The organism is Pseudomonas sp. FBCC-B1565 (genome assembly GCF_059133265.1).
In genome coordinates this window covers 3,603,246-3,660,916 of record NZ_CP101438.1, presented here as the reverse complement: position 1 = coordinate 3,660,916, position 57,671 = coordinate 3,603,246, and the positions used below count along the sequence as shown (strand labels likewise).

Below are 57,671 nucleotides of genomic sequence, written 5' to 3'. Positions count from 1 at the left end.
GATGTGTCAGGTATTCCTCAGTGTCTGGTTTAGGGGCTGCTACGCAGCCCAACGCGGGGCAAGCCCGCTCGCCACAGGTCACCGGATAGCCACAGGACACCGGCTAGCCACAACAAACCGGCTAGCCAGGCATTCAGCAGCGGCTCAGCGGTTGAACCGCTCAACCAACGCATATTGGGTGGACGCAGTGTTCGTCAGTTCCTTGCTGAGGTCCGTGGATTGATGGGCCTGGATCGACGTCTGGTCGGCCAGTTCGGCGATGGTGGTGATGTTGCGGCTGATCTCTTCGGCCACCGCGCTCTGTTCCTCGGTGGCGGCGGCGATCTGGGTGGTCATGTCGGTGATATGCGACACCGCCTCGCTGATGCCCACCAGCGCCTGGTCGGCTTCGAGCACCCAGGCCACGCCTTCCTGGGCCTGGCGTTGGCCGTTTTCCATGCTTTGCACGGCGTTGTTGGACGACGCCTGCAACTGGGTAATCAGCGCGTGGATCTGGGTGGTGGACTGCGACGTGCGCTGTGCCAGTTGGCGCACTTCATCGGCGACCACGGCAAAGCCGCGGCCTTGCTCACCGGCACGTGCGGCTTCGATGGCGGCGTTGAGGGCCAGCAGGTTGGTCTGGTCGGCAATCGCCTTGATCACGTCCACCACGCTGCCGATTTCGTCGCTGTCCCGCGCCAGTTGCGCCACGGTCGCGCCGGTTTCGCTGACCACGCTGGACAAACGCTCGATGGCCTCACGGGTGTCCCGCGCGACTTCCCGGCCGCGCCCGGTCAACACGTTGGCTTGCTGGGTGGCATCCGCCGTGCGCTGGACGTGGCTGGCGACTTCCTGGGTGGTGGCGGCCATCTGGTTGACGGCGGCCGAGACCTGTTCGGTTTCGACGCGCTGGCGGTCCAGGCCCTTGGAGCTGGCGGTGGCCAACTGATCGGACTGCCCGGCCAGGGCGCTCAGTTGTTCGGCACTGTCCTGCAGGCGGGTGAGGCAGGTTTTCAGGCGCGCGGCCTGGCTTTGGAACGCGGTCTCCAAACGTGCCTGCGGGCCGCTGGCGTCGCTGTACATCTGCGCGATCAAGGCGTCCGACGTCGAGGGCTCAACGCCCTGCAACAGGCGCAAGGTGCTGCCTTGGCGCCAGCGTGAGCAGAGCACGCCCACTGGCACCGCGACGGCGACGGCCACGGCAATTGCCAGCGGCGCGTCGAGGAACAGACCGGCGAGGCTGCCGGCCACTGCGGTGGCCACGTAGGGCACGCAATTGATCGCGGCCGGTAGCCAGGCGTCCTGGCGCGGCACGCCCGGTTTACCTTGGCTGATACGTTGATAGAGGGCCTGGGCCCGGCGGATTTCATCGGCCGTGGGCTTGACCCGCACCGACTCGAAACCGACCACCTGGCTGCCATCGAAGATCGGTGTGACGTAGGCATTGACCCAATAGTGGTCGCCGTTTTTCGAGCGGTTCTTGACGATGCCCATCCACGGTAGGCCCTGCTTGAGCGCACTCCACATGTGCGCAAACACGGCGGGCGGTACATCCGGGTGGCGCACGATGTTCTGCGGCGCGCCGATCAGGTCGGCGCGTTCAAAGCCGCTGATGTCGACAAACGCGTCGTTGCAGTAAGTGATGACACCGTGGACGTCCGTGGCAGAAATGAGTTTTTGCGAAGGCGCGAGGGAAATCTCACGCTGTGTTACGGGCTGGTTATTGCGCATTCCGACTACTCCCTGGTTGCCCTCAGTCCATCGGCGCCAACTGCGAAAAGGTTAATCCATATGGGTCAATTCGCCAGCCACTGGTCAAAAGCCTGAAACTTCCCAGTGAAACCCCTCATAATGGCGGCCATTTTTGTTTAGCCGTTATTCTGGTGTGCCCCCATGGAAATCAAGGTCAACTTTCTCGACAACCTCCGGCTTGAAGCCAAGTTCGATGACTTCACGGTGATTGCCGACCAGCCCATTCGCTACAAAGGCGATGGCTCGGCACCGGGGCCATTCGATTACTTCCTGGCGTCGTCGGCGCTGTGCGCGGCGTACTTCGTGAAGCTGTATTGCCAGACGCGCAATATTCCCACCGACAATATTCGCCTGTCGCAGAACAACATCGTCGACCCGGAGAACCGCTACAACCAGATCTTCAAGATCCAGGTCGAGTTACCCGCGGATATTTCCGAGAAGGACCGCCAGGGCATTTTGCGTTCCATCGACCGTTGCACCGTGAAGAAAGTGGTGCAGGCCGGGCCTGAATTCGTCATCGAAGAAGTCGAGAACCTCGACGCCGATGCCCAGGCCTTGCTGATGCCGAACTCGACGTCCGAGGGCGGCACCTACATCGCCGGCAAGGACCTGCCGCTGGAACAGACCATCGCCAACATGTCCGGCATCCTCGCCGGCTTGGGCATGAAGATCGAGATCGCGTCGTGGCGCAATATCGTGCCCAACGTCTGGTCGTTGCATATCCGCGATGCGCATTCGCCGATGTGCTTTACCAACGGCAAGGGCGCGACCAAAGAGGGCGCCCTGGCGTCGGCACTCGGTGAGTTCATTGAGCGCCTCAATTGCAACTTCTTCTACAACGATCAGTTCTGGGGCGAGGAACTGGCCAGTGCGCCGTTCGTGCATTACCCGGATGAGCGCTGGTTCCAGCCAGGCCCTGATGACGAACTGCCGAGCGAAATCCTCGATGCCTACTGCCTCAAGGTCTACAACCGCGACGGCGAGCTGCGTGGTTCGCACCTGTTCGACACCAACTCCGGCAATGAAGCGCGCGGCATCGTTTCGCTGCCGTTCGTACGCCAGTCGGACGGCGAAGTGGTGTACTTCCCGTCCAACCTGATCGAAAACCTCTACCTCAGCAACGGCATGAGCGCCGGCAACACCCTGGCCGAAGCCCAGGTGCAGTGCCTGTCAGAGATCTTCGAGCGTGCCGTGAAGCGTGAAATCATCGAAGGCGAGTTCGCCTTGCCGGACGTACCGGCCGAGGTGCTGGCCAAGTACCCCGGCATCCTCGCCGGCATCCAGGGCCTCGAAGCCCAGGGCTTCCCGGTGTTGGTCAAAGACGCCTCCCTGGGCGGCGAATTCCCGGTGATGTGCGTGACCCTGATGAACCCGCGCACCGGCGGCGTGTTTGCCTCCTTCGGCGCGCACCCAAGCCTGGAAGTGGCACTGGAGCGCAGCCTTACCGAACTGCTGCAAGGCCGTAGCTTTGAGGGCCTGAACGATCTGCCGCAGCCAACCTTCGAAGGCCAGGCAGTGACCGAGCCGAACAACTTCGTCGAGCACTTCATCGACTCCAGTGGCGTGGTGTCATGGCGCTTCTTCAGTGCCCAGTCGGATTACGAGTTCGTCGAGTGGGACTTCACCGGCGAAGGCGCAGACTCGAATGCCCAGGAAGCTGCGACCCTGTTCGGCATTCTCGAAGGCATGGGCAAAGAGTCGTACATGGCCGTGTACGAACACCTCGGCGCCACCGCCTGCCGCATCCTCGTGCCGGACTACTCGGAAATCTACCCGGTGGATGACCTGATCTGGGACAACACCAACAAGGCGCTGTTTTTCCGCGAGGATATTCTCAACCTGCATCGCCTCAACGAGGAAGAATTGCAGGCGTTGGTCGAGCGCCTGATCGAAAGCGAACTGGACGACTACACCGATATCACCACCCTGATCGGCATCGAGTTCGACGACAACACCGCCTGGGGCCAACTGACCATCCTGGAGCTGAAACTGCTGATCTTCCTGGCCTTGCAGCAATATGAAGAGGCCAAGGAGTGCGTGGAGATGTTCCTGCAATACAACGACAACACCGCCGAGCGTGGCCTGTTCTACCAGGCGATGAATGCGGTGCTGGAGATGGAACTGGACGACGACCTGGAGCTGGCGGATTACGAAGCCAACTTCCGCCGCATGTTTGGCAATGAACGGATGGATGCGGTGATTGGCTCGGTGAAGGGCGATGTGCGCTTCTATGGCCTGACGCCGACCAGCATGAAGCTGGAAGGGCTGGACCGGCATCTGCGTTTGATCGACAGCTACAAGAAGCTGCATGCGGCGCGGGCCAAGGTCACCTCGGCTTGACGCCTATCTGGCTTGCTGTGGTGAGCGGGCCTGTTGTGGCGAGCGGGCTTGCCCCGCGTTGGGCTGCGAAGCAGCCCTAAAACCAGACGCCGCATTCTGCCTGAAAGAATGCGGCGTTTTTATTGGGGCGGCTTCGCCACCCAACGCGGGGCAAGCCCGCTCGCCACAACAAGCCAGTTCGCCACAGCGAGCCCGCCCATCACATAGACCGAGCCAACCTATTCAGATATGTGCCAGGGCTTGAGCCAAATCGGCACGCAGATCCTCCACATCCTCAACCCCCACCGACAACCGTACCAACCCATCACCAATCCCCAACTGCGCCCGCGTCGCCGCCGGGATGCTGGCGTGGGTCATGATCGCCGGGTGTTCGATCAGGCTTTCCACGCCGCCGAGGCTTTCGGCCAGGGCGAAGATCCTGACGTTTTCCAGGAAGCGCCTGGCGCCGGCCAGGTCGCTGTTGAGGTCAATCGAGATCATCCCGCCAAACCCCCGCATCTGTTTGCGCGCCAGTTCATGCTGCGGGTGTGAGATGAGACCTGGGTAGTAAACCCGCGCCACTTGCGGCTGTTGTTCCAGCCAGGTGGCCAGGTCGAGGGCGTTGCTGCAATGACGCTCCATGCGCAGGGCCAGGGTTTTTACGCCGCGCAGGGTGAGGAAGGCGTCGAAAGGCCCGGCGATGGCGCCTACCGAGTTCTGCAAAAAGCCCAGGCGTTCAGCCAGTTCGGGGTTGTCGCCGACGATGGCAATGCCGCCGATCACATCGGAATGGCCGTTGAGGTATTTGGTGGTGGAGTGCACCACCACATCAAAGCCCAGCTCCAGCGGGCGCTGGATCCACGGGCTGGCGAAGGTGTTGTCGGCCACGCAGATGATCCCGCGATCCCGGCAGAGGCGCGCAATGGCGCTGAGGTCGGTGAGGCTCAGCAGCGGGTTGCTCGGAGTTTCGACCCAGACCATGCGCGTGTCGTCCTGCAAACTTGCTTCAAACGCCGACAGGTCACTCAGGTCGACAAAGCTGAAACGGTGCCCGGCGCTGCGTTGGCGCACTTTGTCGAACAGGCGGAAGGTGCCGCCGTACAGGTCATTGCCGGAGACGATATGGGCGCCGGCATCCAGCAACTCCAACACCGTCGAAATCGCAGCCAGCCCGGAGGCAAAGGCAAACGCCTGACTGCCGCCTTCGAGGTCGGCCACGCAGCGCTCAAGGGCAAACCGCGTGGGGTTGTGGGAGCGGCCGTAGTCGAAGCCTTTGTGCACGCCGGGGCTGTCTTGCAGGTAGGTGGAGTTGGCGTAGATTGGCGGCATCAGCGCGCCGGTGGTCGGGTCGGGAGATTGCCCGGCATGGATCACGCGGGTGGCAAACGCACTTTTATCAGACTGACTCATGCAAGGGATCTCCGGAGGTGGTTGAGCAGGTCGACGCGGGTGATCAGGCCATGGAAGCCCGACGCGTCGGCAATGATGGCGACCAGGCCGCGATCCAGCTCCGCTTGCAATTGCGCGAGGCTGGCGCTGGGGGCCAGGGTTTGCAGGGTGGTGGTCATGGCGCTGGCGACGTTCAGGGTGAAGTGGCTGGCGTCCTGGTGCAGGCCGAGCAGGATGTCGGATTCATCGATTACACCGACCAGCTGCTGGCCGTCCACCAGCACTGGCAACTGTGAGACGTCGGCCAGGCGCATGCGCTGGAACGCGGTGAGCAGGGTGTCGTCGGGGCTCACGCTGATCACGCGGCCGTCTTCGAAGCGTCGCGCAATCAGGTCGCGCAGGTCACCGTAGTGTTTGTAGTGCAACAGGCCGGCGTCGTTCATCCATTGGTCGTTGTAGACCTTCGACAGGTAACGCGTGCCGGTATCGCAGACAAAGGTGACCACACGCTTGGGCGTGGTCTGTTCGCGGCAGTAACGCAGGGCAGCGGCGAGCAGGGTGCCGGTGGACGAGCCGCCGAGAATGCCCTCGGCCTTGAGCAACTGACGGGCGTGATCGAAGCTTTCTTCATCGCTGATGGAATAGGCGTGGCGCACGCTGGACAGGTCGGCAATCGACGGGATGAAATCTTCGCCGATGCCTTCTACGGCCCAAGAGCCTGGCGTTTCCAGCTTGCCGCTGCGGCTGTACTCGGCCATCACCGAACCCATCGGATCGGCGAGCACCATTTGCAGCTCCGGTTGCACGCGCTTGAAGAAGCGCGTCAGGCCGGTGAGGGTACCGGCCGAGCCGACGCCCACCACGATCGCATCTACATCGTGCTGGGTTTGCGCCCAGATCTCCGGCGCGGTGCTGGTTTCGTGGGCCAGGGGGTTGGCCGGGTTGTTGAACTGGTCGGCGAAAAACGCATCCGGAATGTCCCTGGCCAGGCGTGCGGCCACGTCCTGGTAATACTCGGGGTGGCCTTTGCCCACATCGGAACGGGTGATATGCACCTCGGCGCCCATGGCCTTGAGGTGCAGTACTTTTTCCGTGGACATCTTGTCGGGCACCACCAACACGACCCGGTAGCCCTTGGCGCGACCGACCAGTGCCAGGCCCAGGCCGGTGTTGCCGGCGGTGGCTTCGATGATGGTGCCACCGGGGCGCAGGCGGCCATCGCGTTCGGCGGCGTCGATCATGGCCAGGCCGATGCGGTCCTTGATGGAGCCACCGGGGTTCTGGGATTCGAGTTTGAGAAACAGCGTGCAAGGGCCGGTATCGAACCGGCTGACCCGAACCAGCGGCGTGTTGCCGATCAGTTCGAGCACGGCGGGGCGGGGCAGCGTGGGCATGTCGTCACCTGAATACGGATGGGTTGGACAGCAAATGGCAAAGCGTGGGTTCGACGATAGGCCGGGATCGGTCCGGTCGCAACCGGACGGTCCGCTGGCTATCTGTTTTTGGCGCATTAGCCGGGCAGGTTCTGCACCTGCTTCAAGCGTGCGACAACCGCCGCACTGGCCGCCTGCATGGGGGCGCGCAACTCGCTGCCGATCAGGCCTTGCAGGGCCAGGGCGGCTTTGACCGGTGCCGGGTTGGGCTCCATGAACAGTGTGTTGATCAGCGGCACCAACTGCATGAAGGTCGCCCGCGCGTCGGCCAATTGGTTGTCGCGTACCTGCTGGCACAGCGCTACGAACTGTTCCGTATGGACATGCGCCGAGGCCGCAATCGCGCCGGTCGCGCCCAGGCACAGTGCGTTGAAGATCTGCAGGTCTTCGCCACACAACACATCCACTTCCCCGCTGGCCAGCAGCGCGAGGGTATTGCCCAGGTTGCCGCCACAGTCCTTGATCGCCACGATGCGTTCGTGGGCGACGATGTTGAGCAGGGTGGCCTGCTCGAACGTGGCGCCGGTGCGGTAGGGAATGTCGTACAGAATGATCGGCACGCTGGAGGCATCCGCCACGGTGCGGAAGAACGCTTCCAGGCCGGCCTGGGACGGGCGGATGTAACTCGGCGCGGGCACCAGCAGACCGGCCACCGGGCGTTGCAGGATGTCACGCTGGAAGCTCAGCAGTTCGACCTGGTTGTTGCCCGCCAGACCCATCACCACGCGGTGCGCCGGCACCATCTGCAACACCGCATCCAGCACCGCCAGTTGTTCGGCGCGGCTCAGCGACGCGGCTTCGCCGGTGGTGGTGCACACCATGATCCCGGCCACATGCTTTTCCAGCAGGTGGTTGACCAGCCGGCGCAGGCCGATAAAGTCGATGGCGCCGTCATGGAACGGCGTGACCACGGGAACCCAGATACCTTGAAACGATGACATGCACTTTCTCCTGATGATTGACCGCTTGAGTCACCGTCAGAAGGGCAGGGGCAATTGTGCAAGGGAGAGTAGACCGTCGCGCTCAATGTCCTGTCAGCTCATCTGACGGGACAGCGCGCCCCGGTCACATGAGCGACTGTTTCTTCGATTTGAGGGCGTGCGCAACGCAACCTTGCGCCTTGGCAATCAAGCCAATGACGGAACGGTTAACGGAAGGCATTGCGGACATAAGCTGACACACCCTGAACAAGGCCTCCATCTTCATGGAATATTGCAGAGTGTGTCAACGGGGCTTATTCGAATTTATCGATACGCGAGTCGGAGTAGAAAAACTCGTTCTTGTCGGTGCTCGATTCAAAGAAGTAAGCGTAGTCGGTCAGGAAGTACAGGTGGCTGACGCGCTTGTACTTGTCGTCGTCGGTGCGGCAGGACAACGCCTTGGCGCTGCCCGCCAGTTTCGCGTTGAGTTCGCTGGCCGGCAGTTCACGCTCGACCTGGCAGCGGTTGGTCTGCGTGTTGGTGCTGCTGCCGATCAGGCTGTTGAGGCTGGAGCGTGCGGTGGTGTAGGTGACGGTCTCGCCCACGGGCAGCGCCTTCCAGTTACCGGTGAAGCTCAGTTGGGTCAGGGTCGAGCTTTCCGCCATGCCCGAACCGCCGTAGGTGGCTTTCGACACCAGGTGGAACAGGTTGCGCCAGCTCACGGCCTGGCTCTCATAGCCGTCGCCACGGGTGGCCAGGGCCAGTTGCCCGCTCGGCGCGTCCTGGCTGATGAACTGCGTGCTTTGGTTATCGCTGGTCTTGCCACGGTAGTTGCTGGTTCCAACGAACTGTACGTACTTGAACGAGCGGGTGGGCTTGTCCAGGTTCAACTGGGCGATGGCCGCCAGCACCGCCGGCTGCACCGAGGTCAAGGCAATGGTGGCCGGCGCTTTCATGCGCGGTTTGAACGCGGGCAGTGCGGCGATTTTTTCCGGGCTGACGCAGATTTTGTTGAACAGCAATTCGTAGTCGGCGTTGCTGCCGGCGATGTTCTGCGGCGTGGGGAAGCTGTCGACCCGGCCATCGCTGACGCGGTTGTTGGCGTCCATGTCGTAGCCGGCCAACTGCTTGTAGGTGCCGCCTGTGCACGACACCGCAAAGTGCTCGCGTTTTTGCGCATACGGGGCGTTGTAGGGCAGGTCGTTGAGCACCGTCGGGTTATCGAAGGCGGCCCAGAAGCGCGTTTCGCCGTTGACGGTCTTGATACTGTTGGTGTCGATCAGCACCTGGTTGTCGCGTTCGTTGGTCTGCACCAGGCGCCAGTCCGGCTTGGGTGTTTCGGCACAGGCGCGGACGAAGGTCTGGTTCGCGGCCAGGGTTGCACGCAGCTGTGGCGACAAGCTGCGGGGCGAACTGTAGCGACCGGCACTGGCGGGGTAGACCCGTTGCGAACCGTCCAGATACAGCAAGTGCAGTTGCGGCGAAGAACAGGCGGCCTCGACTTGCAACGTGCGGCGCAGAGCGCCTGGATCGCCAGGCATCAACAGTTCGAAGCTGAGCACGTCGCCTTCGCGCACGATGCTGTTTTCCACCAGCGGCTGGGCGAGGGCGCCGGCCAGCATGTTTTCGACTTGGGTTTTCTGGGTGGCGCAACCGGCCAGGGTGGCGATGCCACCGATCAGTAAAACGGGAGTGATAAAACGCACGAGAGCCTCGTTGAGTCCATTCGGGGATTTAAGGGTGACGGCGGGTGACGCTGGAACTTTAACTGGATGTTGCAGGTGCCAAGCCTAACCAGCAGGATGGCCGCTGTACAGCCGCCGCTGGATATGTACGGGTCGCAATGGTTCCAGCATGGCTCCCGCCAACCGGTAGTCTGTGCAGACATTCCGGGAGAAACGCGATGATCCGACGTGCGTGTTTGGCTGCTCTGCTGACCCTGTCCGCTTCAACCGCCTTCGGCGCCTCGACCTATGATCACGTGTATGCCTTTGGTGACAGCTACTCCGACAACGGCGCGGGCGAAGCGCTCACCACACAGCTCGCCGCACAGAAGATCAAGGAGGCCCAGGTGTTGCCTGGGCCGCTGTACTGGCAGGGGCGCTGGAGCAACGGCCCGACCGCCGTCGAAGGCCTGGCCCAGGCCCTGCACACACCGCTGACTGACTACGCGGTGGGCGGCGCGAAAAGTGGCCACGGCAATTACTACACCTGGATGATGCCCTCCCAGGACACGGGTGTCCTGGGGCAGGTCGCCGAGCACTTGCAGGCTGCCAAGTCCCACAACGCCGACCCCAAGGCGCTGTACTTCATCTTCATCTCGGCCAATGACTTTTTCGAGTGGGCCGACTTCTCCCACACGGAAACCCTTCAGGCACTGAGCGAGTCGAGCCTGGCGAATATTCGCAAAGCCACTGAACAACTGGTGGCCGCAGGTGCCCGGCATGTGATGGTGGTGGGCACCACAGACCTCAGCCATGTGCCTGCGGTGGTCCAGGGCAACCAAGTCGCCAACGCGAAAAAATACCAGCAGTTGCTCGCGCAGAAACTCCCGGCCGTGCTGGCGCAGATCGGCACGGCAAAGGTCAGCTACTTCGACCACCTGGCTTTCAGCGACGCATTGCGCGCCAATCCGGCGGCCCATGGTTTCACCGACCTCGACACGCCATGCCAGGCTACTTACCCGGAGGCTAAACCGGTGTGTGCCAACCCCGACGCGCATTATTACTGGGACGAATGGCACCCCACCCGCAAGGTCCATGCCCTGGCGGCCAACGCCATGCTGGATGCTCTGCCTTAGTCCGCCGCTATCGCCGCCTCAATCGCGGCGATGTCGATCTTTCTCATGGTCATCATCGCGTCAAACGCGCGCTTGGCCGTCGCAGGGTCGGGGTGGGTCACCGCGTCCGTCAGCACGCGTGGGCTGATCTGCCACGATACCCCCCACTTGTCCTTGCACCAGCCGCAGTCGCTTTCCTGGCCACCGTTACCGACGATGGCGTTCCAGTAACGATCCGTCTCGGCCTGGTCATCAGTGGCCACCTGAAACGAAAACGCCTCGGTATGTGGGAAGATCGGCCCGCCGTTGAGGCCGATACAGGGGATGCCCAAGACGGTAAAGTCCACGGTCAATACGTCGCCCTGTTTGCCCGACGGGTAATCGCCGGGCGCCAGGTGCACGGCATTCACCCGGCTGTCCGGAAAGGTCTGGGCATAGAAGGTCGCAGCCTCAAGGGCTGTGCCGTTGTACCAGAGGCAAAGGGTGTTTTTGTGGGTCATGATCGGTCTCCACGTGAGAATGGGTCTGTGGAGTCTAGTCGCCCAGTTGTTGCGCGATGGCCGCTTTGTCGATTACCGACCAGACGTGGGCGAATGTGCCGTCGACCAGCTCATAGATCACATTTTCGTCGAACCTCACCTGGCGCCCATTGATCGGCAACCCGAAGAACTCGCCCCTGGGCGTGACCTTGAAGTTCAGGCGACTGGCCACGGTCGGCGGATCGGCCGCCAGCAGCTGGATGCGGAACACCAGGTCCGGTATCTCGCGAAAATCCCGCTCCAGCATGGCGCGGTAGCCGGTGAGGCCGACGACTTCGCCGTTGTAGGTCACGTCCGGGTGCACGAAGTCACCCAAGTGCTCCCAATCCTGACGGTTCAGGCAGTCGATATAGCCTTGGTAGAAGGTGGCGAGTTCGTCTCGGGCCATGCCTTGTTCTCCCTGGGTTAAAAACGCTCGTCCAGTATCGCCGGCAAGGTGATTTCCTTGACGAAACTGGCCGAGGACAGGCTCAGCGTCATGCGTACCACCTGCACCACATCGTGCACGGGAATCGAATGGCCCTCATCCCTTTGCTCGGCCTGTGCACGTGGTGTGCTCAAGGGATCTTCGGTGTTGAGGTAACCCAGGTTCAGGCACGTTACCGCCAGGCGCTGCCGGCGATAACCTTCACGCAGGGCATCGGCGATCCCGCGCAAGGCGAACTTGGAGGCGCCGAAGGCGACTTCCGGGCGACCACTTTGCGGCAGGCCGGAGGTGGAGCCGGTAAGGATGATCCTGGGGTGGGGGCTCTTGAGCAGCACCGGCAACAGGCGCTTGATCAGCAGCAGGGTGGAGGTGATGTTGCAGGTGACGATGGCTTCGATCTGATCATCGTCGTCGGCCAGGAAGTTGTAGGCGGGGTCGAAGGCGAATTCTTCCCAGATGCCCAGGTTGTAGATCAACGTGTCCAGGCCGTTATCGGCAATCGCCTCGGCGATGACGTGCGCGGCCTGGGTAGGTTTGGCGAGATTGGCCTCGATCCACTGCACCTCGACGCCGTCCTTGTGATCCAGCTGTTTTGGGCGGCTGCGGGACACGCCGATCAGCGTATCCCCAGGCTCACCGAGCCCTTCGATCAGGGCTTTGCCCAATCCTTTGCTTGCACCTACCACCAGGGTTTTCATTATGTGTCTCCTTGACAGTCAAACCGTTATTCAAGCCCTGCGCGCCATCAACAACACCGACGCCGCCGCCGACAACAACCCTGCGCAGCACCGATTGAAAATCCGCTTGCCCCTTGGTTCGGCAAACCAGCGGCGCATATGCAGGCCCATATAGGCGTAGGCGCTGATGGCAATCCACTCCAACACCAGGAACATCGCGCCGAGCAGGGCAAACTGTGGGGTGATCGGTTCACCGGGCACTACGAACTGCGGGAGGAAGGCGGTGAAGATCAAGATTGCCTTCGGATTACCCGCTGCCACCAAAAACTCCTGCCGCGCCAACGCCCACAATCCCACCTTGGCCGTCGCGGACTCAGCCTCCGCTTCCGGATTAGCCCGCCACAACTGAAACGCCAGATAAAACAGATACGCTGCCCCCAGAATCTTGATCCCGTAGAACAACAACTCCGACGTTTGCAGCACCACTGCCAACCCTGCGGAGGCGAGGGCGATCATGCCGGCGAAGGCCAGCAGGCGGCCAATGCCCGCCAGGCATGACGTGCGGTAGCCGTAGCGGGTGGAGTTGCTCACGGACAGCAGGTTGTTCGGGCCCGGCGCCATGTTCAGGGCGAAGCAGGCGGGGAGGAAAAGGGCGAGGGTGGCGAGGTCCATGGCGGCTCCGGGTTCGCGGGGGCGGGGAGGTGTGAGGATAAGGGGAGCGGGGCGGTTGGACAATGCGCGCGTTGGGTCTAAGACGACACCAACGCGCGCGGCTCAGCTTAGCTCTGGCTTGCAGGTGCTTCTTTGGGGGTTGAAACCTCGGCGCGCAGCCGTTGACCGATGATGTCCATCAGGTCGCAGCCGTCACGCAAAGGGATTGCCAGCAATTGTGCAAAGTCAGAAAGCACTACGGAATCTGTTTCCAACTCGCTGCGAAAGGCAATGTTTTCCAGTACTTGAGTCACGGTGCGGATGCGGTAATCCGCCATCGCTTGCAGCACATCGAGCGGCGCTTCTGAATCAATGAGCAAAGAGGCGGGAACCAGATCGATTCCAGTCAGAGGGATGTATCGTTCCATCTTGAAAACTCCGATAAGTGCAGTAGTTGACCGCCACTCAGTCGTCGCCAAACGATAGGGTGACAGCTGTACGCAGGTTGGCGAACCGGTATCGGAAAACCCGGCAGACCCGAAGGTCTCCCGCGCACAGCCGCCATTAAGACAGCTTTGCAGGCGTGCAACAGCCTCTACAAAAAGCGCAGTGCTTTTGCATCCGATAGTCAGGTCGCCAAACCTGATCGCCATGTGGGCGACGGGGCGGACTATAAGCGTCATTGGGTTTGGGGGGCAACTGGAAGGTTGTAAGAGGAGCGGGGACGGCCGAAGCTTTGCTACTCAACTCTCCGGCCCCCGATTGCAGTAAGCGTCCCGAAGCGCCGTGAAGAGCGAGACGTCGCCATCGAAGAACCGCTTGGCGCTCTCAGTATCCGGCACATGCGGTAACTGCGTATCTCGTGCAATCCCCAAAATCTCACGAGCTGCCCACGAACCGCAGGCCGCAATTCGCTGGACGTCGTCGCCGTGATTGGCAAGTACGTACTCGCGCCAATCAGGGATGTCTTTCAACACGCATAGCGCGATGTGACCCAACGAGTCGTAGTCGACCCAGTTGTGCTCCGTCGGATGAACCTCTCCCCCAATTCCTCTGCCGTCCAGGCACCTCCAGTAGTCGGCGCCGTCGCCGAGCAGCAGACGCTCAACATTCCATGAGTCAATCAGGAGCGTATGTGCCCGGTTCAGGTTGAAGCAGCCACGAAACTGCTGCTTGCCGGTGCACTCATGGACGAATCGTTCGGTGAGCAGATATGCGCGCACATCGAGCTGCCGGAGGTTATGCCCTTCGGGCGTCGACATGAACTGCGCATAGTGGAGTTCATCAAAAAAATGGCGCACCTGCTGGTGTTGGATATGCCCCAACTTCGATAACGTCGGGTTGAGCGCCATCGAAACCTTCGACAGCCTTCGCGCGCAGGCCGAAAACTGAAGTACAGCCCTGAAATCTGGCGCAGCTAGAAAGGTCGTAAGTGAGAGCGCGATAAGTTTCTTGATCGGCGCCTCCAGATTGACACCGGGCTGTTGGACACCAAGCCAAGCAGGCATCCAACTGACCTCACGTCCCGACTTGCCGAACTCGATGAGAGTTCGTAAAGCCTGTGCCACATAGTTGTCGTTCAAGTTTCCTGGATGGTCCGGAAACATTGCGTACATCAATTCGAACGCGCCTGGCTTCGCCTTTTCCACCAACGACTTGGCGACAACCCCCAGACGGTGCGCTGTCTGGCCCGAAAAGAACTCGGTCGCGACAATATCTCCGATAGATGCCTGTTCCAGCGAGTTGAGCCATCGCGCATCTTTGTCAGTTGAGGGCTTTACCTTGCGCCAATTGTCGTACACCTTCGCACGCGCGTCCTGCACCCGCCGCTGCATTGCATCCGAAAACTCCTCAATTCGGCCAGGCGTCATCTCCAGCTGTAGGACACGGCTGGCCAGCTTGAGCGCGCGGCGCTTCTGGAAGAACCAAGCCTGCCACGGACCGAGTAGAGCCTGAAGCACGTGGAACTGCTCCGGTAGCTTTTTGACCTCCACGCGCGCGACTGGCTGGGTGACACTCTCATCGCGGTCGTACACCTCAAAGACTCGTCCGTCACATAGCACAACGAGAGCAGCGTCGATTTCCGGATGCACCGCATACAGAAGTGCCTGTTGCAGTTCTGCGGAGCTAAATTTCAGCTGCTTGCGTTTAACCTTCTTAGCTTCGATGATCCAAAAGGCCTGCGACCACAAAGTCATTCGATAGTCGATGAACAAGTCCCCGTCGCCAACCTTCAGGTGCTTTTCTCGCTGCGTGGAGAAATAGGTCTCTTTGGCATAGCCCAGGACTCGGATGACGGGGTCAATGATCTCCGCTCGGACGTCTCCCTCCGAGTAGGTAGAGACATCGTAATTCGAAATGCGCTCTAGCTCCGCCATCTGCTCAGGGGTCAGTGGCCGCGGCGCCTTAGAGTGAAGCAGCAGCTCGTTAATGTCAGCGGAGGTTTTGATTTGAGGGCGTTTGGTGGCCATTTAGATTCTACGAGAGTGGTTAGTATCGAATAGATGCTGTTGACGGACACAGAGCATCAATCGTGCACAGGTAACCGGTTCTGGCCGGTAGCAGCCTGACAGAAGGTTTCATATTGCCCATTATCGGGCTTGCTGGTGACTAGCTTGAATGGCTTGCCTACCGCACGACTTTAATCGACCCAATGCATTCACGTTAGGGGGCTGAGTAGCTTGAATGTAAACGCAGGAGCTCATGGTTACGGTATTGTCAAAGATCAGCACGCGTCTTGAGAAAGTTCAGGTAATGGGCGTCCTCTGCAGCGAAAATCTCTGGGCCAGCCCCCATGTATGCACGCATCAGTTCTTCTGCTGCGCGGTCATTTTGTGCGTCATCAAGTAAAACTTGTCCAAGGCGCAGATGCAAAAAAGGGTTCCCAAGACCACCAGGGCACGTCATTGCGTACTGCAAAGCCTCACGTGCTGAGGTGGTAAATCCAGATAGGAAGCAAGCGTCAGCGATAGCTGCCAGGATCCAGGTTGCAGCCTCCCAATCATTTTTGGGGGAGGGGATCAATGCCCATGCATTGTTATATTGGGCTAGCGCTTCTTCAAAGCGGCCTGACTCAGCCAGCAGATCTCCGTCACCGCTGAATTTCTTTATTTGCGCGTGTAAATCCTGACTTAACTCTCCGTTTCCATTCGCCATTATCCGCTCCGTAGATTCGAGAAAAGGTTTTCTGAACTTACCTTAATTTCGCTGGGTTTGTAGAGATATCGAGTCTTTCACGAGACGTGATATTGCCCATCAGCAGATTTGCTTGAACGTTGCTTGATGCCACCAGCTTGGACGCGCCCTTTTCGGTGGGTTACAGCCGTTTACAGCCACAACATTAATTAAATGAGTACTTATAGCTGGGCATACGCCGCTTCAAAATTGCCGAGAGCTTGGTTCACCTTGTAGCGAAGCATCAGCGACGCGGAAAGCTGCACCATCGCCTCGAACAGGACATGCCCTGATTGAATCTCACACTGACCGACGCAACTCCGTCCATGGCTTCCAGATTTATAAGCGTAGACAGTGTAGAAAACTCTATCAGTCTCACGATTCAGTCCCGCCGAAAAGTGAGTGACAGCGTTCTCTGTCACAAAGAGGTCAGGGAGTGAGAACTCCAAGACATCATCGAATGGAATGAACATGGCTGAAGCGGACATCACAAATAGGCTCGCGATATCCAACGCCTCTTCAACATTTTTAAGCCCAGGCGTTGTGTACTCGTGCTCAAGAATATTTCGCATATCGACGACTTTACGCAACAGACTTGGCGCCAATAACCCGAGCGCCTTTAGCCGTTCGATCTTCTTTGGCACCTTCAATCGAAATGAAGGATAGCCAAAAGAGATCAATAACTGATCAAGCTGAGAGACAATAGCGCGTTTTGCATTGGTCGTAGCATTGACAAGAGCCGCCAAACCGCCCCGTTCAAAATCATCCTCCGCTAAGGTCAGAAATTCGACTGGTGAGATTTTCAACTCAGTCATTTCGAAACTACCACCGCCCAACGCTACCCCACATTTGCTCATATCGAATCCATGAGCGAGGCAAAACTCTTTAATATCCAAAGATTCATCCCTGCTTTTATTAATACCAAATGACCGATATATGCCTGCGTGTAGATTTCATATTACCGATCATGAGGCTTGCCCGCGGTCACCAAAAACTCCTGTCGTGCCAACGCCCACAATCCCACCTTCTCTGTGGCCGAATCTGCCTCCGCCTCCGGATTAGCCCGCCACAACTGAAACGCCAGATAAAACAGATACGCCGCCCCCAGAATCTTGATCCCATAGAACAACAACTCCGACGTTTGCAGCACCACCGCCAACCCGGCGGATGCGAGGGCGATCATGCCGGCAAAGGCCAGCAAGCGGCCGATGCCCGCCAAACAGGAGATGATAGCCGTAGCGTGTGGAATTGCTCACGGAGAGCAAATTGTTCGGGCCCGGCGCCATGTTCAGGGCGAAGCAGGCGGGGAGGAAAAGGGCGAGGGTGGCGAGGTCCATGGCGGCTCCGGGTTCGCGGGGGCGGGTAGGGGTGAGGATAAGGGGAGTAGCGACGCTTGGACGACCGGTGCGTTGGGCCCGCAATGTATCAGGCGGTTGACGTGTGCAGATTGAGACTCTCAGCGTCGATATACCGAAATAGGAAACCATGAAAAATTCGCGTCAGCGTCAACCAACGTCGTCTATTGTTCAATTCGCCTTATCGAAGATGTAAAGCTGAGTTGTCGACTACAACGAGGCGTCTGGCAAAGCTGGACCTCTCCGCGTGGCCAACACACTTAATCGTCCGGTACGCAGTGCTTAAAAGGAATTTTCACATGAAAACGCTCACCGCAATCGCAATGAGCTTGTTGATGTTTGCAAGTGGTTTCTGCTTTGCAAGACCTCCTGAGTGTGATCCCGGCCCGCATGGTTGCGATAACAAATCGTTCGCCCCACCGGTCGTTCAGATCCATCCTTTCAAGGTTGGAGATAAGCACGGTATGTTTTTCATATTGGTCGACAAAAAAGGGGAGATTACTGAGTACGAAAAAACAGAAGGTTTCAAATACGTGCGAACAGCCTTGGGAACGATAAGCCAGGATGGGCGAGTCGTTGATACCTCAGGAAGGTTGTTGGCGGTCTTGCGCGCTACGTCCATTTTGGAGGACTCAGCCGGGGCGCCAATGGTTAGCATCGACTCGAAAGGTACCCTCGAAAATGGCTCAGGAGTACCTATTCGTTGGACCAAAGATGGCACGCTTAAGCAAGGTGATGTACTCCTGGATTTCAAGCTTTGGCCAGCCAATTCTCCTGCGCGGCAAGCAGCTTCAATCGTTCTCTTTTTGGCGAGTAGCTTTCAAAGCCCCACGATTGAACAGATACCTCAAGCACTCAACAAATCTATGAGCCCTGTGAATTCAGCAAAATCACATGGCGTTACTGAGGAAGTCGCCGATATACCAACGCCTCTGTCGGTTTGTACGGATCGCGCAAGTCAACGGCACTCTGCTTGTATTTCAAATGGGGTATTCACCCACGACACGTGTCAGGTGCTTTATCAGCAAGCCATAGATATATGCTACAAAAAATACAATTGACAGTTGTGGCATCGCGAAACGGGCGGATAGAAATAGAACAGTCGAGGCAGTTGAGCTGCCTCGTCTGTTACGGTTTCCAGCTATTGCGACATTTTCGATACCCAATGAACGACTGCCGTAACCATTGCTTCAACACTGTCAGCCCCGTCGATCCGTAAGATCGGGGCCGCCATGTGTGATAACCACTCCTCATGCCACCCACGGTTGCGCCCCGAGAAATCCGGGTCGTCGTAGTGCGAAGCCCATTCCCGGAAGGCCACGTGTATCGCATGCATATCACCACCGGGTGCGATCCGATCGCCAAAGCGGGCCTTTTCGCGGGCCGTCAACCGTTCGAGGCGAACGGGCGTGGGTGTGACCACAAAGACAATCAGGTCGGCATCGGCGATCAACGCATCGCCCCAGATCATGCAGGAACCACTCAGCACCCAGTCGTCGTCACCGAGTGCTTGTTGCATCAGGGCAACGCGGTCGCTGGGAGGTCGCTTGGTTGTGAAAGGCGGGTTTGTGGGCATCCAGTAAAAGTCATCGACGTCGACTCGTCGTATACCCAGCCGCGTGGCGAGGTGGTGACCCAGTGTGGTGACGCCCGCGCACGATGCACCTGTGATGTAGATCCGCATTTTTCCTCCATGAACACAAGTCGGGGTCCCAGGTCAGGGATATGTCCGATAAGCAGGACGACTCTGTCGTCCTGCCCAGGCATTTCAGGGCACAGGTTTCGGGGTGACGGTGTACCAACCCGACGGGGTTTTGGCACACACTTGCGGCCTGAGCGGTGTTTCAACCGTGTTGTTGTCCTGAACAGAGAGTTGGCGAACGGCAATCACGCAACCGGCCTTGAACGTGCTGATTTTGACCAGCTGAAATTCCATTTCATAGTCTTTGCCGGGCTCGGGAATAAGCGTGACAGGCGCGGGAAAGCAGGACATTTGCGAACCGCCCATGGCGAACCCTGCAATAAAGGGTTTACCCGCTGGAATGACATGCTCGTCAAACACTTTGGGCGATTGGTTGATGGCTTTGCTCGCCTTGCTGGCAGGCATACCAATCACGCTGTTCTGGCTGTCAGTGGCCCTGAACGGGTAGAGCCCCGCCGAGTCGACATGGGCTTTTTGCCACCCGGCTTCTTCGGGTGTTTGGGTCAGCAGGGACTTGTTGTAAAACATCTCGCACGTCTGGCCGCTGAGGAAACCCGCGTTGGTGGTGTCACCCGTAATAAACCGGATTCGGGCTGAGTTGGCCGGGTCGTATTGGCTGATTTGGGCTTCGTTGCGAACGTCGGTTTTAGTGGTGGCGCAGCCGATAAGCGTCAGGCTGAGGGCCAGGGGAAAGAGAAAACGCATGGGTAACCTTCATATCCTGTGAGGGTAGGGCTTGAGGGAGAGCGATTGATGCCTTCGCCTAGGCGTCGGGTCGAGGCCTATTGACCGGCGTTCCAAACTGCCAGTTCATAGCCATCCGGGTCTGTGAAGTGGAATCTGCGTCCACCGGGAAACGCAAACGTCTCGCGGGTAATGACAGCCCCCAGGGCTTTAAGCCGCTGCTGCGTGGCATTGAGGTCATCGGCGTACAAAATGACCAGAGGCCCACCTGGCCGAACAGGCTCCCCCGTGGTGAACCCGCCTGTCAGGCGCCCATCGCTGAACCCCGTGTAGGTGGGGCCGTAGTCGACAAACGTCCAACTGAACGCGCCGCCGTAGAAGGCTTTGCTGCGGGCAATATCGCTGACGTTGAATTCGATGTTGTCGATTTGCCGGTCTTTACCTTGAGTGCTCATGCTTGCCTTCCTGGCTGATCTTTTCGAGCGGCGAGTGTAGCGTGAACGTCCGCCTGCATGAAGACGGGAATCATGTCTATGATGCACCCGACTACAGAACTGACCGGAGTGGACAGCGTGCTGAAGATTGGAATCCTGGGCGTCGGTGAGCTGACGGAAAAGGTGGTGATCGGCCTGCGGCGCAGCGGGTTTGGCGGGCGGGTGCTGCTGTCTCCGCGTAACCACCAACGTGCGCAGCAACTCGCTGAACAGTGGGACTGTGAGGTGATGGCTGACAAACAACAGGTGGTCGATGGGGCGGACTTGTTGGTCCTGGGCGTGCGCCCGGAGGTGGTCGATCAGCTTTCGAATGAAGTGCAGCTCAGACCTGAGCAATCGCTGGTGTCGTTGGTGGCAGGATTGAAGCTGGCCGTGTTGCAGCGCCGCTTCCCGCAAGCGCGTGTGGTGCGCGCCATGTTGTCCTACGCCGCGCAGATCAACCAGACGACCGTGGTGGTCACGCCCGGTGGCGAACCCCATGCAACGCTGCTGGGCGCGCTCGGTTCATTGGTTGTATTAGACGAGGAAGAGGCGTTCGAACTGGCCACTGTCGCGGCCTGCATGAACGGCTGGTTCTATTTCTTCCTGAGTGATCTTCAGCAGTGGTTTACCGACAAAGGCCTGTCCAAGGACCAGGCCGCCCAACTGGTGATGGGCAACCTGCAAGACTGTCTGGCCAGCGCCCGCCACCAGCCATCCGCGAGCCTGGAAGCATTGGGGCGCGCGATTGCGACACCGGGCACCTTTACGGCGGCTGGGTTGGCGGTGTTGAGAAACACAGGCGCGACGCAGGCTTGGCGCGAGGCGGCTGACGAGGTGCTTGAGCGGCTGCACAAGCCTGCGCGTTTATAGCCGGTGATGCTCCAGCAAAAAGTCCACAAACACGCGGATCCGCGCCGGCATGCTCGCGCCGCCGACAAACACCACATGGATCGGCTCCCGGTCGCCGGGGTTCCAGGATTCCAGCAGGCGCACCAGGTCACCGCGTTGCAGGTCTTGTGCAACCGTGAACTCGCCGATACGTGCAATACCGGCGCCTAATCGCGCCAGTTGAGCGAGGGCTTCGCCACTGCTGCATTCGATATTGCCGTTTATCTTCAGGGAAAACTCCCTACCGTCACGGGCGAAGGGCCAGTCGGATTGGGCGCGACGGAAGTTGAAGCGCAGGCAGTTGTGGCGCAGCAAGTCGTTGGGTTCCAGAGGCGTGCCGTGTTGCGCAAGGTACTCCGGCGACGCCACCAGGACCTGGCCGGTGTCGCCGATGCGCCGCGCGGTCAGCGGGCTGTCTGGCAGGTCGCCAAAGCGGATCGCCACGTCTGCCTGGCCGCCGAGGATGTCGACCACTTCGTCGCCCAAGGTCAGGTCCACCACAATGTTTGGGTAGCGGGCGCTGAACGCCGCCACCAATGGCACGATGGCCATGCGGCCGTGGCCCAGGGCCGCACTGACCCGCAGCCGGCCTTTGGGCGCGCCCTGGTCGGCGATGGCGTCTTCGACTTCCGCCATGTCGGCCAGGATGCGCCGGGCGCCGCGCAGGTACGCCTCGCCTTCGGCTGTGAAGGCGAGGGCGCGGGTCGTGCGAATCAACAGACGGGTGCCCAGGCGTTGTTCGGTGCGTGCGATGACGCGGCTGACGGCCGAGGGCGTCAATCGTAATGCCCGCGCTGCGGCCGACAGGCTGCCTTCCTGCGCCACCATTGCGAATACCGCCATCTCACCCGACCTGCCGTTGAAATCCATTTTTGCCTCATGCGCAAAGGTGATTGCCAATTAAACGGTCTAGTGCCGTTAAAGCGTTGATCGTAGCATTTGCGGCATAAATGAGGAGCCTTCCATGCGTATCAATCCACCCCTTGTAGCCCTGGCTGTCGGTGCCTTTGGCATTGGTGTCACTGAGTTCGCGCCCATGGGCATGTTGCCCACCATCGCCAATGACCTTGGCGTTTCGATTCCCACTGCGGGGCTGTTGGTCAGCGCCTACGCCCTGGGGGTATTGCTCGGTGCGCCACTGATGATCCTGACCACTGGCAAGATTCCCCGTCGTCACTTGCTGGTCGGGCTTATGGCCATTTTCACCCTGGGTAACGTGATGTCGGCGCTTGCAACCGGCTATTACGACCTGTTGATTGCGCGCGTCATCACTTCGCTCAACCACGGCGCGTTTTTTGGTGTGGGTTCCATCGTTGCGGCCAGTGTGGTTGCGCCGGACAAGCGCGCCGGCGCCGTCGCCGCGATGTTTATGGGCCTGACCCTGGCGACCATTGGTGGCGTGCCACTGGCGACCTGGTTGGGTGAACTGCTTGGCTGGCGTACAGCGTTCTGGGGCATTGGCGGGCTGGGCCTGGTGACCATGGTCGCGCTGTGGTTCGCGCTGCCTGACCTGCCGCTGCCGAAAAGCGACGGTGTGCTGGCCGAAATCAAGGTGCTGGGGCGTGGTTCGGTACTGGCGGCACTGGCCCTGACCGTGGTGGGTTCCGGTGCTATGTTCACCGTGTTTACCTACATCGCGCCGATCCTGAGCAACCAGACCCATGCGTCTACCCCCTTTATCACGGCCATGCTGGTGCTGTTCGGCGTCGGGTTGACCCTGGGCAATATATGGGGTGGCAAGGCGGCAGATCGCTCGATCGACCGGACCCTGATCGTCTCGCTGAGCGCACTGATTCTGGTCCTGCTGGCCTTTGCATTCCTGATGCGTTGGCCGATACCGGCAGCGGTGAGCATCCTCATCTGGGGTATCGCCAGCTTCGCCGTCGTGCCGCCGTTGCAGATGCGTGTGATGGAAGCGGCCAAAGATGCGCCGAACCTGGCCTCGGCCGTGAACATCGGCGCCTTCAACTTCGGCAACGCGATTGGCGCAGCAGTGGGGGGAGCAGTGATCAACGCAGGGTTGGGCTACCCGGCGATTTCCCTGGCCGGCGCGGCGATGGCGGGCTTGGGGTTGCTGATGGTCGTGACGTTTGCCTGGGGTTCTAGAGCGCGCATGGCTGCGGCGATTTAGCCGATGCGCACCACAGGGTTCACTGCGGCGCCTTCAGAAAACGCTGTCCATGGTCTGGATGCGGCAGCAGGCAGGTGTCTAATTGATTCTACCTGCGTCCAGCGGCGTTCACCCTCCTGCCGTTTACCGTGAAAGCAAAGGTGCGGTGCTTGTTTCCTCACTACCCACGTCGTGCAAGGAAATCCGCGACGTCTCCGGCAACGCCAACCCACCGGCCAGTGCCAGCAACGCCACGGCAATCAGGTAAAACGCCGGTGACAGGTTGCTGCCGGTGGTGCTGATCAACCAGGTCGCCACCAGCGGCGCGGTGCCGCCGAAGATCGTGTACGCCATGTTGTAGGTGATCGCCGAGGCGGTATAGCGCGTGCGCGTCGGAAAGGTCTCCGACAGCAAGGCCGCCGTGACCACGCCGCACAACACCGCGCCGACCGCCAGCAACATCACGCCGACAATCGACGCCGCAAACGAGCCGGAGCTGGCCATCAGGAACGACGGATACACCACCACGATCAACAACACACAGGCAGTCATCACGGTGACACGCCGCCCGACCCGATCCGAATACAGTCCCGCCAGCGGGCAGATCGCCGCTGCGAAAATCAACGCGATCAGCGACACCAGCAACGCCATCGCCCGATTCAGCCCGCCCGCCACTTGCAGGTACGTCGCGAAGTAGGTGGTGAACATATAAAACGACAACGCCGTCAGTGACACAAAAGCGCCCAGGCAACAGATCGCCGCACCATGGTTGCGCAAGGTTTCCTTGAGCGGGGAGTGGGCGACGGCATGCTCTTCCTTCACAGCCTGGAAGGCAGGCGTCTCGTCCAGCTTCCAGCGCAGGTAGAGGCCCACCAGGCCGAGTGGCGCAGCGATCAGGAACGGCAGGCGCCAGCCCCAACTGCCCATGGCTTCGGCGGACAACGACGCTTCAAGGGCATACGCCACTACCGCGGCGGCGGCGAACGCGGAAAACGTCGACACCGGTACAAAGCTGCCATACCAGGCGCGTTTGTCACTGGGGGCGTGCTCCATCAGATAGGCACACGCGCCGGCGTATTCACCGCCGGCGGAGAAGCCCTGGGCACAGCGGATCAGCGACAGCAGAATCGGCGCCGTGACGCCGATGGCGGCGTAGGTGGGCAGCAGGCCGATCAACGTGGTGGCAGCGGCCATCAACAGGATGGTCATGGCCAGGGTGCGCTTGCGGCCGATGCGGTCGCCGAGCATGCCGAAGAAAATACCGCCCAGGGGCCGGAAGGCGAAGGCCACGGCAAACACGGCGAAGGTCTTGAGCAAGGCTGCACTGGCATCACCGCTGGGGAAGAATTGCTGGGCGATAGTAGTGGCGAGGAAGCCATAGACGGCGAAGTCAAACCACTCGACGAAATTACCGATGCCGGCGGCGATGATGACCTTGCGCAGGGTTTGCGGACTGACCTGTTCGGTGGAGGGGCTCGTCATGGGGGGAAGGCCTCGGGATAGCTGGGGGATGACCGATTATCGGCGCAGGCGCTTGGGCGGCGGGGCCCAAAAGAGTCGTCCGCGTAGTCAGCAGCGACTTGGTGGGATGGAGGGAGGCAGGAATTGGGCCAGATGAGGTACAGGCCTCATCCTAATGTGCATTGAACGCCCGTCTCCAGGATTCGGGCGTTCATTTCGGTGTGGCTCAGCGACCTAATGCCAAGTCTTCAAGGGCGAGCGTGAGGTTGGCAAGCAGTTGCGTGTGGTAGGCATGTTCTTGACCGAGACGGTAGTCAGGTTGCCGGCCAGACTTACGCAATTCGCGAATGCTGGCTGCCGCGCTACTTTTTTGCAGGTGCAAGGCGCTCCGGATGGATGAGGTAGTCAACGCCGCCAGTAGCGGTCGTTTGAACGCGGTGGCTTGTAGTCGGGCGCCACCGCGTGTCGCGGCAATGTGCTGAACGCCGTGTGCGTCCTTGCAGGTTGCGAAGAGTTCGCACAGGGCGTCGGTCTCGAGGATAAGAAAGCCGTGCGGGTGGGCCAGCTCTCCGCGCGGCAGCCGTGTGTCCTCGACGATGAGCAACGATCCATCGTCCTCCAGGAGCGTGTGCGCATCGAGCAACACCGCTTCCCAGTACTTGAGCTCAATCTCGTGCAGCACGTTCGCAAGCACCGCGACGTCGGCTTTGATAGGGCCGGATGCGAGGAGATCTTTTGCGCTGGCGAACACGCGTACACTCCCGTCGTTGAAGTGCCGACTGACCCTTTCAGCACATAATGCCCGCGTGGCGTCGTTCGGCTCGATGGCATAGTAAGAGACGTCCTTTAGCAAAGAGTCATTGAGCAAATGAGCCAAACCGTCGAGTAAACGCGCCTGTCCGGCACCAATGTCGACGATGACCATGGGACGAGTGCGCCCTCCAGTGATGAAGTCCCGGATTTGCTGGATTTGCGGATCATCTTTTTTATAGGTGACAGTATCGGGTGGATAGAGGCAATCCGCGGAGAACGAACACGCTGCGAACTGGTCGGCGCGTGTGCAGAAATCGCTGATCTGCTGGGCGCCGGCAATCCCTCCCAGAAGGCCGTTGGTCACCTTCTCCTGCGCTAGGCCGGCGCGCTCGAATAGCCCCTTCGAACCGAACCAGATTGCGCGTGGCTCTATGGCCGCCAGATGCGCTGTCAGCGCAAGATTGTGGGTCGCAATCCACAATTGTGCGCGGGGCAGGTGCTTACGGAGGGCGTCGATCAGTCCGATGAGTCGCGAAGGGTGCAGATGACGCTCCGGCTCATCAAGCAGGATCGGCAGTTCAACGTCCTTCAGCACCTGAGAATGGATCAGCACTGCAATACGCAGCAACGCCATCTGCCCGTCAGAAAACGTCGTACGATCAATACGCTGACCGCCGATGCAGGTGTTACCGCCGACGATATCCAGGTGCATGCCAGTGAGTTCGTTGAGCACGTCCTTGAGGCGAGCGTAATCGCCCCTGACCGTGCTGTGCGGGCTGTACATCCCCATCGGCTCTTCATCGGCCGCTGCGGCCTGACGCACACAGACATCATCGATATAAACGAGCGGTGCCCCCACCAGCAGCGAATCCGTCAGGTCATCACCGCGCGGCACCCCGACCGTCAGGCGCGTGAAGTGCCCCCCGTTGGAGGCCGTCGGGTTACGCAGGATGTCGGACAATGCACAATAGGCGGACACGGCGGCATCGATGTCCTCGTCACCTGCGCAGGTGAACTGCAAGCAATCAAGGGGCAAGAGCACCGCATCGAAAGCCCTGACATTTGACGCGGCGGCAGCGCATGCGTGATGGTCCTCGTCCCCCTGCATCATGGCGTCGTACAACCGTTGCTTATCTGCCCGATTGTCGCTGATCTTGAGCAACTGAGCGTACCCAACCTGGCGTGTGCGGCGCAGCGACCAGTCGATCGCCTCGAGCAGCCGCGTCTTTCCACACCCATTTTCACCGACCAGGACCACGAGTGAGCCCAGGTCGCCCATCTGGTTTTTTTCAAGGCCAAGGGTGGATGTCAGGTACGGGAGGATGTCGAGGCGCGTGATGTGCATGGTATCAATCTTGAAGGTATGAGCCCGATAACATAGCGCATTTTCATGCTCGCGGAGGTCGGCATTCGGGTTCTGGTTCGCTGTGCGACGCCCTTTGAGGAGGGCGCCGCCGTGAATCAGAAGCTGTACTTGGCCGTCAGCATCATATTGCGCGGGCTGCCATAGGAATCACCGCCATAGCTCACGGAGTTGGAGATGGACTGGTAGTAACGGCGGTCGAAGATGTTGTTGGCGTTGAGCTGCAGGTCCAGGTGCTGGTTGACCTGGTAGCCGGCCATCAGGTCGGTGACGGCATAGGCGCCTTGCTGCAGGCGGTAGGTGCTGCCATCCGCGACTTTGAAGTCGTTGTACATGCGGCTCTGCCAGGACACGTTGCCGCCCACGCGGAGTTTTTCCAGCGAGCCCTGGAAGTGGTAGTTGGTGGTCAGCTTGAACAGGTGCTCCGGGGTGTCGGTGTCGAACTGCTTGTTGACGTTCTGCGGGTTGGCTGCGTCCTTGATGGTGTGCGTACGTGCATAAGTGTAGCCACCGCCGACCTGCCAGTTCTCGGTCAAGGCGCCTTGCAGTTCGAAGTCGATACCCTGGCTGCGAATCTCGCCGGAGGCCACGGAGCAGGAGGCCTGCGGGCAGTTTGCGACGGTCACGCCGACGGCACGGTTTTCCTGGTCGACGCGAAACAGCGCCACGCTCGCGTTCAGCGCGCCACCCAGGTATTCACCCTTGATACCCACCTCATAGTTCTTGCCGACGATAGGCTTGAGCGGGGTGCCGGAGGTGTCCTTTTCGCTCTGGGGCGTGAAGATGTCGCTGTAGCTGACGTAGACCGAGTGATGGTCGTCCAGGTCGTAGATCAGGCCGGCGTAGCGGGTGAGGTTGCGGGTGACCTTGTAGTCGCCGGTGTTGCTGCCGTGGGCATCGTAGTCATACCAGTCCAGGCGCCCGCCGAGGATCAGCTTCAACGGGTCAGCCAGATTCAGGCGCGTGGTGACGTACACCCCGTCCTGGGTGGTCACGTCGCGGTCATTGGTGGTGTGGACGAAGTTCGGTTTGCCCGCCGTGAGCGGCCAGTTCAGGTTGTAGGGGCTGTAGTTGTGGGTGGTCATGTCGTAGATGCGCCGGCTGGCGCCTACCACCAGCTCGTGGGTACGCCCGAACGCCTGGAAGGGGCCGCTGGCAAACGCGTCGACACCCGCCTGGTTTTCATCGTAGGCCGCTTGATAGACGGTGCGCGCCAGTGTGTTGGCGACCCAGCGCGACTGGTAGGAGCCGGAGAACAGCGCGTTCTGTTCGGCATAGTTGGCGTTGACTTGCAGTTTCCAGTCGTTGGCCAGTTGCTGACGCAGCTCGGCGAATACGGTGTTGATCTCCTGGTCCTTGTTTTCCCAGTCGGTGCCGGGGTTGTAGGAGCGCGGCAGGTTCAGGTGATGGCCATCCTGGCCGACCATCGACGAGCCCCAGAAGTAATTGGTCTTGTCCTTTTGGTTGGAGAAGCCAAGGGTCAGGGTGGTGTCTTCGCTCAGGTCGGCTTCGGTGACGGCGTAAAACAGGCCGTGATACTCCTCGGCGTTGTCGATGAAGCTGTTGGCATCGCGGTACGAGGTGACCACGCGACCGCGCCAGGTGCCGCTGTCGTTGAGTGGGCTGGAGGCGTCGAGTTCGCCCCGGTAGTCGTCCCAGCTGCCGGCTGCGCCGGTCAGGGTGACTTTCTGTTCGTCCAGCGGGCGCTTGCGGACCAGGTTGATGGCGGCGGAAGGGTTGCCCGCGCCGGTGACCAGGCCGGTGGCGCCGCGCACGATTTCGACGCGGTCGAACATCGCCAGGTTCGGCTGTGCGCCCACCGACACACCGTTGTAGCCACTGGGGATGCCGTCATACATCAGGTTGTCGATGTCGAAGCCGCGCGACGTATAGGACTGCCGGCCAGGGCCGCTGGAGAAGTTCAGGAACAACCCCGGGGTGGCCTTGACCACATCGTTGATGCTGGTCATCGCCTGGTCATCCATCCGCTGGCGGGTAATCACGGTGACGGCCTGCGGGGTTTCGCGCATGGTCAATGGCAGTTTGGTCGCGGTTTTCATCGCGCCAGTGGTGTAGGACTGGGTGCCCTCGGTGGTTTCGCCCAGTTGCTCTTCGCCAGAGATTTGCGTGGCGCCCAGTTCAAGCGTGGTGGCCGGCGCCTGGGTATCGGCGGCAAAGACCGCGGATGAACTGGCCAGAAAGACCGCCAACGCTATCAGACTGGGTGAAAAACCTTTACTGCCGTGTTGTTGCACAGACATGGAACTGACTCTCCCCGAACGCCGTCCCTGGCGAATAAAAAATCTGTTGATAATTATTCGCATTAGTCTGGCAGATTGTTCTTGTAGGAAAAAGCCTTGAGGGAGAAACAGTTAACGAATTTTTCACATCTCAGTGTCGGCGATTTGCCACATCGCCCCGCGAAAAGCGCCGATTATTCGCGCTGTGGAATCGCCACCCGACTCGTCGCCTTGACCTCCCTCAGCGCCAGGCTCGACTGTATTGAGGCAATCCCCAACTGCCGCCGCAACACGCTCTCGACAAACTCGCTGTAGCTGTCCAGGTCTTCGGCCAGTACCTGCAACAAATAATCGGCATCCCCGGTTATCTTGTGGCACGACAACACCTGTGGCAGTTCTTTCACCACCGCCTCGAAGGCGTCGGGCGCATGGTCGGTGTGGATCGCAAAACGCACATGCACGAACGCCAGGATGTCCAACCCGAGCATCTTGCGGTCGAGGTTGGCCTGGTAGTCCTTGATCACGCCTTCTTCTTCCAGGCGTTTGCGCCGGCGCCAGCAGGGCGTGAGGCTCAGGGACAGGCGCTCACTCAGCTGAGCGTTGGAAATACTGGCGTCCTGCTGCAGCAGGGCGAGGATGACGAGATCGGTGTCATCAAGAACGACCTGTTTGGTTTTATTTTTCATAATCGTGCGCCAATGAGGTAAATATTCCCGATAAACCTAACAGTGCCGTAAGTAAAAGCAAAGAAAGCCCACTGCCGCCAGAACAAAATAGACCCTGTCTTTTACTGGCGGATGCCCTCACATGTTGACTGTTTTCAGCGAAGCCCACCGTTTGCACCATGGCACCGAACTCAAGGACGGTGTGCTCAAACCCTCGTTCGAACAACCCAGCCGCGCCGACACCGTGCGTGATCGCGTGCGGCAGGTCGGCCTGGGCGACATCATCACCCCGCGCCGCTTCGACCGCGCCTGTTACGTCGCCGCCCACAGCGAGCGCTACGTGGCGTTCCTGGAAACCGCCTGGGCCGAATGGACCGCCATCGGTCGCAGCCATGACGCCTTGCCCCTGGTGTGGCCGGTACGCGACCTGGCCAACCAGCAGGTGCCGGCGTTCATCGACGGCAAGCTCGGTTTTTACGCGATGGACGCCGGTTCGCCGATTACCCGCACCACCTGGCAGGCGGTGAAGACCAGCGCCGACATCGCACTGACCGGCCTGGCGTTGCTCGACGAAGGCCATCACAGCGCCTTTGCCCTGTGCCGCCCACCGGGCCATCACGCGGCCCGTGAATACATGGGCGGTTACTGCTACCTCAACAACGCCGCGATTGCCGCACAGCACGCCATCACCCAGGGCGCCACGCGTGTGGCGGTGCTGGATGTGGATTTTCACCATGGCAATGGCACCCAGAATATTTTCTATGACCGCCCGGACGTGATGTTCATTTCCCTGCATGGCGACCCGGCGGTGTCTTACCCGTATTTTTCCGGTGCCGGCAGCGAGCGCGGCGTCGGTGCGGGGGAGGGCTTCAACCTGAACTACCCGTTGCCGAAAAACACCACCTGGGCCAATTACCGCACCGCCCTGATAGACGCCTGCCAGCAACTGCGCCGCTTTGCGCCTGAAGTGTTGGTGATCTCCCTGGGCGTTGACACCTTCAAGGACGACCCCATCAGCCACTTCCTCCTCGACAGCGAAGACTTCCTCGGCATGGGCGAGATCATCGCCACCGTCGGCGTGCCCACGCTGTTCGTGATGGAAGGCGGCTACATGGTTGATGAGATCGGCATCAATGCGGTCAACGTGCTGCACGGTTTCGAACGCCACAGCCAATAACAACGACCCCTCGACTTTTCTTCTGCCAAAACTCAAAAACATAACAAGAGGTTTTGTGATGAAAACAACCACGCCCGGGCTGTGTGAACAGCCTGCGTTGCAACGTACCCTGAGCAACCGCCACATCCAGTTGATGGCCATGGGCGGCGCGATCGGCACCGGCCTGTTCATGGGCTCCGGCAAGATCATCGCGCTGTCCGGCACCTCGATCATCCTGATCTACATGATCATCGGGCTGTTCGTGTACTTCGTGATGCGCGCCATGGGCGAGCTGCTGCTGTCCAACCTCAACTTCAAGAGCTTCGCCGACTTTGCCGGTGCTTACCTGGGGCCGCGTGCGGCGTTCTTTCTCGGCTGGTCGTACTGGTTGAGCTGGAGCGTAGCGGTGGTGGGCGACGCCGTTGTGGTCGGCGGTTTCTTCCAGTACTGGTTCCCCGATGTACCGGCCTGGATGCCGGCGGTGGCGATGTTGCTGACCCTGTTCGCGCTGAATGTGCTGACGGTCAGGCTGTTCGGCGAAGTGGAGTTCTGGTTCGCGATCATCAAGATCATCGCCGTTGTGACCTTGATCGGGGTGAGTGGGGTGCTGATCGCCAGTTCCTTCGTTTCGCCCACCGGCGTCACCGCTTCGTTGAGCCACCTCCTGGATAAACAAGCGGCATTTCCCAACGGCCTGTTCGGCTTTTTTGCCGGGTTCCAGATGGCGATCTTTTCCTTCGCCGGCACCGAGCTGATCGGTACCGCCGCCGCCGAAACCCGTGCGCCGGAAAAGACCTTGCCCAAGGCGATCAACTCGATCCCGCTGCGCATCATCCTGTTCTACGTGCTGGCCCTGGCGTGCATCATCGCGGTGACCTCCTGGCAGCAGGTGTCACCGAGCAAGAGCCCGTTTGTCGAGTTGTTCCTGGTCGCCGGTTTCCCCGCCGCAGCGGGCATCGTGAATTTCGTGGTGCTGACCTCGGCAGCGTCGTCTGCCAACAGCGGGGTGTTTTCCGCCAGCCGCATGTTATTTGGTTTGGCCGACCTGGGTGATGCGCCGGGGATCTTCCGGCGCTTGTCGAACAGCAGCGTGCCGTTTATCAGCCTGGCGTTTACCAGCTTGCTGATGTTGCTGGGGCTGGTGTTGCTGTTTGTGGTGCCGGAGGTGATGACCGCCTTCACCATCGTGTCGACGGTGTCGGCGATCCTGGTGATCTTCACCTGGTCGACCATCCTCGCGTCCTACATCGCCTATCGCAAAAAACGCCCGGACCTGCACGCCCAATCCACCTACAAGATGCCCGGTGGTGTGCCGATGGCCTGGTTTGCCCTGGCGTTTCTCGCCTTCGTGCTGGGCCTGCTGGCGTTGCGGCCGGACACACGCCTGGCGCTGTGTGTGATGCCGGCCTGGTTTATCTGGCTGGGAATCGCCTATCAGTTTTCGCGCTTTCAGGGTCAGCCCTTTCAAAGTCTTTGAAAACCGGCCATATCTGGCTGATACCCTCCCATTTGTGGTGAGCGGGCTTGCCCCGCGTTGGGTTGCGAAGCGACCCTGGAAGGAGGCATGCGGTGAATCAGGTACTCTTCGGCTGCTGGTGTTGGGGCTGCTTCGCAGCCCAGCGCGGGGCAAGCCCGCTCACCACAACAAGCCCGCTCGCCACAGGGTATTTGTCGCCAGTTCTGACCAGAGACCTTGAACGGGCTGGCTTTCAGGGTGCCAGCCTGGTGAAGACATAATCCCGGTCTTTCACCAACGCCTGGTGGCAGGCAAAACACGTCTGGTGCTGCGCTTCATCGGCTGGTTTGCCATTGATGAAGCGTCCAAACCCCCAGCCACCGGTGGACGCGTATTTTTTCGAGTCCTTGACCATGAACTGCACCGTGGTCGCCGCGCCAGGGATGGACGCGGTCTTGAAATCCGGTGACTGCTCGTGTTTCCACGCCAACTTGGCCAGGACGGTGCCATCCGGGAAAGGCAACGTGCCCTCCCGATAAGCCTTGAGCGCAGCGCTGTTGCCCAGCACCACGCGCAGCTCGTTCAACGGGTCGGCTTCCTGGGCCGGAGCCACCAGTTCCCATTGGCGGTAGCCGTCGGGAATAGTCACGCCGTAGATCGGCGAGGGGGCGCTGTCGGCGAAGGTGCCAGCCGAACTCGCGAGGGCCAATGCGGCCATGCACAGGCGCTTCATCACTGGTGATCCGCATCGATGACCGCCTTGGCAAACGCCTCGGGCGCTTCCTGCGGCAGGTTGTGGCCGACGCCACCGTTGATCAGGCGGAACTCGTACTTGCCGGTAAAGCGCTTGGCGTAGTCCTCCGGCTGCGGGTGCGGGGCGCCGTTGGCGTCGCCTTCGAGGGTGATGGTCGGCACGCCAATGGACGGCGCCTGGGCGAGTTTCTGCTCCAGCGGGTCGTATTTCGTTTCACCCTGCACCAGGCCCAACCGCCAGCGGTAGTTGAATACAGTGATCGCTACGTGATCCGGGTTCTCCAGGCCTTTGGCGCTGCGATCGAACGTGGCGTCATCGAACTTCCACTGCGGCGAGGCCAGTTGCCAGATCAGCTTGGCGAAGTCGTGGGTGTTTTTCTGGTAGCCGGCGGCGCCGCGCTCGGTGGCGAAGTAGAACTGGTACCACCATTGCAACTCAGCCTTGGGCGGCAGTGGGTTCTTGCCGGCCGCCTGGTTGCCGATCAGGTAACCGCTGACCGACACCAGCGCCTTGACCCGCTCCGGCCACAATGCCGAGACGATGTCCGCCGAGCGTGCGCCCCAGTCGTAGCCACCGAGCACCGCTTGCTGGATCTTCAGCGCGTCCATGAAGTCGATCACATCACTGGCCAGCGCCGCCGGTTGGCCGTTGCGCAGGGTCTCATTCGAGAGGAAACGCGTGTCGCCATAACCCCGTGCGTAAGGGATCAACACGCGATAGCCCTTGGCTGCCAGCAGCGGCGCGACCTGGGCGTAGCTGTCGATGTCGTAGGGCCAGCCATGCAGCAGGATCACCGCCGGGCCGGTGGCGGGGCCGACTTCGGCGTAGGCCACGTCCAGCAGCCCGGCCTTGACGTGCTTGAGGGCACCGAAGGCGCTTTGGGTACTGGCGACAACCTTGGTCGCAGCCTCGGGCATTTCGGCGTGGGCCATGCCCAGGATGCCGAATTGCGCCAGGGCAATGGCCAGGAAAAGGGGGGTGGAGCGGCGGGTCAACTGTGCGTGCATGGCGAGCCTCCTGCGGCTGGATGTGTGCCGGGTGCTCAGTTGAACGCCGGGCTGTATCTGGCCTGTTTCAGGAAACCCGCCGAGTTAAAGGCTGTGTATCGCAGTGGGCTGTGTACACACTGCGATACAAACCTAGAACGCCACCCTCAGACCCACAGTGCCTTCGCGGCCGTTGTAGGTGTTGCTGTCCAGATTGCGGTTGTAGCCGACTTCGCCATACAGGCTCACATCGGGCGCTACCTGCAAGGTGGCGCCCAGGCTGACTTCAAGGGGGGTGGATTTCTGCTCGGTATCGATCCGGGTCGTGTGGTTGTAAATCACACTGTTGTCCCCGGCGCTGGCATGCCAGACGTTCGCGCGCGCATAGGGCTGCCACGCCATGCCATGGATGTTGTAGTCGCCGCGCAGCCTTAAGCCCAGGCGGGAGGTCACGCTGGTATCGGCGTCGTACTTGACGTCGGAAATGCCGTCGTTCTGGCTGTCGAGCCTTGTCTTGCCGACGATCAATTGAGCCTGCGGTTCTACCGTCCAGTTTTGGCTGGCGCGGAACGGCCAGCCGACTTCAGCTGAGGCTGTGATGTTATGCCCTCGGGTTTTCATCTTCACGCCGCGGTCTGATTCGTTGTTGCCGTTGAACCGGCTGCCCATCAGCACCAGATCCACATACGCTTGATTAGCCCCGATCAGTGTCCAGTAAATCCCCAGGCTATCGGCGCGCAAGGTGGTTTTGCCGGCGTCCAGGTCTTGCCAGCCACCGTTGAAGCCCTTGACGTTGCCTTTGAGTGTGCTGTGGCCCACAAACAGCCCAACGCGATGGTTGCGTCCGCTGTCGTCGGTGGTGGTGTAGACATCACTGCCCACTTGGAAGCCCTCGAGCGTGCTGTCCAGCGTCGGGCTCACCGTGCCGGCGAACCCTTGACGGCTGCTGCTGCCGTAGACCCGGCCCCAGCCGTCCAGCGCATGGCTGCTCTGTCGAAGGTTCTGGTCGCCCATGCGCTCGTGATAAGTGCCCAGCGTGGCGCGCACGATCTGGTCGGCCGCCGGGAACATTGCGGCATAGATCGGCACTTCCTTGCGGTAGATGGGGATTGGATCGGGCCCTGGTTTAGGGGGGGGAGGCTCGCCCGGGCTCGGTAAAGGTACGATGATCTCAGGGCCTGGTGGCTGCACCGGGACAGTGGAGCGCAGGTAATAATTCTTTGCCGTGCCTGCGGTTACACCGCCCTTGAACAGGCGGTAGTCGAACGCACCCGCGGAGACCGGGCCGGCGAGGGTGAAGGCGTTGGCACTGCCGGAGGCACCATTAAGGGCCTGCACAACCTGGATACCATCCTGCAGCGTCGCTGCACCCGCACCCCCCAGGTTGGTCACGCTGATCGTTGTACTGCCCCCAATGGCACCTTGGTCAATCACCAGTTTGTCGCTGGGCGAGCCGTCGCCGCCCAACACACTTTGCAGTTCAACCCGCCCACCATTGCCGGTGTAATTGCCCCTGATGGTCAATGAGTCGCTGGTGCTGGAGCTGCCGGTGGTCATGTCGATCACGCCGCTGTTGCTGACGGTAACCAACTGGCCGGCGGTAAAGGCTTCGATGACGCCGGTCCCGACCAGCAGCTTGCTCGTGCCATCCAGCGCCAGCGTGCCAGTACCGGAGCTGCTGTCACCCAGCTTGAGGGTCGTACCGCTCAGCGTCAGTTCGGAGCCATTGTCCAGCTGGATGGCTTCCCAGTTGGGCAATAGGCCCGGATCCCCGGCCTTGGTGTTGTCCAGGGTGAGCTTGTCGTTGCCCAGGCCGCCGTCCACCAATTGCGCTGCCGCCAACTGAGCACTCGTCAGATTCTGCACGAGTGCCATGTCGTCCCCTTCACCCATCCGCACAAACGAGTGCAGGTTGCCGCCGGTCCAGATGAAGTGGTCGTTGCCGAAACTGAGCAGGATCTGCCCGTTCACCTCGCCGCCCGAGACGGTCACCTGATCATCACCGGCGCTGACACTGATATTGCCGCCCACAAACGCCGTGCCCGAGATCCGGATGGTGTCGTTGCCTAAGCCGGTCACCAGGTTGCCGATGATGCGGCCTCCCGACATGTCGAACAGGTTGTTATCGAGTTTCATGTCGACGCGGCCGATGGTGCCGCCGGTCACTGCGGCGTCGTCGCTGTCTTCGACGGCGCCGGTGATGGTGCCACCGCTCATTCTGAAGATATCCCGACCGTCACCTTGAGCCACGGCCGCTACAGTGCCGCCGCTCTGGGCATAGCTGTCGATACCGTCCCCCTGGTTGATAGTGCCGACCTGACCGCCGGTAATCAGCGCCACATCCGCGCCCGCACCTTGAGTGACAGACCCGGTAATGTTGCCCAGATTGAGCCGAAAGATATTCGCGCCATCGCCCTGGTTGAGGTTCCCATCAATCCCGGCGCTTGGCCCATTCACATCCACAAGATCATTGCCCGCGCCAAAGGTCACATTGCCGGTCACCCGGCCCGTCGCGGTGATATTCAGTGTGTTGTTACCCGCGTTATCGGTAAAGCCCGGCGCCGTGCCGCTGTCACAGGTGGAGGTGTCATCGCCGGCGCCAGTGTTGATGGTGCAGGCGCCATAAGAGGCCGGCGGCCACACCGCCATGACGATCAGGTACAACCAGGAGAGTGTCCGTGCGCGCATGATCCGTCCTCACTTGAGGGGAGAGTTGTCCCGGCACCTGCGAAGGCAGGTGCGGGCCAGACCATGACAACGTGATGCGCGATACGGAGCAGGGACAGCGGGTTACCCGTTTCTGAAAACACCGGCCAATGCAAAGGGTTGGCATGGCTTTCTCGACTGCACCTGAAGCGGTGCAGCGCTTTTTCCACCCTAGCCACACATTCGCCAGGCCGCTACTGTCAGAATTAACAGGTATGAACGAGTTGGATTTCAGGACAGCACGATCTCATACGGTTCGCGCATTCTCTCAAGCAGCACCTGGGCCAGTATCGGCGGCAGGCCGATCTGTGGGTCCCCGGCCAGCTGGCTGGCATAGGCATGGGCAGCATGGAGTTTGCGCGCCACGGTCCAGGTGTCCAGGCGTACCTTGCGGGCGCGTTGCCAGGGGATGATCGCGCCTTCGCGGGCCGGCCAGTGCCAGGCCCAGATCGGCAGTTCATGCAGCTGCGCGCCCACCAGGCTGCACGCCTTGGCACTGGCACGGCCCACCGCATCATGGTCGTCATTGCCATCGTTGCGCCAGGTACTGAACACCACATCGCCGGGCTGCAGGTAACGCGCAATGAATTGGCTCAGTTGCGGCTCGCGGGCGGCGAGGGCGTTGTCGCAAAACCCCCCGCGAATCCACTTCAGGCTGTGCAGCGGCATGCCCAGGCGGCGCAGGGCTTCGGCGCTTTCCTGGGGGCGGACCACGCTCAAGCGGCTCGCCGGCCAGACGTTGGAGCCCGGGTGGCTGGCGCTGCCATCGGTGATGGAGATCAGTTGCAGCGGGTGTTCCAGCGTGCTGAGCAATTGCAGCAAGCCGCCGCAGGCCAGCACCTCATCGCCGGGATGAGGGGCGATGATCACCACGCGTGCGCCAGGCGGCACTAATGAGGAGGGCGTAATGGGGGGGATTTGCGCCAGTTGCGGGGCGCTGTTCCAGACTTGCGCGGGGCCGCGGCGGCCGTCGCTTAAGGAAGCAAGCTTCATGGGGTGTCACATCCTTGTCGGTTGATGCGGGGTCGTGCCCCGTTGACGGGACGACTCTCTTGTTTCCACCACAGGCTCCGCCGCAGTGGCTGCATGGCACCCCAACCCTGGAATGCCAGCAAGGCGTTTTCAGCATAGACAAGGATTGCGCGGTTTCACATTCGGTAACGGCGTTTTTTTACGTGGCATGCATCAGGCTCTTCAAGTAATCGCCGAATCCCCCTTGTGCACGGGCGTCCAGGCGCGCACTGGTAATCACCTGCGGGCCGTGGCTCCAGGCGATGGAGGCGCCGCACAGCTCCAGGTTGCGCACCAATTGCACATCCTCGTGGCACGCCAGCGGCTCGAAACCACCGGCACGCACGTACGCGCCAGCGCTCACCCCCAGGTTGGCCCCGTGGATATGCCGATGACCGTCGCGAGCCTCGTAGCCCTGGAGGTAGCGAATCTGCGCGGCGGGATCAAAACCCTCGCTCCACGCATCCACCGTGACGGTGCCGCACACGGCGTCCACGCCCAACGCCAATTGGGCCACCAACCAGTCGGGGGCTACCCGGCTGTCAGCATCGGTGCAGGAGATCCAGCGTGCGCCCTGATTGAGCAAATGCCGCGCACCCACGCCACGCACATGCCCCACGTTGCGTACCTGGGCTTCCAGGCACTGCACCGGGTAGGCCTGGGCAATGGCGGCGCTGGCATCGCTGCAGCTGTCGAGCACCACCAGAACCGTCACAGTTTCGCCGAGCAGCCCGGGATGGCTGGCGGCGATCAACGCGGCTTTCAGGCAGTCGCCGAGCAACGCCTCTTCGTTATGTACCGGGATCAGAATGCCGATCATCGCAGGCCCTCAAGGGTGGCGACCGAGGTGCCGTCGCGGCTCCACAGGTCGAGCAGGAAATCAGGTTCGTGGTGGCTGGCGATGCGGGGCATGTCCAGGCGTTGCTGGAGCAGGGCGTGCACTTGCTCAGCCGTTTGCGGGCAACCGTCGATAGGCGCGCGCCAGTGGCAGGCCAGCAATTGGCCGTCGGCGGTCAGTGCGGTGCGGGCGTGATCGATCAATTGGCCCAGGTCATCGGCGTCGAGGTAGTAGCACCACTCACTCAATACGATCAGCTCGAACTGGCCCGTAGGCCACTGTTCGGGCAAGCGGCACTGCTGCACCTGGGCCTGGGGGAACCCCAGCAAGCGAGTGCGCGCCAGGTCAACGGCGGCCGCGGCGGTGTCGCAGCACAGCAGGCGGTCACAACGCGGTGCCAGTTCGAAACTCAGCTCGCCATTGGCGCAACCGGGTTCGAACACCGAGGCATAGCGTGGCCGCGTGAGGATCGCCAGGGTCAGTGCGCGTTTGCGCCGCTCATACCAGCGTTGGCGAAAGGCCCAGGGATCATCGTTATTGGCGAACAGCTGGTCGAAATAAGGCGTGGCCACACTCATACGAATACCACTTCAAAGGGTTGCAACAGACGCTCCACCACGTAGGGCGCCAGCACCGGCGCGAGGCCGATCTGTGGGTCGCCTTCCAGTTGGCTGGCGAAGGCGTGGATCGCATGCCGTTTGCGCGCGACGGCTTCACAGGTCAGCGGGATCTTGCGTGCACGGTGCCAGGGCACCACGCTGTCTTCAGGTGTTGCCCAATGCCAGGTCCACACCGGCAGCTCATACAGGGTGGCGCCGACCGCCGCGCAGGCCTGGGCGCTGGCACGCCCAACGGCCTCATGGTCGCAATGGCCGTCTTCGCGCCAGGTGGTGAACACCACGTCGGTAGGCTTGAGGTAGCGTTGGATAAACCCTACAAGTTCCTGTTCCCGCGCCGCCACCTGGCTGTCGGTAAAACCGGCGCGCAGCCATTTCAGGCTGTGCAGCGGCAACCCCAGGCGGTGCAGGGCCTGGGCGGATTCCTGCGGGCGCACCACGCTCAAACGCTCCACTGGCCAACGCTGCGAGCCGGGGTGGCTGGCGCTGCCATCGGTCACCGAAATCAATTGGATCGGCCGACCCAGCGCCGCCAGGCCCTGCATCAGGCCGCCGCAGCCGAGGATTTCATCGTCCGGATGCGGTGCGATGATCACCGCACGGTGGCCGGCGGGCACCAACTGCTCGACGCTGATCGATGGCAAGTCGGCCATTTTCGGCGAGGCCTGCCAGTGATGCAGCGGCGTGCCCTGGCCAACGATCGGATTGGATCTCATAACTGCCACCTCCCTGTGGGTTCACCGGCCACCAGCTCTCCGAGCCCGGCCAGGTCGCGTTCGGCATGACTCTGGCGTACATACACCGGCAGGTCTGCCATCAACTGGGCAAAATGCGGGTCCTTGCAGTAAGGACCGGCGCCGACGGCGCGCCCGACGTGGCGCAGCACCTGCTCAACGGTGTCTTCGATACAGGCCCGCGTCTGCTGGGCCAATTGCCGGGCGTCAGCCTTGGGCTCAAGGTCGATCTGTGCGGCGCTGGCACGCAGCACACAGGCGGCGCTGTTCAGTGCGCTGTCGACGGCGCCAAGATGGGCCAGGGCGTGGGGTTCCGGGCGTTTACTGCACTGCGCGCGCAAGACTTCCGCCAGGCGTTGCGCCGCGCCGTACCAGCAGGCGGCGATACCGATACCGCCTTGCCAGAACCCTGGGCGGGCGAGGTAATCTCCCGGTCCGCCCACCGCAAGCCCCCAGGCCCCGTCGAACACGACCTCCACACTGCCGGTGGCTGCCATGCCCACGGCGTTCCATCCCTCGTCGGTGACCACGATGCCGGGTTGATCCATGTGCACGGCCACCAACTGCTGGCGATCGTCTTCGTCCCAGGCGGTCAACAACCCATGGCTCACCACCGCCGCGCCGGAGCACCAGGCCTTGCGGCCTTGCACCCGCAGGCGATGGCCCTCCTGGTGCACGCGCACCTTGGCCGTTGGCGGCTCGGCGGCCCACATGCCCCACGTGCTGCCCAAGGGCGGCAGTGGGGAGTTGAGCTCGGCAATGATTGCCAGGGCATCGGTGTGGCCTTCGAACAGCTTGCACAAGCGCAGGTCATGACCCGCCACCTGCGCCAGGCGACTGAACCGCGCCAGGGTCTGACCGCCGCCGGGCAGCGGTAGGTGGTCCAGGCCTTCTTCCTGAAGCGCCTTCAGGGCGTCGCCCAGGGCTTGCGTGTCCGCATAGTCCTGGAAGCCTTGAAGGAATCCATGCAGGGCCATCTCACACCTCGTCTTCGCGCTGCAACTCGAAAAGCAACAGCGAACGGCCGGTCACGGCGTACTCGTGATCGAACTCAAAGCGTTCCTGGCCGCGTACGGCGGGCTCGTTGGTGTCGAGCATGCAGGTCCAGAACTCACCTTCGGGCACCGACGGCAAGCGGAAGTTGACCATGTCGTGATGGGCGTTGACCACCAACAGCAAGGTTGCGTCGGCACCGGCCCGGCGAATCCCGGTTTCCTGGGCGCGGCCATCCATCAACATGCCCAGGCAGCGACCGTGGCTGTCCTGCCACTGTTCGGTGGTCATCTCGTTGCCATCCGGGGCCAGCCAGGTGACATCCTTCACGCCGATGTCTTCGTTGTAATCGCCCACCAGGAAGCGTCCACGGCGCAGGATCGGGTAGGCCAGGCGCAGCTTGATCAAACGCTTCACAAACTTGAGCAGCGCCTTGCCGTCTTCGTCCAGGTCCCAGTTGATCCAACCGATCTCACTGTCCTGGCAGTAGGCGTTGTTGTTGCCGTGCTGGGTGCGCGCAAATTCATCGCCGGCCACCAGCATCGGTGTGCCTTGGGACAGGAGCAATGTGGCGAAGAAGTTGCGCATCTGGCGCAGGCGCAGGGCGTTGATTTGCGGGTCGTCGGTCGGGCCTTCGACACCGTGGTTCCAGGACAGGTTGTTGTTGCTGCCGTCCTGATTGTTTTCGTCGTTGGCTTCGTTGTGCTTGTCGTTGTACGACACCAGGTCATGCAGCGTGAAACCATCATGCGCGGTGATGAAGTTCACCGAGCTGTAGGGACGGCGCCCACGATGGTTGAACATCTCGCCGGAGGCGGTCATGCGTGCCGCGAAGTCGGCCAATTGGCCGTCATCGCCTTTCCAGAAGGCACGCACGGTGTCGCGGAAGCGGTCATTCCATTCCACCCAGCCCGGCGGGAAGTTGCCCACCTGATAGCCGCCGGGGCCGCAGTCCCAGGGTTCGGCGATCATTTTCAACTGGCGCAGCACCGGGTCCTGGCGACAGGCGACGAGGAAGCTGTGGCGTTCGTCGAAACCATCGCGGTAGCGGCCAAGAATCGTCGCCAGGTCGAAGCGGAAGCCGTCGACATGCATCTCGGTGGCCCAGTAGCGCAACGAGTCAGTGACCATCTGCAATACGCAGGGGTGGCTCAGGTCCAGGGTGTTACCGGTGCCGGAGTCGTTGATGTAGAAACGCTTGTCGTCCGGCATCAAGCGGTAGTACGAGGCGTTGTCGATGCCGCGCATCGACAGGGTCGGGCCGCGCTCGTTGCCTTCGGCGGTGTGGTTGTAGACCACGTCGAGGATCACTTCGAGCTTCTGTTCATGCAGGTGCGCGACCATCTCCTTGAACTCGGCGATCTTGCCGCTGGCCAGGTAGCGTGGGTCGGGGGCAAAAAAAGCGATGCTGTTGTAGCCCCAATAGTTGGTCATGCCTTTTTGTAGCAGGTGCTGGTCGTTGACGAAGGCGTGCACCGGCAGCAGCTCCACCGACGACACGCCCAGCTGACGGATGTGCTTGAGCACGTCGTCTTCCATCAGCCCGGCGCACGTGCCGCGCACGGCTTCGCCCACGGACGGGTGGCGCATGCTGATGCCGCGCAGGTGGGTTTCATAGATGATCGTACGGTCCCACGGCACGCGTACCGGTTGGTCGTTGCCCCAGGTGTGCGCCGGGTCGATCACCTTGCACTTGGGCACGAAAGGCGCGCTGTCGCGTTCGTCGAAGCTGAGGTCGTCATCCGGGTGGCCGATGGTGTAGCCGAACAGTGCCTCGGACCATTTGAGTTCGCCCACCAGCTGCTTGGCATAGGGGTCGATCAGCAATTTGTTGTGGTTGAAGCGGTGGCCGTTGGCCGGGTCATACGCACCGTACACGCGGTAGCCGTAGATCAGCCCGGGATGGGCGTCGGGCAGGTAGCCGTGGAAGGTCTCGTCGGTGTATTCGGGGAGTTCGATACGTTCCAGCTCGACCTCGCCGGTGTCGTCGAACAGGCACAGCTCGACCTTGGTCGCGTTGGCCGAGAACAGGGCGAAATTGACGCCCAGGCCATCCCAGGTGGCGCCGAGCGGGAAGGGCAAACCTTCACGGATTCGCGACGGTTCGTTGCCCGGCGTCGATGGGGTTTTATCGGGTTTGCTCATTGAGTTGCTCCTGCAAGGGTCTTTCTTCAGGCCGAACGCGGCCGTGCCGACGAAATTTCAGCTGAGAGTCTGGTAGGTGGAATCACCTCTTGCCGACAGCGCCGACAAGAGGTGGGGAATCAAGGCTTGGGTTTCTTCGCGGCGGGTGGTTTTTTAGCGGCCGGTGGCGCCGGCTTGCTCGCGGCCGGCTTGGCTTTGACCGGTGGCTTGGGCTTGGCGGGGGCCTTGGGTTTGCTCGGCGTCAGCGCTTCGGCTTCGGCCAGTTTGCGCGCCATCTCCCAGTGCCGCGCGTCTTGCCCATGGGGCTTGCCTTCGGACTCCCAGATCTGGTGCGCCAACTCTTTTATGCGTTTTTCGTCAGTACTCATCGCAATGCTCCTCACAGAGAATTTTCAGCTTTCTTGATCATCAGGATTGATAAAGACATTGACCGGGAAATCCCCCAGGGCAGTGCTGATCAACAGCTCCTTGTCTGGTGTGACTGCGCCTGTATGAAAAAGTCCCTTCCAGTTTTTGGTTGACGCGGCGAACGGTAATTTCACCCGCGTATCGCCCCAAACCTGCGCATTGATCATTGGATGCACACCGTTTTCAAGCAGGTCCTGCGGCCACCTCGGTACCACCACCAGCAGGTGTTTGCCCTGGTATTCACGCGCGAACGCGACCACCCGTTCGGCGTGTTTGCCGTGCACTTGCAGCGGTGTGTAGGTGCCGTTGCGGAACAGCTCGGGACAGGCCTTGCGCAAGCCCAGCACCTGGGCAATCAACGCCTGTTTGACACGCCCGTCGCGCCAGTTGAACAACAGTTCGCCGATGTCCGGTGGGGTATCCAGTGCCTGTTGCCGGGCGTTGAAATCCACTGGACGGCGGTTGTCCGGGTCGACCAGGCTGAAGTCCCAGAACTCATCGCCCTGGTACAGGTCCGGTACACCCGGCACCGTCATGCGAAGCAAGGATTGCGCCAGGCCATTGAGCGCACCGGCCGGCGCGATGGCCTGGGCAGCGGCACCAATGGCAGTGCGTAACGTGTGGCCTTCATCGCTGAGCAGCAGCCGCGACAGGAAGGCTTCGACGCCTTGTTCATACGCTTCGTTGGGCGCGCTCCAGCTGCTTTGCAACTTGGCTTCACGCAGAGCTTTTTGCTGCCACTGCCACAGGCGTTGCCGGTAGCCCTCGAAGTCGTCGGTCTGGTCCAGGGGCCAACTGCCCAGCAGCACCTGATAGAGGATCAACTCGTCGCCCGCCGATGGCGTGTTTGCCTCCGCCTTCAGCGGTGCGGCGAGGGCGCGCCACTGCTCGACCTGCTCGACGTACCAGGGCGCACATTCACTCAATACCGCCAGGCGCGCGCGGGTATCTTCGCCGCGCTTGTGGTCATGGGTAGCGGTGGCCAGCAGGTTGTCGGGAAAGCTCTGCAGGCGTTGCTGGTTGACCCCATGAAAGTCGGCCAAGGGTGCGCTGAACTGCTCGGTGCTGAAGCCCACGTCGTTGCGCGACAGCAATACCGCCGAGCGATAGAACGCGGTGTCTTCCACGGCCTTGGCCGCGGCGGGCGAAGTGAGTTGCTGGAAGCGCACGCAGGCGTGCTTGAGGATCTTGCGTTCACGGCCCACCGGGCGATTGCGCCACGGCTGGCCGCCCAGCCAGTTGGCCAGGTGGTCGAGCACCGGCCAGTCGCCTTCGCCCAGGGTCGTGCGGGCGCCGTCCATGGCCTGCTGGAACAGCCTGTCGTCGGCGGCACTGCGGCCACGGGCGCTGATATAGGTGCGGTACACCGGGAAATGCACAATCAGTTCCTGCAAGGCCCGGCGGATGGCGCCGAGGGTCAGGTCGCGAGTCATCACATCGTCGCGGGCCACTTGCAGCAGGGCCTGGGCCACGCTTTCGAAGTCGCCGCCGAGGGAGCCGTTGAGGATCTGCTGGCGGGCCAATTGCGCTTCTTCGATAAAGGCCGCAGGCCGTTCGCTGTGACGGGTCCATAACGCGGCCAGTGGCGCAAAGCCGTCCGGGTGATGTTGCAGCAGTGACAACTGGTTCATGAACTCGTAACCGGTGGTGCCGTCCACCTGCCAGTCTTCACGCAGGGTTTCGCCTTCGCCGAGGATCTTCTCGACGAAGATCGGCAAGTGCCGCTCAGGCGACAGCGAGTCCACCCGGCGGCGCAGCTTGCGGCAGTAACCACGCGGGTCGGCCAGGCCGTCGATGTGGTCGATGCGCAAGCCATCCACCAGGCCTTCGCTGATCAGTTCGAAGATCTTGCCGTGGGTGGCTTCGAACACGGCGCTGCGCTCGACGCGCAGGCCGCCGAGTTCATTCACATCGAAGAAGCGCCGCCAGTTGATATCGTCCGCCGCCGTGCGCCAACTGGCCAGGCGGTAGGCCTGTTGTTCGAGCAACTGATGCAGGCGTTTGAAGCCATCGGGCTGACGCCCGTCGAAGGCCGTCAAACGTTGTTCGATTGCCGGGAGCACCTCGGTGGCGCGCTCGGCCAGCGCTTGCTTGAGCCACGCGGCCTCGTGGTAGGCGTCGTCCTGGTAGGCGAGGGCGCTGAAGCGCTCGGCCAGGGGCTTGAGCGATTCATCGGTGCCCAGGATCGCGGCGTAATCCTTGGGGCAGATGGGGAAGCGGTGTTCGTAATGCTCGACGTAGAACGCGCCGTGGTCGGCATCGAAGTGCAGGGTCAGGGTGCCGGTCTGCAGGGCTTCGCCGTAGTCACTGCCGAGGAACGGCATCAGCAATTGGCCTTTGAGCAAGGGGTCCGGCGAGTGCCACTGAATGTCGAAGAACTCGCTGTAGGGGCTCAGGCGGCCCCATTCCAACAGGTCCAGCCACCAGGGGTTATCGGCACCGCCGACGGCCATGTGGTTGGAGACGATATCGAGGATCAAGCCCATGTCGTGTTCACGCAACGCCGCGACCAGACGCCGCAGGGCCGGCTCGCCGCCGAGTTCCGGGTTGACTGTGGTGGGGTCGACCACATCGTAGCCGTGCATGGAACCGGCGCGGGCGCTGAGCAGCGGCGAGGCATACAGGTGACTGATGCCCAGCCGGGCGAAATACGGCACCAGCGGCACCGCGTCATCGAGGGTAAAACCTTTATGGAATTGCAGACGCTGGGTGGCGCGCAGGGGCAGTGCTTTCATCGGTCACGCTCATAGGCTTGGTTGCGCGCGACGGCCAACAGTTCGAGGCGGCGGGCGGCGCCGGCATTGTCGAGCAGGCTCGACGCCTCGCCCGGCAGGCGACGGCGCCAGTTAGGGTGGGTGTCCGTGGTGCCGGGCAGATTGGCTTGTTCGTCCACACCGAGGGCGTCCTCCAGCGGCAGCAGCACCAGCGGGGCGCGGGTGTGGCCGAGGTAGCGCACGCTGGCGTCGATCATGTGGTCGGTTTCATTGCGGATTTCTTCGACGAAGTTCTGCGGGTCCTGGCTCAAGGCCTGGCGCAGTGCCTGGCGTTCGCGCAGGCGGTGTTCGCTCCATTGCTCCACGGTCGGCGCATCGATCAGGCCGAGTTGGATGTTCCACTCGATATCGCGGCTGTGCCACCAACCGTTGAGGGTGGGCAAGTCGTGGGTACTGGTGGTGGCCAGGGCGTTGTCCGGCCAGTCGAGGATCGGCTTGAACTGGCCTTCGTGGTTCTGTTCGAACAGCAGCACGCGCATGCCCAGGATCGAGCGGGCGATGAGTTTTTCGCGCAGGCCGTCCGGCACGGTGCCCAGGTCTTCACCGAGCACGATGGCCTGGTGGCGGTGGGATTCCAGGGCCAACAGGCGCAGCAGGTCGTCCACCGGGTAATACAGGTAGGCGCCGTCACGCGGCGAGGCGTCCATGGGGATCACCCACAGGCGTTGCAGGCCCATCACATGGTCGATGCGCAAGCCGCCGGCATGGGCGAAGTTGGCGCGCAGCATTTCGATGAAGGCGCGAAAACCGTGGCGCTTGAGGCCTTCGGGGGAGAACGCGGAAATGCCCCAGCCCTGGCCGGCGCGGTTGAGGATGTCGGGAGGCGCGCCCACGGTCAGGTCGGCGAGCAATTCATCCTGGCGGCTCCAGGCCTGGCTGCCGCCGCCGTCCGCACCCACCGCCAGGTCGGCAATCAGGCCGACGCCCATGCCGCTGCCGCGTGCGGCTTGTTGCGCGCGCTCCAGGCAACGGGCGATCAGCCATTGGCAAAAGGCGAAGTAGCCGATTTCGTCACGGTGGTCTTCGGCGAACCGCGCCAATGCCGGGCTCTGTGGGGTGCGCCAGTCTTCTGGCCAGTGGCGCCAGTCGAGGTCTTCACCGGCAGCGGCGCGGGTCGCTTGCACGGCTTCGAAACGGCAGTGGTTTTCCAGGGCCTCACCGCCGGCCTGGCGGAAACTCTGGAAGTCGGCGTGTTGCGGGTGGTGGCCGTGGCGGAAGTCTTCGTACAGCGCACGCAGCAGGCGCTGTTTGGCCTTGGCGGCAGTGGGCCAGTCGATCAGGCTGTGTTGCTCCAGGTCGTGCAGTTCATCCGCCAGGCCGCAGGCCTCGATGGCGTTGCGCACTTCGCGCTCACCGAGGATGCAACCCGGCGACGCGTAGAGGCTGTTGAGGAACAAGCGGCTGGAGGGCGAGTACGGGCTGTAGCGCGCGGTGTCGGCGCTGAACATCGCATGCATCGGGCTGATCGCCAGGGCGTCGGCGCCGCGCTCGGCCGCCGAGCGGGCCAGGTGCTCCAGGGCCAGGGTGTCGCCGAAGCCGCCATCGCCCAGGCGGCGCAAGCTGTACAGTTGCGCGCTGAGGCCCCAGGCGCGGGCAGGGCGGCTGTCGACCGCTTCGCCGACGCTGTAGCAGTGGGTGGGGGCGACGGCCAGGGTGAAAGTCTGGTCGGCAATGTGCACCTGGTGGTAGCCGAGGGCGATGACGCCGGGCAGGACCGCGTCGCCATCGAGGCGCAGCTCCAGGGTTTCACCGTCTTCAAGGCTGACCCGGCACAGGGTGTCCGGTTCGAAGTAGCGCGCCAGGTCGAGGCCTGCGCCGCTGTCGATGGTCAGCAGGGGCGGCAGGTGTTTGTCTTGTTGCACCTGTTCCAGGGCCAGCAGGCTGGCGTTGACTTCGGCATCGGTGTCGGCGGGGTGGCCCAGGCCTTTGAGGACGGCGCGCAGGGCGTCGGGTTTCACTCGTTGCGGGCGGCCGTTTGCGTCGATCCAATCGACGGCCAGGCCCGCTCGGCTGGCGAGGATTTCCAGGTTCGCTTCGCTCAAGGGTGCTCTCCAACAGGGGATAGGGTGACGCGTGCGCTGTACGGCGGCAGGTGTGCGCCGGTACTGGCAGGCGTTTCAAACAGGACAGGCGCCGTCGCCGGCTGATCCAGCGGCGTGGCACTCAGGTTGAGGTCAATCTGCAACAGGCTGCCATCGCCCAGGCGCCAACGGGCGCTCACGGCGCCTTCGGCCAATACCTCGGCACCCAGGGCCATGCTGCCGGGTAGATGCGGCACGATATGACGGTGACGCAGGCTGAGTAACTGGCGATAGAGCTGGGTGTGTTCGTTGTCGTCGAAGTTCGGCGTGGTCTGCAAAAAGGTCGGCAGGGCATTCGGGTCGGGGATGCGCTCGCGTCGTTCCGGGTCCTGGAACGCGGCGAAATCCTTGAACTCATTGCGACGGCCTTCGCGCACCGCTTCTGCCAGTTCACCATGGTGATCGGTGAAAAACAGGAATGGCTCGCTGGCATTCGACTCATCGCCCATGAACATCAGCGGGATCATCGGAGAGAGCAACAGCAGTGCGGTCGCCGCCCTCAGTGCCTGTGGCGAGCACAGTTGATGCAGGCGCTCGCCCAGGGCGCGGTTGCCGATCTGATCATGGTTCTGCAGGAACGCCACAAACGCGCTCGGCGGCAGATGCCCACTGGGTTCGCCACGCTCATGCCCGTGCCGGGTGGTGTGCCCCTGATAAATAAAACCTTCGCCCAGGCAGCGCGCCAGTTTGGTCGTGGGCTCCTTGGCGAAGTCGCTGTAATAGGCGTCGGTTTCGCCGGTCAGCAGCACATGCAGGACGTTATGGAAGTCATCGTTCCATTGCGCGTCGAAATCCTGTTGCAGGAGGCTGGCCTGGTTGAGTTCGTTTTCCAGCATCAGCCAGACGTGCCGGCCGGTATCCACCTGCTCGCGCACGCGGTGTGCCAGTTCCTTGAGAAAGTCCGGGTTGTCGATGGCGTGGACGGCGTCCAGGCGCAGGCCGTCGAAGCGGTATTCGAGCAACCACATCAAGGCGTTATCCAGGAAAAAGTCGCGCACCTCGCGCCGATTGAAATCGATGCCGGCGCCCCAGGGCGTGTGCACGTCCTCCTGGAAGAAACCCTTGGCGTACTGGCCCAGGTAGTTGCCGTCCGGGCCGAAGTGGTTGTAGACCACGTCGAGGATCACCGCCAGGCCGTGCTCATGGGCGCTGTCGATCAGGTGCTTGAGCTGTTCGGGCGTGCCGTAGGAGGCTTGGGGCGCGTAGGGCAGGACCCCGTCATAGCCCCAGTTGCGATCACCGGGGAATTGCGCCAGCGGCATCAGTTCAATTGCGGTAACCCCCAGCTCGGCCAGGCGTGGCAAGTGCTTTTCGATGGCGGCATAACCGCCCATGGCGCCGACATGCAGTTCATAGATGACGGCCTCGTGCCAGGGGCGGCCTTGCCAGGTGCTGTGGCGCCAGTGATAAGCGAGGGAGTCGACCACCACGCTCCAGCCGTGCACATCGGCGGCCTGGGCGCGGGACGCGGGGTCGGGTACATCCATTTCCCCATCGATATTGAAGCGGTAGCGCGTGCCCGCCGGGCACGCTATTTCGGTTTCGAACCAGCCCTCTGCCTGAGGCAGCATGGCAATGGACTTGCCGTGTTCCAATTCAACGCTGACATAAAACGCGTCTGGCGCCCACAAGGCGAAACGCGTGTGTTGCGCGTCCAGCATAATTGCGCCGTGGGGCCAGGTTTCCAGAGTCCGTAACGGCATCTATAGAGACCTCCCGTTGATTATTTAGCGGATTTCCCCAGTGCTTTAGCCACCAGCTGCTCGTACAGTTCGGCGTAGGGTTCCACCGCCTGGCTCCAGTTGAACGGTTGGGTCATCGCCCGGCTGCGCATGGCATTGAGCAGGCCAGGGAAGGCAAACACCTTGAACGCGCGGCTCAAGGCTTCTTTGTAACTGTCGACCGTGGATTCATTGAACAGAAAGCCGGTCACGCCGTTTTCGATGGTGTCGGCCAGGCCGCCGGTGTTGCGGGCGACGGGCAGCGAGCCGAAGCGCTGGGCGTACATCTGGCTCAGGCCGCAGGGCTCGTAGCGCGACGGCATCAGCAGGAAATCGCTGCCGGCGAACATGCGGCGCGCATCGGTCTCGTTGAAGCCGATGCGCACACCGATCTGGCCGGGAAAGCGCAGCGCCAGTTCACGCATGGCGTTTTCTTCTTCGGGCTCACCGCGACCGATAATGGCGATCTGCCCACCGTGCTCGACGATAAAACTGGCCACCGCTTCGGTGAGGTCCAGGCCTTTCTGGAACACCAGGCGTGACACCACCGCAAACAGCGGGCCGGTCGAATCATGCAGGCCGAACAGGTTGCGTACCTGGGCGGCGTTGACCGCCTTGCCGTCCCAGTCGCCAATATTGAAGTTGTGCGTCAGGTGCGGGTCGGTGGAGGTTTCCCAACTGTCTTCGATGCCGTTGGGAATACCGCTGAGCAACCCTTGCTGGGTCTTGCTGGCCAGGAAGCCATCGAGGCCGCAGCCGAACTCGGGTGTGGTGATTTCCCGGGCGTAGGTGGCGCTCACTGTGGTGATGTGGCTGGAATACGCCATGCCGGCCTTGAGGAACGACATCTTGCCGTAGAACTCCATGCCTTCCTGTTGCAGGGCGTGGGGCGGAATGCCCAGCTCTGGCGTCGACGCCAGGCTGATCACGCCTTGATAGGCCAGGTTATGAATGGTGAACAGGGTTGGCGTGCGTGACCCACGCCAGTGCATGTACGCCGGGGCCAGGCCGGCGGGCCAGTCGTGGGCGTGCACCAGGTCCGGGCACCAGTGGATCTGCGCCAGGTTGGCGGCCATGTCGGCGGCGGCCAGGCCCAGGCGGGCGAAGCGAATATGGTTGTCCGGCCAGTCGCGGCCGTTGTTGGCGCCGTACGGCGTGCCTTCGCGCTCGTAGAGCTCGGGGCAGATCAGTACATAGATGACCAGGCCATCCTTGAGGTCCATGCGCCCGATCTTGCACGGCGGCAGCGCGGCGTGGCCACCCAGCTCACCGATGATATGGATCGGGTTGTCGCTTTCCATCACCTGCGGATAACCGGGGATCAGCACCCGCACATCGTGCAGGTGGGCCATGGCGCGGGGCAGGGCGGCGGAGACGTCGCCCAGGCCGCCGGTCTTCACCAGGTCGGCGAACTCGGAGGTCACAAACAGGACTTTCTTGCGATTGGGGTTGTAGGTGGGAACCGGCCGCACCGTGGTGAGGTCAGCCAACGCGGTTGCCCCGCCAACGGTCTGACTAACACGCTCTCCCTGAATACTTGCTGCGGCACTGATCATAGTTCTCTCCACGTGTTGGTCGGCTAATGGCCGGCTGCCATTAACTCCGTCGACCGCATCCTGCGGCCACGCGCACAAGCGCTGTACAGATCTGGCAAGGCTTATGCCAGTTGCACGGTTGGCAGATATAGATTGGATGGACGGGCATCGGGCTGGAACCGTGTGTGCTCGTCGTACCTTAAAACTTGACCAATGGCCGAGTTGAAAAGTTTAGATTTTCTGCGGGGTTTTTGTTTTGGAACGGACCCATCGGTCATGAGTCTAGGACAGATCCCAGAGCCTGTAGGGTTTCTAGGAAGATTTTGTAGGACAAAAAAATTGTAACCATATGCTCTTGCAGAAACCGCCGATTCCTGTGGTGAGCAGGCTTGCCCTGCGCTGGAGTGCGAAGCGCTCCCAACCGGGACTTTCGAAGATTGAACCGATATTCAGGGCCGCTGCGCGCCCCAGCGCAGGGCAAGCCTGCTCACTACAAGGTCGGGTGGGCGCCGCGCTTGTGCGGAGCGCCCTGGGATGGTGCGTCAGCCCAGCACGCGAATGGGCGTACCGTTCGTCCAGGCTTGAATGTCTTCGATCATCTGTGAATAGAACTGCCGGTAATTCTGCTCGCTCACATAGCCCACGTGCGGGGTGGCCAGCACATTCGGCAACCTGCGAAACGGGTGATCCGCCGGCAATGGCTCCTCGGCATACACATCCAGCGCCGCCCCGGCCAGGCGGCCGCTTTCCAGGGCCTGCACCAGTGCCTGTTCATCCACAATCGGCCCGCGTGCGGTGTTGACCAGGCGCGCGCCGGGTTTCATCCAGCCCAGCGCCTGGGCATCCACCAGCCCACGGCTGCGCTCGCTGAGTACCAAGTGCACGGTGAGAATGTCCGCCTGTTCAAACAGCGCTTGCTTGCTGACCCACGTCACACCAACCTCGGCTGCCCGTTCCGGCGTGAGGTTTTCACTCCAGGCAATCACGCGCATGCCGAACACCTGGGCAAATTGCGCGACCTTCTGGCCAATGCTGCCCAGGCCGAGAATCCCCAGGGTCTTGCCGTGCAGGTCGCCGCCGAGGCCCACCTGCCAGTCGCCGGCACGCAACGAGTTGGCTTCGGCCACCAGATTGCGGGTGGAGGCCATGATCAACGCCCAGGTCAGCTCGGGGGCTGCGTGTTTATAGCTGTCGGTGCCGCAGACCTGGATGCCCAGGGTCTTGGCGGCGGGAATGTCGATGGCGGCGTTGCGCATGCCGCCGGTCACCAGCAATTTGAGCTTGGGCAGGCCTTGCAGCAGGGCCTTGTCGAAGCTGGAGCGCTCGCGCATCACGCAAATCACCTCGAACTCCCGCAAACGCTCAATCATCGTGGCGGTATCCGCCGGGTAATCGTGCAGGAAGTGCACCTGGCCCACCGCTTCAAGGACTGACCAATCCACCACGCCACTGGCCACATTCTGCCAATCATCAATGACTGCAATCTGTACCGACATTCACGAGTGCCTCGAAAAAGGTTGGATTAAAGGGCGTTCAGCCCCTGCAACAGTGCTTTATGAAACTGTTCCGGTTCTTCCATCTGCGGCGCATGCCCCAGGCCCGGGAATTCCACCAGGGTAGCGCGGGGGATCAGCTTGGCCACCTGTTTGCCCAGCACGGCATAGTGGCCGAGCTTGGCTTTGACGGCTGGCGGCGCGACGTCCTTGCCGATGGCGGTGTTGTCCGATGTGCCGATCAGCAGCAGCGTCGGCATCTTCAGGTCCTTGAACTCGTAGTACACCGGCTGGGTGAAGATCATGTCGTAAATCAACGCCGAGTTCCATGCGACCCGCGTATGCCCGGGGCCGTTGCTGAGGCCGGCGTACATGTCCACCCAGCGCTCGTACTCCGGCTTCCAGCGCCCCACGTAGTAGATATTGAGTTGGTACTTGCGGATGCCCTCGGCGCTGACGTTCAGCTCACGCGCGTACCACTGGTCGACGCTGAGCGACGGCACCCCCAACGCTTTCCAGTCTTCCAGGCCGATCGGATTGACCAGCGCCAACTGTTCGGTTTGCGCGGGGTACATCAGGGCGTAGCGCGTGGCAAGCATGCCGCCGGTGGAATGGCCGATAAGGGTGGCCTTCTGAACACCGAGCTTTTCCAGCAGTTGGTGGGTATTGAGCGCCAGTTGCTGGAAGCTGTACTGGTAATGATCAGGCTTGCTGGAGCTGCAGAAGCCGATCTGGTCCGGTGCGATCACCCGGTAGCCGGCGTCACTCAGGGCCTTGATCGAGCCTTCCCAAGTGGCGCCGCAGAAGTTCTTGCCGTGCATCAGCACCACGCTGCGGCCGTTGGGCTTGCCATTGGCCGGCACGTCCATGTAGCCCATTTGCAGGGATTCGCCTTGGGACTGAAACTCGAAATGCTTGAGCGGATAGGGGTATTCAAAGCCTTGCAGTTCAGGACCGTAGGTGGCGGCAAATACCGGGGCGGTGGTGGCCGTGAGCAGGCCGGCGATGCAAAAAGCGCGGAACAGAGGCATGGGCAGGGCTCCGAGAAAGAGGGTTCGGATGCTGTTGCCCAAGGATTAACTAGCGATTAAGTGGGGATTAACACCCATTGCAAGGTCACGGCGGCCAGCACGCCATAACGCAGGCCTTTGGCCAGGGTCACCAGCAACAGGAATCGCCACAACGGCTCGCGCATCACCCCGGCCACCAGCGTCAGCGGGTCGCCAATGACCGGCACCCAACTGAGCAACAGCGTCCAATGGCCCCAGCGCTGGTAATGCTTGCGGGCTTTGTCCAGTTGCTGGTCGCTGACCGGAAACCAGCGCCGCCCCTTGAAGTGCTCCACCCAGCGCCCCAGCCACCAATTCACCACCGAACCGAGCACATTGCCCAGGGTGGCGATACCCAGCAACAGCCACAGGCTGTAATGCCCGCTGAGCAGCAGGCCGACCAGTACGGCTTCCGATTGCAGGGGCAGTAAGGTCGCGGCGCCGAACGCCGCGAAGAAAAGCCCGAGGTAACCCGCGATCATTGCGCCGGGTATTCAGCCACCACCACGTCTTTACCCTCACGGGTCAGGCCGATGACCTGATAGGCCTCGCTGCGGCCTTCCACTTCCATGCCCGGCGAGCCCATGGGCATGCCCGGCGCGGCGACGCCCAGCAGGTCGTCGCGTTTGCGCAGGGCCAACACCTGTTCGGCGGGCACGTGGCCTTCGACGAATTTGCCGTCGATCACGGCGGTGTGGCACGAGCCCAGGCGCGGCGCTACGCCCAGGCGTTGCTTGACGGCGCTCATGTCGGCTTCGACATGGTCATTGACCTTGAAGCCGTTGCTTTCCAGGTGGCTGATCCATTTTTTACAGCAACCGCAGTTGGCGTCGCGGTGCACGTCGATGGGGATCAGGTCGGCGGCCTGGGCCAGGGTGGCGGTGAACAGGGTTGACAGCAGGGCCAGGCGCAATGGGGTTTTCATAGGATCTCGCGTGCAGGAGGTGACCATTGGGATGGCGGCGATCATGACGACGTCATCGCAGGCAAGCCAGCGCCTGCACGGCGAGAATGTTTCAAGATTATACGAACGGCGGATTTTCCAGCCGGTGCTTAAGCTGGTCCAGGGCAATCGCCGACAACTCGATCATGCGTTCATGCAGGGTGGCCAGTTGCAGTTCGGTTTCATAGGTCAGCACCCGCTTGAACAGCGTGCCGCCCTGATGGGGCATGAGAAAGTAATGAATCGAACCATCCACGGCCAGGGACGTAAACACGGTCTTGAACTCGCCGGGGCGCCGGGCGATCTGCACGCGGTAGCTCATGGGTACGCGTACCCCCAGCAGGTCGATCATTTCGGTGAAGCGGGCGCCGGCGGGGAGTGAGCCGGTGGTGCCGGTGTCGGCACCGAGGGACGTGGGATGCCATTCGTGCCAGCGATCCGGCTGGGTCACATAGTCATAAACGGCATCGATGGGCGCCTGGATAAAGCGTTCCTGACTGATCCGCTCCAAGCGGACCGACTGCTCGGCTGCGCGCATGGCACACCTCCTGTGCGTCTTCGAACTGTCAGAATAGTCCCACTCCCGCACATTGCACGGGAGTGTCTCAGCCGTTTATCAGCGCACCTTGAATCGACCCATCAAGGTAATCACCCGACCATTCGCCTCCAGCAGGCTTTGGGTATTGTTTTCGGTAGCGTGGCCGCTTTGAACCAGCTCTTCGACCATTTGTCGGATCTGCACCATGCTGCGGTTGATCTCCTCGGTCACCGCGCTTTGCTGCTCGGCGGCCGTGGCGATCTGGGTGCTGAGGTTGTTGATATGGCTGACGGAGCCGGCCATTTCATCCAGCCCGGTGTTCACCCGCGCCGTGGCGTCCGCCGCCGACTGGCAACTGGCCTGGGTGTTTTCCATGGCCGCCACCGAGGAACTCACGCCTGCCGTCAAGCGCGTGAGCATGTCGTTGATCTGCGAGGTGCTGGCCTGGGTGCGTGCGGCGAGCGCACGCACTTCATCGGCCACCACCGCGAAACCACGGCCTTGCTCGCCGGCCCTTGCCGCTTCGATGGCGGCATTGAGGGCCAGCAGGTTGGTCTGCCCGGCAATTGCGCCGATCACGCCGAGGGTTTCGGTGATGCGCGCGGCGTCCTGGCGCATGTTTTCCACGCTGTGGGTGGCGCTGGAGACTTCGCCAATCAACGCGCTGACGCTGTTGGACGCCTCACCGACCACCACGCGGGAACGGTCGGCATGCTCGTTGGCACGCTGGGTGAATGCGGCGGTTTCGGCGGCGTTTTGCGCCACGGTGTCGGCGGTGGAGCTCATTTCGGTGATGGCGGTCACCGTCTGGTCTGTCTCCGAGGCATGCCGCACCAGGATCTGGTTGGTATGCGCCGAGGTCTGTTGCAACTGCGCCAGGCTCGACGACATGGCGCCGGTAGCCTGGGTCACTTCGCCGATCATGTTTTGCAGGTAGACGATAAAGCGGTTCACCGAATGGCCGATGGCCCCGAGTTCATCTTCGGCGCGGATGGTGATGCGCCGCGTGAGGTCGGCGTCGCCGGCGGAGAGTGCGTCGATATTGGTTTTCAGCGATTTCATGCGCTGCACCAGTTGGCGGATCGCATACGCCGCGAGCAGCACCAGCAGCAGCACCATCGGGATCTGCAACAGTGCCAGGGTGCCGAGCACGTCATTGCGCTGGGCGGTGATCAGCGACGTCGGCAGGGCAGTGGCAAGGAACCACGGCGTGCCTTCGATGGGGCGCATGTAGAAGGTGTTGGCCACGCCCTGGTTGTCGAACTCATTGCGTTGCAGCGCCTGGTCGCGGTGGGCCAGGGCTTTGCTGACCTGGGCGGCAAACGCCGAGGTGCCGGTGAGTTCGCTGATGTTTTTCAACACCACCGGGCCGCTGATGCGCGAGCTGTTGCTGATGATCTTGCCGTCGCCTTCGACGATCAGCATTTGCCCGCCAATGTCTTTTTCTTTGCTGGCGACCAGGTCATTGAAGAAGCCCAGGGTCACGTCGATGGTTGCAACACCGTAGGGCACGCCGTCGCGCTGGATCGCCATGGCGCAGTTGGTGCGCGGTTCCTGGCTGGCGTCGTCCTTGTAGGCGGCGGCCCAGGCACATTGACCACGAGGCGAGGCGAGGCCGCCCTTGTACCAGCTCTGGTCGTAATAGTTGGGCGCCGGGTCGCTGTTCCAGAAAGTATTCACGGCCAGCTTGCCTGACGCATCGCGGTGCCAGAACGTACTGTGCTTGTTGCGCCCCGGAGTGCGCTGGTTGGGCAGCGGCCAGATACCGCCGCCGAAGACTTTCAGCTCGCCATACTGGTCGACCAGGCCCGGCAGGACCTTGTCGATGGCATCGCTGTCGAGCAATGGAATGGTCTGGGTGATGCTGCGTTGCTGGGACTGGACCTTGTTGAGTTCGCCCTGGATCTGCTCGGCGACCTCGGCGATACGGTTGAGCACCACCTGTTCTTCGGTGTGCTGCAGCTTGGGCGCGACCAACTGGCCGATACCCACTACGG

At 61.6% G+C, this 57,671-nt stretch carries 48 protein-coding genes and 3 pseudogenes (1 of these 51 only partly in view); 7 read left to right on the top strand and 44 right to left on the bottom strand.

The features are described from left to right. Positions 1–144: 144 nt before the first annotated feature. A complete protein-coding gene (locus NL123_RS17200) occupies positions 145–1,179 on the bottom strand; it encodes a methyl-accepting chemotaxis protein (RefSeq protein ID WP_494358322.1) in 1,035 nt (344 codons plus the stop codon). Between the two features lie 258 nt (positions 1,180–1,437). Further along, a pseudogene (locus NL123_RS17195) lies at positions 1,438–1,710 on the bottom strand (PAS domain-containing protein); the annotation flags it as partial. Positions 1,711–1,872: 162 nt separating this feature from the next. Between NL123_RS17195 and NL123_RS17190 the strand changes: the two are divergent. Next, a complete protein-coding gene (locus tag NL123_RS17190; RefSeq protein ID WP_494355883.1) occupies positions 1,873–4,071 on the top strand; it encodes an OsmC domain/YcaO domain-containing protein in 2,199 nt (732 codons plus the stop codon). Between the two features lie 222 nt (positions 4,072–4,293). On the opposite strand, the gene NL123_RS17185 is transcribed toward NL123_RS17190, so the two are convergent. The 4 genes from NL123_RS17185 to NL123_RS17170 form a co-directional block, all read right to left on the bottom strand. Continuing rightward, positions 4,294–5,460 carry a cystathionine gamma-synthase gene (locus NL123_RS17185; protein WP_494355882.1) on the bottom strand — a complete coding sequence of 389 codons (1,167 nt, stop codon included), beginning with the start codon at positions 5,458–5,460 and terminating at the stop codon, positions 4,294–4,296. After that, the gene (locus NL123_RS17180; RefSeq protein ID WP_494355881.1) at positions 5,457–6,833 is read right to left on the bottom strand and encodes a pyridoxal-phosphate dependent enzyme; all 1,377 of its coding nucleotides are present in this window, start codon (positions 6,831–6,833) and stop codon (positions 5,457–5,459) included. Before NL123_RS17180 ends, NL123_RS17185 begins: the two co-directional genes overlap by 4 nt. 116 nt (positions 6,834–6,949) lie before the next feature. Next, positions 6,950–7,813 carry a 4-hydroxy-tetrahydrodipicolinate synthase gene (dapA, locus tag NL123_RS17175; RefSeq protein WP_494355880.1) on the bottom strand — a complete coding sequence of 288 codons (864 nt, stop codon included), beginning with the start codon at positions 7,811–7,813 and terminating at the stop codon, positions 6,950–6,952. A 293-nt stretch (positions 7,814–8,106) separates the two neighbouring features. After that, entirely contained in the window at positions 8,107–9,498 is a 1,392-nt protein-coding gene (locus NL123_RS17170; protein WP_494355879.1) for a hypothetical protein, read from the bottom strand. A gap of 197 nt (positions 9,499–9,695) precedes the next feature. On the opposite strand from NL123_RS17170, the gene NL123_RS17165 reads away from it, so the two are divergent. Continuing rightward, entirely contained in the window at positions 9,696–10,592 is an 897-nt protein-coding gene (locus NL123_RS17165) for an SGNH/GDSL hydrolase family protein (RefSeq protein ID WP_494355878.1), read from the top strand. On the opposite strand, the gene NL123_RS17160 is transcribed toward NL123_RS17165, so the two are convergent. From NL123_RS17160 to NL123_RS17120, 9 genes and pseudogenes are all read right to left on the bottom strand, one after another. Further along, positions 10,589–11,071 (bottom strand): VOC family protein, encoded by a 483-nt coding sequence (locus NL123_RS17160; protein WP_248481307.1) that lies wholly within the window; start codon positions 11,069–11,071, stop codon positions 10,589–10,591. The genes NL123_RS17165 and NL123_RS17160 overlap by 4 nt on opposite strands. A gap of 34 nt (positions 11,072–11,105) precedes the next feature. After that, complete coding sequence (locus NL123_RS17155) at positions 11,106–11,498, bottom strand: ester cyclase (protein WP_494355877.1); 393 nt, start codon at positions 11,496–11,498, stop codon at positions 11,106–11,108. Between the two features lie 17 nt (positions 11,499–11,515). Next, the gene (locus tag NL123_RS17150; protein WP_494355876.1) at positions 11,516–12,235 is read right to left on the bottom strand and encodes an SDR family NAD(P)-dependent oxidoreductase; all 720 of its coding nucleotides are present in this window, start codon (positions 12,233–12,235) and stop codon (positions 11,516–11,518) included. A 30-nt stretch (positions 12,236–12,265) separates the two neighbouring features. Further along, on the bottom strand, positions 12,266–12,886 hold the full coding sequence (locus NL123_RS17145; RefSeq protein WP_248481313.1) for a LysE family translocator: 621 nt from the start codon (positions 12,884–12,886) through the stop codon (positions 12,266–12,268). A gap of 107 nt (positions 12,887–12,993) precedes the next feature. Further along, the gene (locus NL123_RS17140) at positions 12,994–13,293 is read right to left on the bottom strand and encodes a hypothetical protein (protein ID WP_071495452.1); all 300 of its coding nucleotides are present in this window, start codon (positions 13,291–13,293) and stop codon (positions 12,994–12,996) included. A gap of 315 nt (positions 13,294–13,608) precedes the next feature. Continuing rightward, complete coding sequence (locus NL123_RS17135) at positions 13,609–15,336, bottom strand: hypothetical protein (protein WP_494355875.1); 1,728 nt, start codon at positions 15,334–15,336, stop codon at positions 13,609–13,611. A gap of 247 nt (positions 15,337–15,583) precedes the next feature. Then, positions 15,584–16,021, bottom strand: coding sequence for a tetratricopeptide repeat protein (locus NL123_RS17130; protein WP_494355874.1), 438 nt, complete (start codon positions 16,019–16,021; stop codon positions 15,584–15,586). A gap of 200 nt (positions 16,022–16,221) precedes the next feature. Beyond that, complete coding sequence (locus NL123_RS17125) at positions 16,222–16,935, bottom strand: hypothetical protein (protein WP_494355873.1); 714 nt, start codon at positions 16,933–16,935, stop codon at positions 16,222–16,224. A 74-nt stretch (positions 16,936–17,009) separates the two neighbouring features. Continuing rightward, a pseudogene (locus NL123_RS17120) lies at positions 17,010–17,376 on the bottom strand (LysE family translocator); the annotation flags it as partial. Between the two features lie 317 nt (positions 17,377–17,693). Here NL123_RS17120 and NL123_RS17115 point away from each other — a divergent pair. Further along, positions 17,694–18,455, top strand: a complete 762-nt coding sequence (locus tag NL123_RS17115) for a hypothetical protein (RefSeq protein ID WP_494355872.1) — start codon at positions 17,694–17,696, stop codon at positions 18,453–18,455. Between the two features lie 80 nt (positions 18,456–18,535). Here the strand turns inward: NL123_RS17115 and NL123_RS17110 are convergent, their stop codons facing one another. The 3 genes from NL123_RS17110 to NL123_RS17100 form a co-directional block, all read right to left on the bottom strand. Then, positions 18,536–19,078, bottom strand: a complete 543-nt coding sequence (locus NL123_RS17110) for a P-loop NTPase family protein (protein ID WP_494355871.1) — start codon at positions 19,076–19,078, stop codon at positions 18,536–18,538. An 84-nt stretch (positions 19,079–19,162) separates the two neighbouring features. Continuing rightward, positions 19,163–19,801, bottom strand: a complete 639-nt coding sequence (locus NL123_RS17105) for a hypothetical protein (protein WP_494355870.1) — start codon at positions 19,799–19,801, stop codon at positions 19,163–19,165. Between the two features lie 77 nt (positions 19,802–19,878). Beyond that, positions 19,879–20,235, bottom strand: a complete 357-nt coding sequence (locus NL123_RS17100; RefSeq protein ID WP_494355869.1) for a VOC family protein — start codon at positions 20,233–20,235, stop codon at positions 19,879–19,881. A 78-nt stretch (positions 20,236–20,313) separates the two neighbouring features. On the opposite strand from NL123_RS17100, the gene NL123_RS17095 reads away from it, so the two are divergent. Beyond that, positions 20,314–21,126, top strand: coding sequence for an NAD(P)-binding domain-containing protein (locus tag NL123_RS17095; RefSeq protein WP_494358321.1), 813 nt, complete (start codon positions 20,314–20,316; stop codon positions 21,124–21,126). Here NL123_RS17095 and NL123_RS17090 read toward each other — a convergent pair. Next, a complete protein-coding gene (locus tag NL123_RS17090) occupies positions 21,121–22,014 on the bottom strand; it encodes a LysR family transcriptional regulator (protein ID WP_494355868.1) in 894 nt (297 codons plus the stop codon). The two genes, NL123_RS17095 and NL123_RS17090, sit on opposite strands and share 6 nt — an antisense overlap. A 94-nt stretch (positions 22,015–22,108) precedes the next feature. Between NL123_RS17090 and NL123_RS17085 the strand changes: the two genes are divergently transcribed. Further along, positions 22,109–23,275 (top strand): MFS transporter, encoded by a 1,167-nt coding sequence (locus NL123_RS17085; protein WP_248481318.1) that lies wholly within the window; start codon positions 22,109–22,111, stop codon positions 23,273–23,275. Positions 23,276–23,398: 123 nt separating this feature from the next. Here the strand turns inward: NL123_RS17085 and NL123_RS17080 are convergent, their stop codons facing one another. The 4 genes from NL123_RS17080 to NL123_RS17065 all read right to left on the bottom strand — a co-directional run bounded on the left by NL123_RS17080 (position 23,399) and on the right by NL123_RS17065 (position 29,757). Next, positions 23,399–24,736, bottom strand: a complete 1,338-nt coding sequence (locus NL123_RS17080) for an MFS transporter (protein ID WP_494355867.1) — start codon at positions 24,734–24,736, stop codon at positions 23,399–23,401. 205 nt (positions 24,737–24,941) lie between these two features. Continuing rightward, the gene (locus NL123_RS17075) at positions 24,942–26,813 is read right to left on the bottom strand and encodes an AAA family ATPase (protein ID WP_494355866.1); all 1,872 of its coding nucleotides are present in this window, start codon (positions 26,811–26,813) and stop codon (positions 24,942–24,944) included. A gap of 116 nt (positions 26,814–26,929) precedes the next feature. Continuing rightward, the gene (locus NL123_RS17070; protein ID WP_494355865.1) at positions 26,930–29,092 is read right to left on the bottom strand and encodes a TonB-dependent siderophore receptor; all 2,163 of its coding nucleotides are present in this window, start codon (positions 29,090–29,092) and stop codon (positions 26,930–26,932) included. 173 nt (positions 29,093–29,265) lie between these two features. Beyond that, positions 29,266–29,757, bottom strand: coding sequence for an Lrp/AsnC family transcriptional regulator (locus NL123_RS17065; RefSeq protein ID WP_494355864.1), 492 nt, complete (start codon positions 29,755–29,757; stop codon positions 29,266–29,268). Positions 29,758–29,878: 121 nt separating this feature from the next. Between NL123_RS17065 and NL123_RS17060 the strand changes: the two genes are divergently transcribed. Together NL123_RS17060 and NL123_RS17055 are read left to right on the top strand one after the other, a co-directional pair. After that, complete coding sequence (locus NL123_RS17060) at positions 29,879–30,913, top strand: histone deacetylase family protein (RefSeq protein ID WP_494355863.1); 1,035 nt, start codon at positions 29,879–29,881, stop codon at positions 30,911–30,913. A 58-nt stretch (positions 30,914–30,971) separates the two neighbouring features. Then, the gene (locus tag NL123_RS17055) at positions 30,972–32,369 is read left to right on the top strand and encodes an amino acid permease (RefSeq protein ID WP_248481328.1); all 1,398 of its coding nucleotides are present in this window, start codon (positions 30,972–30,974) and stop codon (positions 32,367–32,369) included. Between the two features lie 232 nt (positions 32,370–32,601). Here NL123_RS17055 and NL123_RS17050 read toward each other — a convergent pair whose 3' ends face one another. The 21 genes and pseudogenes from NL123_RS17050 to NL123_RS16950 all read right to left on the bottom strand — a co-directional run. Further along, positions 32,602–33,081, bottom strand: coding sequence for a cytochrome P460 family protein (locus NL123_RS17050; RefSeq protein WP_494355862.1), 480 nt, complete (start codon positions 33,079–33,081; stop codon positions 32,602–32,604). Then, positions 33,081–34,109 carry an alpha/beta fold hydrolase gene (locus NL123_RS17045; protein WP_494355861.1) on the bottom strand — a complete coding sequence of 343 codons (1,029 nt, stop codon included), beginning with the start codon at positions 34,107–34,109 and terminating at the stop codon, positions 33,081–33,083. Before NL123_RS17045 ends, NL123_RS17050 begins: the two co-directional genes overlap by 1 nt. A 132-nt stretch (positions 34,110–34,241) precedes the next feature. Beyond that, positions 34,242–36,776 (bottom strand): autotransporter family protein, encoded by a 2,535-nt coding sequence (locus tag NL123_RS17040; protein ID WP_494355860.1) that lies wholly within the window; start codon positions 36,774–36,776, stop codon positions 34,242–34,244. 249 nt (positions 36,777–37,025) lie between these two features. Continuing rightward, entirely contained in the window at positions 37,026–37,787 is a 762-nt protein-coding gene (locus NL123_RS17035) for a PIG-L deacetylase family protein (protein WP_248481333.1), read from the bottom strand. 178 nt (positions 37,788–37,965) lie between these two features. After that, positions 37,966–38,625: a glycosyltransferase family 2 protein gene (locus NL123_RS17030; protein ID WP_494355859.1), complete on the bottom strand. Its 660-nt coding sequence runs from the start codon at positions 38,623–38,625 to the stop codon at positions 37,966–37,968. Next, a complete protein-coding gene (locus NL123_RS17025; RefSeq protein ID WP_494355858.1) occupies positions 38,622–39,221 on the bottom strand; it encodes an SAM-dependent methyltransferase in 600 nt (199 codons plus the stop codon). Before NL123_RS17025 ends, NL123_RS17030 begins: the two co-directional genes overlap by 4 nt. Continuing rightward, entirely contained in the window at positions 39,218–39,976 is a 759-nt protein-coding gene (locus tag NL123_RS17020) for a PIG-L deacetylase family protein (protein ID WP_248481336.1), read from the bottom strand. Before NL123_RS17020 ends, NL123_RS17025 begins: the two co-directional genes overlap by 4 nt. Next, positions 39,973–40,971 (bottom strand): acyl-CoA dehydrogenase family protein, encoded by a 999-nt coding sequence (locus tag NL123_RS17015; protein ID WP_494355857.1) that lies wholly within the window; start codon positions 40,969–40,971, stop codon positions 39,973–39,975. The genes NL123_RS17020 and NL123_RS17015 overlap by 4 nt, the downstream gene beginning before the upstream one ends. A 1-nt stretch (position 40,972) precedes the next feature. Beyond that, the gene (glgX, locus tag NL123_RS17010) at positions 40,973–43,132 is read right to left on the bottom strand and encodes a glycogen debranching protein GlgX (RefSeq protein WP_494355856.1); all 2,160 of its coding nucleotides are present in this window, start codon (positions 43,130–43,132) and stop codon (positions 40,973–40,975) included. A gap of 119 nt (positions 43,133–43,251) precedes the next feature. Continuing rightward, a complete protein-coding gene (locus tag NL123_RS17005; protein ID WP_248481341.1) occupies positions 43,252–43,500 on the bottom strand; it encodes a DUF2934 domain-containing protein in 249 nt (82 codons plus the stop codon). Positions 43,501–43,524: 24 nt separating this feature from the next. Further along, the gene (locus NL123_RS17000; RefSeq protein ID WP_494355855.1) at positions 43,525–46,275 is read right to left on the bottom strand and encodes a malto-oligosyltrehalose synthase; all 2,751 of its coding nucleotides are present in this window, start codon (positions 46,273–46,275) and stop codon (positions 43,525–43,527) included. Further along, entirely contained in the window at positions 46,272–48,356 is a 2,085-nt protein-coding gene (gene malQ / locus NL123_RS16995; protein WP_494355854.1) for a 4-alpha-glucanotransferase, read from the bottom strand. Before malQ ends, NL123_RS17000 begins: the two co-directional genes overlap by 4 nt. Then, a complete protein-coding gene (gene treZ / locus NL123_RS16990; protein ID WP_494355853.1) occupies positions 48,353–50,098 on the bottom strand; it encodes a malto-oligosyltrehalose trehalohydrolase in 1,746 nt (581 codons plus the stop codon). The genes malQ and treZ overlap by 4 nt, the downstream gene beginning before the upstream one ends. Positions 50,099–50,118: 20 nt before the next feature. Beyond that, positions 50,119–51,672: a glycogen synthase GlgA gene (gene glgA, locus NL123_RS16985; protein WP_494355852.1), complete on the bottom strand. Its 1,554-nt coding sequence runs from the start codon at positions 51,670–51,672 to the stop codon at positions 50,119–50,121. Positions 51,673–52,193: 521 nt separating this feature from the next. After that, on the bottom strand, positions 52,194–53,147 hold the full coding sequence (locus NL123_RS16980) for a D-2-hydroxyacid dehydrogenase family protein (RefSeq protein WP_494355851.1): 954 nt from the start codon (positions 53,145–53,147) through the stop codon (positions 52,194–52,196). A 26-nt stretch (positions 53,148–53,173) separates the two neighbouring features. After that, positions 53,174–54,175, bottom strand: coding sequence for an alpha/beta fold hydrolase (locus tag NL123_RS16975; protein ID WP_494355850.1), 1,002 nt, complete (start codon positions 54,173–54,175; stop codon positions 53,174–53,176). Positions 54,176–54,231: 56 nt separating this feature from the next. Beyond that, complete coding sequence (locus NL123_RS16970; RefSeq protein ID WP_494355849.1) at positions 54,232–54,675, bottom strand: YqaA family protein; 444 nt, start codon at positions 54,673–54,675, stop codon at positions 54,232–54,234. Beyond that, positions 54,672–55,118 (bottom strand): DUF411 domain-containing protein, encoded by a 447-nt coding sequence (locus tag NL123_RS16965; RefSeq protein ID WP_058426721.1) that lies wholly within the window; start codon positions 55,116–55,118, stop codon positions 54,672–54,674. Before NL123_RS16965 ends, NL123_RS16970 begins: the two co-directional genes overlap by 4 nt. 97 nt (positions 55,119–55,215) lie before the next feature. After that, positions 55,216–55,674: an SRPBCC family protein gene (locus NL123_RS16960; protein ID WP_494355848.1), complete on the bottom strand. Its 459-nt coding sequence runs from the start codon at positions 55,672–55,674 to the stop codon at positions 55,216–55,218. 78 nt (positions 55,675–55,752) lie between these two features. Next, a complete protein-coding gene (locus tag NL123_RS16955; RefSeq protein WP_494358320.1) occupies positions 55,753–56,460 on the bottom strand; it encodes a methyl-accepting chemotaxis protein in 708 nt (235 codons plus the stop codon). Between the two features lie 201 nt (positions 56,461–56,661). Beyond that, positions 56,662–57,671 (bottom strand): annotated as a pseudogene (locus tag NL123_RS16950) (cache domain-containing protein) (its annotated part continues 76 nt past the right edge of the window); the annotation flags it as partial.

Excerpts from the sequence above, each read along its gene's own strand:
- NL123_RS17190 (WP_494355883.1), top strand. The coding sequence starts at position 1,873 with ATGGAAATCAAGGTCAACTTTCTCGACAACCTCCGGCTTGAAGCCAAG.
- NL123_RS17185 (WP_494355882.1), bottom strand. The coding sequence starts at position 5,460 with ATGAGTCAGTCTGATAAAAGTGCGTTTGCCACCCGCGTGATCCATGCC.
- NL123_RS17180 (WP_494355881.1), bottom strand. The coding sequence starts at position 6,833 with ATGCCCACGCTGCCCCGCCCCGCCGTGCTCGAACTGATCGGCAACACG.
- dapA (WP_494355880.1), bottom strand. The coding sequence starts at position 7,813 with ATGTCATCGTTTCAAGGTATCTGGGTTCCCGTGGTCACGCCGTTCCAT.
- NL123_RS17165 (WP_494355878.1), top strand. The coding sequence starts at position 9,696 with ATGATCCGACGTGCGTGTTTGGCTGCTCTGCTGACCCTGTCCGCTTCA.
- NL123_RS17160 (WP_248481307.1), bottom strand. The coding sequence starts at position 11,071 with ATGACCCACAAAAACACCCTTTGCCTCTGGTACAACGGCACAGCCCTT.
- NL123_RS17155 (WP_494355877.1), bottom strand. The coding sequence starts at position 11,498 with ATGGCCCGAGACGAACTCGCCACCTTCTACCAAGGCTATATCGACTGC.
- NL123_RS17150 (WP_494355876.1), bottom strand. The coding sequence starts at position 12,235 with ATGAAAACCCTGGTGGTAGGTGCAAGCAAAGGATTGGGCAAAGCCCTG.
- NL123_RS17145 (WP_248481313.1), bottom strand. The coding sequence starts at position 12,886 with ATGGACCTCGCCACCCTCGCCCTTTTCCTCCCCGCCTGCTTCGCCCTG.
- NL123_RS17140 (WP_071495452.1), bottom strand. The coding sequence starts at position 13,293 with ATGGAACGATACATCCCTCTGACTGGAATCGATCTGGTTCCCGCCTCT.
- NL123_RS17135 (WP_494355875.1), bottom strand. The coding sequence starts at position 15,336 with ATGGCCACCAAACGCCCTCAAATCAAAACCTCCGCTGACATTAACGAG.
- NL123_RS17130 (WP_494355874.1), bottom strand. The coding sequence starts at position 16,021 with ATGGCGAATGGAAACGGAGAGTTAAGTCAGGATTTACACGCGCAAATA.
- NL123_RS17115 (WP_494355872.1), top strand. The coding sequence starts at position 17,694 with ATGAAAACGCTCACCGCAATCGCAATGAGCTTGTTGATGTTTGCAAGT.
- NL123_RS17110 (WP_494355871.1), bottom strand. The coding sequence starts at position 19,078 with ATGCGGATCTACATCACAGGTGCATCGTGCGCGGGCGTCACCACACTG.
- NL123_RS17105 (WP_494355870.1), bottom strand. The coding sequence starts at position 19,801 with ATGCGTTTTCTCTTTCCCCTGGCCCTCAGCCTGACGCTTATCGGCTGC.
- NL123_RS17100 (WP_494355869.1), bottom strand. The coding sequence starts at position 20,235 with ATGAGCACTCAAGGTAAAGACCGGCAAATCGACAACATCGAATTCAAC.
- NL123_RS17095 (WP_494358321.1), top strand. The coding sequence starts at position 20,314 with ATGATGCACCCGACTACAGAACTGACCGGAGTGGACAGCGTGCTGAAG.
- NL123_RS17090 (WP_494355868.1), bottom strand. The coding sequence starts at position 22,014 with ATGGATTTCAACGGCAGGTCGGGTGAGATGGCGGTATTCGCAATGGTG.
- NL123_RS17085 (WP_248481318.1), top strand. The coding sequence starts at position 22,109 with ATGCGTATCAATCCACCCCTTGTAGCCCTGGCTGTCGGTGCCTTTGGC.
- NL123_RS17080 (WP_494355867.1), bottom strand. The coding sequence starts at position 24,736 with ATGACGAGCCCCTCCACCGAACAGGTCAGTCCGCAAACCCTGCGCAAG.
- NL123_RS17075 (WP_494355866.1), bottom strand. The coding sequence starts at position 26,813 with ATGCACATCACGCGCCTCGACATCCTCCCGTACCTGACATCCACCCTT.
- NL123_RS17070 (WP_494355865.1), bottom strand. The coding sequence starts at position 29,092 with ATGTCTGTGCAACAACACGGCAGTAAAGGTTTTTCACCCAGTCTGATA.
- NL123_RS17065 (WP_494355864.1), bottom strand. The coding sequence starts at position 29,757 with ATGAAAAATAAAACCAAACAGGTCGTTCTTGATGACACCGATCTCGTC.
- NL123_RS17060 (WP_494355863.1), top strand. The coding sequence starts at position 29,879 with ATGTTGACTGTTTTCAGCGAAGCCCACCGTTTGCACCATGGCACCGAA.
- NL123_RS17055 (WP_248481328.1), top strand. The coding sequence starts at position 30,972 with ATGAAAACAACCACGCCCGGGCTGTGTGAACAGCCTGCGTTGCAACGT.
- NL123_RS17050 (WP_494355862.1), bottom strand. The coding sequence starts at position 33,081 with ATGAAGCGCCTGTGCATGGCCGCATTGGCCCTCGCGAGTTCGGCTGGC.
- NL123_RS17045 (WP_494355861.1), bottom strand. The coding sequence starts at position 34,109 with ATGCACGCACAGTTGACCCGCCGCTCCACCCCCCTTTTCCTGGCCATT.
- NL123_RS17040 (WP_494355860.1), bottom strand. The coding sequence starts at position 36,776 with ATGCGCGCACGGACACTCTCCTGGTTGTACCTGATCGTCATGGCGGTG.
- NL123_RS17035 (WP_248481333.1), bottom strand. The coding sequence starts at position 37,787 with ATGAAGCTTGCTTCCTTAAGCGACGGCCGCCGCGGCCCCGCGCAAGTC.
- NL123_RS17030 (WP_494355859.1), bottom strand. The coding sequence starts at position 38,625 with ATGATCGGCATTCTGATCCCGGTACATAACGAAGAGGCGTTGCTCGGC.
- NL123_RS17025 (WP_494355858.1), bottom strand. The coding sequence starts at position 39,221 with ATGAGTGTGGCCACGCCTTATTTCGACCAGCTGTTCGCCAATAACGAT.
- NL123_RS17020 (WP_248481336.1), bottom strand. The coding sequence starts at position 39,976 with ATGAGATCCAATCCGATCGTTGGCCAGGGCACGCCGCTGCATCACTGG.
- NL123_RS17015 (WP_494355857.1), bottom strand. The coding sequence starts at position 40,971 with ATGGCCCTGCATGGATTCCTTCAAGGCTTCCAGGACTATGCGGACACG.
- glgX (WP_494355856.1), bottom strand. The coding sequence starts at position 43,132 with ATGAGCAAACCCGATAAAACCCCATCGACGCCGGGCAACGAACCGTCG.
- NL123_RS17005 (WP_248481341.1), bottom strand. The coding sequence starts at position 43,500 with ATGAGTACTGACGAAAAACGCATAAAAGAGTTGGCGCACCAGATCTGG.
- NL123_RS17000 (WP_494355855.1), bottom strand. The coding sequence starts at position 46,275 with ATGAAAGCACTGCCCCTGCGCGCCACCCAGCGTCTGCAATTCCATAAA.
- treZ (WP_494355853.1), bottom strand. The coding sequence starts at position 50,098 with ATGCCGTTACGGACTCTGGAAACCTGGCCCCACGGCGCAATTATGCTG.
- glgA (WP_494355852.1), bottom strand. The coding sequence starts at position 51,672 with ATGATCAGTGCCGCAGCAAGTATTCAGGGAGAGCGTGTTAGTCAGACC.
- NL123_RS16980 (WP_494355851.1), bottom strand. The coding sequence starts at position 53,147 with ATGTCGGTACAGATTGCAGTCATTGATGATTGGCAGAATGTGGCCAGT.
- NL123_RS16975 (WP_494355850.1), bottom strand. The coding sequence starts at position 54,175 with ATGCCTCTGTTCCGCGCTTTTTGCATCGCCGGCCTGCTCACGGCCACC.
- NL123_RS16970 (WP_494355849.1), bottom strand. The coding sequence starts at position 54,675 with ATGATCGCGGGTTACCTCGGGCTTTTCTTCGCGGCGTTCGGCGCCGCG.
- NL123_RS16965 (WP_058426721.1), bottom strand. The coding sequence starts at position 55,118 with ATGAAAACCCCATTGCGCCTGGCCCTGCTGTCAACCCTGTTCACCGCC.
- NL123_RS16960 (WP_494355848.1), bottom strand. The coding sequence starts at position 55,674 with ATGCGCGCAGCCGAGCAGTCGGTCCGCTTGGAGCGGATCAGTCAGGAA.
- NL123_RS16955 (WP_494358320.1), bottom strand. The coding sequence starts at position 56,460 with ATGAGCTCCACCGCCGACACCGTGGCGCAAAACGCCGCCGAAACCGCC.